This window comes from Synechococcus sp. HK05 (genome assembly GCF_019104765.1).
Lineage (GTDB): Bacteria > Cyanobacteriota > Cyanobacteriia > PCC-6307 > Cyanobiaceae > Vulcanococcus.
The window spans coordinates 1-56,922 of the sequence record NZ_JAHRXJ010000004.1 but is presented as its reverse complement, the minus strand read 5'-3'; the positions used below and the strand labels follow the sequence as shown (position 1 = coordinate 56,922).

Below are 56,922 nucleotides of genomic sequence, written 5' to 3'. Positions count from 1 at the left end.
CTTTGAGGAACTCCTCGGTTTTGGCGTAGGTGCGGTTGTACACGACGCTCGAGAAACCATTGCGCTCGGCATTGAGCACCAGGTTTTCTCCCATCACACCCAGGCCGATCAGGCCGAAATGGGCCTTGTCCATCACGAGGTTTGAAGTGGTTGTCAACAGTGTGGCGAGGCTGCACCGGTGGCGCAGCCCCATCGTTGCCAACTGCCAACGTCGACGTGCTTCAGATCACCGTGCCGTCGGCGATGGTGGCGTTCTTCACCACCACCACGATGCCGTTGCGGATGTAGAAGCCGAGCTCAGGCCGATCGGCTTCCTCCACCCGGTCCTTGTTCACGATCGTCACGTCGCGGCCGATCCGCACGTTCTTGTCGAGGATGGCGCGCTTCACCGTGGTGCCCCGGCCCACACCCAGGGGAATACCGCCCCGCTCGCGCAACACGGCGCGGTCCTCGCTCGACTCAAAGAAGTCGCTGCCCATCACCAGGGTGTCCTGCAGCACGGCCTCGTCTTCCACGCGGGTGCGCACGCCGAGCACGCAGTGGTGAATGCTGCAGGCCTTGAGCATCGAGCCCTCGCCGATGATCGATTGGGTCACCTGCGCGTCGAGCATCTTGCTGGGGGGCAGGTAACGAGGCCGGGTGTAAATCGGGAACTGCTCGTCGTAGAAGGAGAAGGCCGGGTTCGGCTGATCGGTCAGCGCCAGGTTGGCTTCGTAGAAGGCGCCGATGGTGCCGATGTCTTCCCAGTAGTCGTCGAAGAGGAAGCTCTGCAGGTTGTCGCCGCGGTTGAGGGCCTCAGGAATGATCTCCTTGCCGAAATCGGTGGCGGTGGGGTTCTTGGCCAGCAGATCGAACAGCGTCTCGCGGCTGAACACATAGATGCCCATCGAGGCCAGGTAGGGCCGCTTCAGCGCCTCCTCCGCGGAGAGGCCGAGCTTGGAGGTATCCACCCACATCTCCTTCAGAGCATCGCCTTTGGGCTTCTCGCGGAACTCCTGGATGCGGCCGTGCTCATTGGTGTGCATCAAGCCGAACGCCTCGGCCTGGGCGGCATCCACCGGCAGGGCGCCGATGCTCACGTCGGCACCGGTGGCGATGTGGTGGTCCACAAAGGTGCTGTAGTCCATCCGGTAGAGCTGGTCGCCGGAGAGGATCAGGTAGTGGTCCACATCCCACTCCTGGAACAACCACTGGTATTTGCGCACAGCATCAGCTGTACCTTCGAACCAGCTGGGGCTTTCCGGGGTTTGCTGCGCAGCGAGCACCTCCACAAAACCCTGACCGAAGCCAGAGGAGAGGTTGTAGCTCTGGGTGAGGTGGCGGTTGAGCGAAGCGCTGTTGAACTGCGTCAACACGTACATCTTGTTGATGCCGGAGTTGATGCAGTTGCTGATCGGAATATCAATCAGTCGGTATTTACCCGCCAGAGGCACGGCGGGCTTGGCGCGCATCTTGGTGAGCGGGTAGAGGCGCGTGCCGGCTCCGCCGCCGAGAATGATCGCCAGAACGCGCTTCATGCCTGATCCCTAGTGCCTTGGGCGCCAAGACGGTAGGCGAACCCACGGCCTCACCGGAACCCTTCTGAGCAGATTGGCTGAAAACGGAAAGGCCGCGTCACAAGCGCGGCCTCAGCAGGTCTCCGGGAGCACAGGAGAGGGGATCAATCCTGGCTGTCGTGCAGCTCGAACAGGTCTTGAAGCACCTTCATCGCCTGGTGGCGTTGCTGGCGCGGTTGGGGTGCGCGCAGGTTGGTCACTGGGGTGTGCAGGATCTTGTTGATGATGCCCTTGGTGAGCGCTTCCACCACCTTGCGCTCGCGGGCGGAGAGGTCGGGCCCCATGCGGCTCAGGGCTTTCTGCAGCTCCTGCTCACGGATCTGCTCGAGCTGCGTGCGCAGGCGGTTGGCCACCGGCACAGCCTCAAGGCCATCCCACCAATCGAGGAAATCACGCCCTTCCTGCCGCAACATCCCTTCGGCTTCAGCGGCAATCTCGCGCCGCGCTTCCTGGTTGCGGGCCACCACCTCTTGCAGGTCGTCCACGTCGAAGGAGTCGACGCCGCTCAGCTCTCCAACCCCGGCAGCGATGTTGCGGGGCACGCCGATGTCGACCAACATCAGCGAGGAGCGGCGGTTGAGCTTCTCGAGGCGCTCCACCGTGATGATCGGATCATCGGCCCCGGTGCTGGTGAACACCAGCGAGCAGGTGCTCAGGCAATGGTCGAGATCGCCGAGGGGACGGCACTGCACGGGCAGGCCGGGGAAATCAGCGGCCATCGCTTCAGCGCGCTGCACGGTGCGGTTGAGCAGCACCACACCCTTGGCGCCCTTCGCCTGCAGGTGTTGCAGCAGGAGGCGCGCCATGCGACCGGCACCCACCACGGCAATCTGCTCTTGATCGAGGGGCACCAGATCATCCACGCCCCGGGCCTGACCCACCTTGAGCTGGGCCAGTTCCACCGCCGCTGAGCTGATCGACACTGCGCCAGTGCCCAGGTTGGTTTCACTGCGCACCCGCTTGCCGGTGCTCACGGCCTGGTTGAGCAGGCGGTTGAGGATCGGACCGATGGAGCGGTGCTCCTGGCCCAGGCGATACATCTTCTTCACCTGGGAGAGGATCTGGCCCTCGCCCAGCACCAGCGAATCCAATCCAGCGGCCACCCGCATCAAATGCGCGACGGCTTCTTCGTGGTGGTAGGTGAACAGGTGGGGTGTGAGCTCATCGAGCTCCAAACCGGAGTGATCACTCAGGAAGCTGCCAACCGCCGACACGCCCTGTTCTGGATGGCGCAACAGCGTGTAGATCTCCAGCCGGTTGCAGGTGCTGAGGATGGAGGCCTCCAGCACGTCCTCGCTGGAGCGCAAGCGCTGCAGCGAATCCTCGATCGCCTGCTCGGCAATGCTGAGCCGTTCCCGGATCTCCACCGGGGCCGTGCGGTGACTGAGGCCGACGACGGCGATGTGCATGGAGCCGAAACGAAACGTGCGAGGACAAGCGAAAGCAAGGTGCCAATACAAAGGCGGGGTGCCCTGAAAAATTCAGAGCACCCCACCCCCTAGGGCACAGATCAGCGCAGAGCGATGCTCTGGGCGCCGTCCTTGATGTGCACGGTGGTGGTGAAGCGGGCGGTGTTGTCGAGGGTGCTGATCACCAGGGAGCTGGTGCGGGTGCAGTCCTTTTCGAACTTCACGCCGTCGAACAGCAGACCATCGGTGATGCCGGTGGCGGCGAACACCACGTTCTCACCGCAGGCCAGCTCTTCAGCTTCGTAGATGCGGTCGGGATCGCTGATGCCCATCTCAGCCAGACGAGCCAGGTTGCCTTCCTTGGTGAGGCCTTCCCACTCGGAGGTCTGCGCCACGGCGGGGTCATACACCAGCTGACCTTGGAAGTGACCACCCAGGGCGCGCAGAGCGGCGGCGGAGATCACACCCTCGGGTGCAGCGCCGATGCCCATCAGGCAGTGGGTGCCGGTGCCGGCGAAACCACAGGCGATGGCGGCCTGCACGTCGCCATCGGAGATGGGCTGCACGCGGGCGCCGGTGGAGCGGATCTCCTTGATCAGATCCTTGTGGCGAGCGCGGTCCATCACCACGATCACCAGCTCTTCAGCGGGAAGACCGAGGCACTCGCTGAGGATCTTGATGTTCTCGGTGGCCGACTTGCGGATGTCCACCTTGCCCTTGGCGGCCGGGGGAGCAGCCAGCTTCTTCATGTAGAAGTCGGGCGCATTGAACAGACCGCCGCGGTCGGAGGCAGCGAGCACGGCCATCGAACCGCGCTGGCTGTTGGCGCACAGGTTGGTGCCTTCGCAGGGGTCCACGGCGAAATCCACGCCGGGGCCGGTGCCGCTGCCCACCTCTTCACCGATGTAGAGCATGGGCGCTTCGTCGCGCTCGCCCTCGCCGATCACGATGCGGCCCTGCATCTGGATCTTGTACATCCGCTCGCGCATGGCTTCCACGGCGGCAGCGTCAGCCTCGTTCTTGAGGCCCATGCCGGTGAGCTTGGCGGAAGCGATGCCTGCCTGCTCAACAACCTCGAGAATTTCTTGAATCAGGGTGCGATCCACAGGCGGTGCAGCGAAGGGAAAGAGGGGTCAACAGCTGGAGGTGCTTGGCATCGTGACCACCGAAACCGCGTGAACAGCCGGTTCGGCCAGCAACACCAAGGCCTTTCAGGCTTGAAGCGCCGCTCACTGTATCAGTGCTTCCAGAGCGATTCGGCGCCGCTGCACGGGCGCTTCAAAGGCTGTTGGAAGGTGCATTCCTACAATCACCCCTCTCCCTGCCAGCAGCGCTGCCATGAGCACCAAACCCCTGGTGATCTCGCCGTCGATTCTTTCGGCCGACTTCTCCCGCCTCGGCGACGATGTGCGCGCTGTGGACCAGGCCGGTGCCGACTGGATTCACGTGGATGTGATGGATGGCCGCTTCGTGCCCAACATCACCATCGGTCCCCTGATCGTGGAAGCCCTGCGTCCGGTGACCCAGAAGCCCCTCGACGTTCACCTGATGATCGTGGAGCCCGAGAGATACGTGGCCGACTTCGCCAAGGCCGGCGCCGACATCATTTCGGTGCAGGTGGAAGCCTGCACGCACCTGCACCGCAACCTGGCTCAGATCAAAGATCTGGGCAAGATGGCCGGCGCTGTGCTCAACCCCGGTACCCCGATCGACACTCTCGAGTACTGCCTCGAGCTGTGCGACCTAGTGCTGGTGATGAGCGTGAACCCCGGATTCGGCGGCCAGAGCTTCATCGAGAACCAGGTGCAGAAGATCCGCGACCTGCGCCGCATGTGCGATGAGCGTGGCCTCGATCCCTGGATCGAAGTGGACGGCGGCATCAAGGCCGAGAACGCCTGGAAAGTGATCGAAGCCGGCGCCAACGCCATCGTGAGTGGCTCCGGCGTGTTCAACCAGCCCAGCTACGCCGAGGCCATCACCGGCATCCGCAACAGCAAGCGCCCCGTGGCCGTTGCTGCCTGAACCAGAGCTTCACCGGCCTGCTCCGGCAAGCCTCGAACAGCAAAACCCCGATTCTGTACAGCTTGTGCAGAATCGGGGTTTTTTCTTGTGCTGCTGGCTCAACGGCGGAATGCCGTGATCAGGCGCTCAGGAACCAGCCATAGCTGTGCAGACCGATGCCCAGCAGGTTCACGCCGATGTAGCAAACGCAGATCACCACCAAACCCGCCACCGCCACCATTGCCGGCCGGCGGCCCTGCCAGCCGCGGCTGAGACGGGTGTGCAAATAGGCGGCATACACCAACCAGCAGATGAGTGCCCAGGTTTCCTTGGGGTCCCAGCTCCACCAGCTCCCCCAGGCTTCATTGGCCCACACCGCACCGCTCACAATGCCGATCGACAGCAGCAGGAAGCCCACCGTGATGGTGCGGTAGCTGAGGCTGTCGAGCTGCTCGCTGAGCGAGAGGCTGGCACTGCTGAGCTCCAGGCCGGAGGCCGCGGGACCCTCAGCGGCAAGGCTGGCCTGGCGGAAGGCGCCGCTGCCGATGGAACTGCTGCGCAGCTCGAGCTGTTGACCGCGGTCGGTGAACAGCACCGCCAGCGAGAGCAGAGAGCCCACCAGCAACGCCGCATAGCTCACCATGATCACGCTCACATGCATCACCAACCAGCTGGAGCGCAGCGCGGGCACCAAGGGCGCGGCCTGCTGCAGCTGATCCGGCAGGGCAAAGCTGGCGAAGGCCACGCAACCCAGGCCCATCGGGGTGGCAGCAGCCGCCACGATCGGCGAGGGGTAGCTGCGCTCCACCAACAGTTGCGTGAGGGTGCAGGCCCAGGCCAGGAAGCAGAGCGATTCGTAGAGGTTGCTGATCGGGAAATGCCCCGACTGCCACCAGCGCAGCACGAGCTGGGCGGTGAGGGCCAGGTTGGCCGCCGCCACCATCCAACGCACGGCCTGGCTGCCCTGGCCGCCTCCACTCACACTCCAGAAGGCCAGAGGAAGCGCCAGCAACAGCAAGGCAAAGGCGCCAAGGCCCAGGGCCAGAACCGGATCGGTCACGAAAACGAGGAGCAACACAAAAGATGCGCGCCCAGTCTGCCGTGAAGAGTGGGCTCAGCGACTGGCTTGTTTCAACAGCACCAAGCCACCGCCCAGGCCGATGAACACCGGCATCCACGCGGCAAAGAAGGGCATCAAGGTGCCTTTGATCCCCAGCGAGCTGAAAATGAACGACATCAGGTAGTACCCAAAAATCAGCAGCACGCTGATGCCAAAGCCCTGGCTGCGGCTGGTGCGGGCATTGGGACGCACCCCAAGGCTGCTGCCGATCAAGCCAAACACCAGACAAATCGCCGGGAAGGCGAACTTCTCCTGGATGCGCACCCGCAGACGCCGCGCTTCCTTGCGATCGCCAGCCTGCTCGAGCAGCGCCTCCGCCCGCCAGGCTTGGGCCACGGTCATCTGGGCGGCATCACTGGGCAATTTGCCCACATCCAGGGGCGCTTTGGTGAAGGGGTAGAAGTAGCGATCGAAATCCGCCGAGGTGGTGCGGTTGTTGGCGCTGTCGATATCCACGATGCGCCCATCGCGGAACTCCCACATGCTGCGGGCATCGTTCCAGACGCCGGTTTTGGCGATGAGCAGCTGCTGGTGACCAGCCTTGGTGAAATCCACCAGGGTCACCTCGTACATCTTTCCCTCCCGGAAGCGACGCGAATAGAAGAGCTGCGCCAGATCGTTGCTGCTGCGCTCTTTGCCGTCCTCGTCGATGGTGGTGATCTGGGCGTAGCGGGAATACACCACGTTGTCGCCCCGTTCGGCAGCGATCGAGCGGCCCAGGGCTGAATCGAGCGTGTCAGCGGCGGCCAGGTTGGCGCTCGGCACGATCACATCGTTGAACACAAATGTGAGCACGGTCATCAGGGCGGCCACGGCCAGGGCCGGAACCACCATCCGCCAGGTGGGCACGCCGATGCTGCGCAGCGCCGTGAGCTCGCTGGAGCTCGACAGGCGGCTGAAGGCGAGCAAAGTGGCCATCAGCGTGGCCATCGGGAAAGAGAGCACCAGGAAGCCCGGCAACCGCAGCCCCAACACCTGCATCGCCACCAGCGGCGGCAGGCCGGCTTCGGCCACCTTGCGCACCAGCTCGAACACCACCCCCACCGAGAGCGACACCGCGGTGAACGCGGCGATCCCGAACAGCAGCGGCCCGAGCAATTCCGAAGACAGCCAGCGATCCATCAGCGGCAAGCGCTGCCATTGGCGCCTCAGCCGCTGGAGATGGCGCTGGAGAGGATCAAAGACAGAAGCAACTGAACTCACAGTTTGAAGTCCTCCCCGAGATAGTGGCGCCGCACCAGGGGGTCGTTGGCCATTTCGCGCGAGGGCCCGCTGGCCAAGATGCTGCCCTCGGTGAGGATGTAGGCCCGATCGGTGATGGCGAGGGTTTCGCGCACGTTGTGATCGGTGATCAGGATCCCCATGCCGCGATCGCGCAGCCGGGCGATCAGGTTTTGCAGATCGGCCACCGCCAGGGGATCCACCCCAGCGAACGGCTCATCGAGCAGCAGATAACGGGGGCCGTGCTCGCCCACGGCAAGGGCGCGGGCTACTTCACAGCGCCGGCGCTCTCCGCCGGAGAGCTGGAAGCCTTTGCGCTCCACGAACGGGCGCAGATGAAAATCATCCACCAGCTGCTCCACCCGCAGGCTGCGCTGGCTGCGGGGTACGGCGCTCTCCTGGAGCGCCAGTTGCAGGTTGTCGCGCACGCTGAGGTTGCGGAACACGCTGGCCTCCTGGGGCAAATAGCCGATCCCCAGCCGGGCCCGCTCGGGCATCGACAAGTCCGCCACCGAATCTCCATCCATCACCACGGTCCCTGAATCGGGTCGGAGCAGACCGGTCACCAAGCTGAAGGTGGTGGTTTTACCCGCGCCGTTGGGCCCCAGGAGTCCCACCACTTCGCCGGGATTGAGGTTGAGGCTCACCTGCTTCACCAGGGGCCGCCCTCCAATCGTGAGGGCGACGTGATCCAACACCAAGCTCATGGCTGAGCGGCCGGAGCCGGAGCGGGAGTGGGAGTCCCCGGTGTCGCCGCTGCGGGATCGGGTGTTGCCGCCGCGGCAGCCGTTGCCGCGGTTGCGGGTTTCTGCTGGATCCGCACACGGCTGAACACCTGTTGGCCAGAGGGGGGAACGGCGATCAGGCGCTCACCATCCACCAGATACACAACCCGTTCCGCTCGGATCAAATTGCCCCCCTCCTGAACGATGTCCACATCGCCACTCAGCACCACCCGGTTTTCCTTGCTGAAGTACTGGGCCTGGCGGGCGGTGGCCACAACACGCTCATCGGGATACACGATGCGCACGTTGCCCGTGGCGGTGATCACGCCGGTGAGCTGATCGGCGCGCTGCTGGTCGGACTCAATCGTGACCAGGCCTGTCGACACCCGAGCAGGCGGGGCCGGTTGTGCGGCCGGGGTGGCTGCTGTTGGCGCGGCCTGGTTGGCGGCTTCCGGGGCTGCCAGATCTTGAGCGGCAGCAACCTGCGGCTCAACGGCGGCGGTGAACAGCAGAGCAGCCACCAGAGCGGAAGCGTGTCTGGCCGTGGTGCGCCTGGCGGCCAAACCCCGCTCCTCGAACATTCAATTGTGCCATGGTATCGCTCAGTTCGCCTGGCCCATCAGGCGTTTGCGCAATTGGCATCAAGCCGTGGCAATGGCAGGGGAGCGGGGTCTTGGTCCTGTTGCAGCGCATGGAGACGGGCCCGTGCCTGCTGGCGCAACAGCTCAAGATTCAGTCCGAACGCCTCGGGCCCTGCGCTCTGCAGGCGGCCGAGCCCTTCCCCGAGGAGCACCGTGGCTCCGCGCCGATTGCCGCGCTCCAGGTGCAGGTGCGCCACGGCGATCTGAAGGATTCCTTGCAACACCTTGCGGCACGGGCCCTGGGTTTCATGCCAAAGCTCCTCGAAACCGTCGTGGCAGGCGTACCACTCGCCGGCATTAAAAAGCCTGACGGCCTCCCCGAAGCGGGGATCGACCATCAGGCTGGCTTCCTCTGAGAGGGACTCGCTCAAGCGAACCCGCTCAACGACGCGCCGGCTTCTTCACCGGCAGCTTGCGCAGGCGAATCGACTCAGGGGTGACCTCCAGCATCTCGTCGGGACCGATGTACTCCAGAGCGCGCTCCAGGGTCATCTGCATCGGGGCCTGCAGGGTGTCGAGTTCCTCAGCCCCAGCGGAGCGCATGTTGGTGAGCTGCTTGGTTTTGCAGACGTTGATCTCGAGATCCTGCGGGCGGTTGTTTTCGCCCACGAGCATGCCCTTGTACACCTTGGTGCCGGGGCTGATGAAGAACTGGCCGCGATCTTCCGCGTTCTTCAGGGCATAGAAGGTGGCGGTGCCTTCTTCAAAGGCGATCAGCACACCGTTGCGGCGGGTCTCGAATTCACCCTGCATCGGGCGGTAATCGAGGAAGGAGTGGCTCATGATCCCTTCACCGCGGGTGGCGCGGATGAACTCGCCGCGGAAACCGATCAGGCCGCGGGAGGGCACCACAAACTCCAGCTGGGTGCGGCCGTCGTTGGTGTTTTCCATGTTCTGCATCTCGGCCTTGCGGATGCCGAGCTTTTCGATGCAGGCGCCCACGGCCTCTTCGGGAACATCCAGCACCAGGGTTTCGAACGGCTCCGAAGGGGTGCCATCGATGGTGCGGAAGATCACCTGAGGCTGGCTTACCTGAAACTCATAGCCCTCGCGGCGCATGGTTTCGATCAGGATGCCCAGGTGCAGCTCACCGCGGCCGCTCACGGCCCAACGGTCGGGGGAGTCGGTGTCTTCAACGCGCAGTGCCACGTTGGTGAGCAGCTCTTTGTTGAGGCGATCGCGCACCTGACGGCTGGTCACGAACTTGCCTTCCTTACCGGCGAAGGGCGAGTCGTTGACCACAAAGGTCATCTGCAGGGTGGGTTCGTCCACCTTGATCAGCGGCAGTGCCTTGGGCTCATCCGGGCAGGCGATGGTTTCGCCGATGTTCACCTCATCGAAACCAGCCACGGCCACCAGATCACCGGCGCGGGCCTGTTCGATCTCCACCCGCTGCAGACCCTGGAAGCCCAGCAGCTTGCTGATGCGGCCACGCTTCACGCTGCCGTCGTCGCGCAGCAGCGCCACGGGCTGACCAGCCTTGATCGTGCCGTTGTGGATGCGGCCGATCATGATCCGGCCGAGGAAATCGCTGTAGTCGAGGGTGGTCACCTGCAGCTGCAGGGGCTTCTCGGGGTCGCCCACCGGCGGCGGAACGTGGCGCAGGATCGCATCGAACAGAGGACGCATGTTCTCGCTCTCCGTCTTCATGTCCGGCTTGGCGTAGCCGCCCATGCCACTGCCGAACAGATACGGGAAGTCGCACTGATCGTCGTCAGCACCGAGCTCCAGGAACAGGTCGAGCACCTTGTCGACGGCCTGCTCAGGATCCACGCGGGCGCGGTCGATCTTGTTCACAAACACGATCGGGCGCAGGCCCTTCTCCAGGGCCTTCTTCAGCACGAAGCGGGTCTGGGGCATCGGGCCCTCGTTGGCGTCCACGATCAGCAGACAGCCATCCACCATGCCGAGCACCCGCTCCACCTCGCCGCCGAAGTCGGCGTGACCAGGGGTATCCACGATGTTGATCCGGATCCCCTCGTAGTCCACCGCGGTGTTCTTGGAGAGGATGGTGATGCCGCGCTCGCGCTCCAGATCGTTGGAGTCCATCACGCAGGTGGGGACGGCCTCGTTGTCGCGGAAGATGCCGGATTGAGCCAGCAGCGCATCCACCAGGGTGGTTTTGCCGTGGTCAACGTGGGCAATGATTGCGATATTGCGGATCGGTGTTCCCGGATGCTCGCCGCTCATAAAAGGTGATGCTGGTTGTGATCTCAATGGCGCACGCCGCAGGCGTTGGCGTGGGAACGATGACTGAAACCCCTGAGCTGGATCGCCGGGCCTGAAGCAAAGCGATCTGTTCTGGACTCCCCTGCAGCGTGGCCTGCAGAATCCCTACGGTGCGTTAAGCAAATCTATCGCAGGGCCTGACGCCTGAGTCTCCTGCTCAGCGGCGTTCGGCCAGGGTTCCGCGCGTGACCCCCAGCCGGCTATCGAGCTGCTCGCGCTGCCACACGGTTTTGCCGCTGATCTCGCCCGCGAGGGCCTGTTGGTAAAGCGCCACTCGGCGTTGGGTATCGGCCGCTGAATCATCGAGGAGTTCGAGGCGCATCCGCCGCACACCGGCGGCCAAAAACTGCGGAATCGCCTCCGCAGCGGTCTGCGCGCGGCCGTTGAACAGGGTGTTGCGGCAGCCGAGATCAGCGCGCAGTGGGTGCTCGGCGCCACTGCGATCGCGCAGGAGCACGGTGTGCTGTTCGCAGGGCCGGCCGCAATCGGTGTGGTCGTGCCCCTGGGAAAGGAAGGCGCAGAACAGGCAGTGCTCCATATGAAAGAGCGGCATGTGCTGATGAAGCGTGATCTCCACGCGCCCCGCCGCTGCGCCTGCCACCAACGCCAGTAGCTGATCGAGGGCGAGGTCGTAGCTGGCGGTGATCCACTCCAAACCCCAGCGCTCGAGCAGCCAATGGGCCGTGAGCGGGTTGGCCACATTCAACGAGAAATCAGCCGCGCAGGGCGCCACCGGCGTGAGCCGCTCCAGCTGATCGGCATTGCGCACCAAGAAGCCATCCGGCTCGGCCCGCAGCAACGGTTCGAGGGTCCAGGCTTCATCGGGGCGGGTGATGCGAGGGCCGGCCGCCCAGATCCCTCCGGGCCAGCAGCCGCGGTACTCCCGCACCGCTTGGCGCAGCTGTGCGGGGTGCTCAAGATCCACAATCACCCGCTGCACCGGCTGCTCCCGCAGGGCTTCGAGCTGGTGGAGGCTGCGCACCAACACGCTCAGCTCCACCGCTGCCGTGTCTGCAGCCGGAACGGCTGCACTGGCCGCCGCCATCACCCGGCGCAGCGGTTCCGCTGCATCGCCAATCGGCGCTCGCTGGGCTTGGGCAGCAGCTCGCAGGGCCAAGGCCTGAGCCAACTGATCCACCAGGGCGCGGCGCAGCGCGTTGAGCTGAGCCACTGGCAAAAACAGCTCACCGCTGAGCTCCACCTGCAGCGAGGCCAGCAGCCACGGGGTACCGCCCAAACGCCCCAGCTGCTGCTGCAGGCGCTCCTGGTTAAGGCCAGCGCCGTGAGCCTCCTGCAAGGGCTGGTCAGACACCACCCGCCAGGGGCCACCCGGCACGCCGGCGATGGCGGCTGCCTCAAGGGTGAGGGGCTCGCCCGCCTGTCCCCAAACTCGGCAATGCAATCCCTGGCGCTGTTCGGCCACCTCCGCCAGTGCCAGGCGCTCGAGGTGGCGCTCCAGCTGGGGATCACTGGTGAGCCAGCAGGGGCTACCGGGCTGCAAACCACGCAGATCCACCCGGCCCGGACCGAGCTTGAGGGCCACCTGGCCGCGGGGCAGGGGCGTGACCTGCATCAATCGCCCGCCCACTTCCCGGGGCGGCAGCAGTGGATCAGAGCTGGGCACTTCCAACACCACGCCATCGCCAGGCTTGAGCGGCTGACGACTGCGCAGCACCAGGCGCCCATCGGGCTCCACCGCCTGCAACCGGCCAAGCCAGGGGCCGCGCTTTTTGCTCCAGCGGCCATGCACCAGCTCGCGGTGGTTCACACCATCCAGCCAACCGTGGCTGAGACCGCGGGAAAAACTCAGCTCCAGTTGGCGGCGGATCTGATCGGCAGAGGTGTCCGAGGGCAGGTATCCATGGATATCCGCGCGTGGAGAGTCTCCGGAAGCCTCATCCCCCACCCCAGGCAGCAGCTGATCCAAGCCACGCCGGTAGGCCTCGGTGACGGCCGCCACATAGCTGGCTTCCTTGAGCCGGCCTTCGATCTTGAGGCTGGCGATGCCACAAGCCGCAAGCTGGGGCAGCAGTTCCCAGGCCGCGAGATCCTGCGGCGACATCAAATAGCGCTGCTCGCCGAGGTCGCGCTCGACGCCATCGACGATTAATTGATAAGGCAAACGGCAGGCCTGGGCACATTCGCCGCGATTGGCGCTGCGCTGGCCCAGGGCTTCGCTGGTGAGGCACTGGCCGGAGTAGGCCACACACAGGGCCCCATGCACGAACACCTCCAGCGGCATCTGCAACCCGCGGCGCTGGAGCTGCTCCTGAATGCGTTGGAGGTCGCGCAGGCTCAACTCCCGCGCCAGCACCACCCGGGTGCAGCCGAGCTCAGCGGCCATCGCCACACCGGCGGCGCTGGTGATCGACATCTGCGTGGAGCCGTGAATCGCCAGGGCGGGGGTGAGCTGTTGGGCGAGCCAGGCCAGGCCCACGTCTTGCACGATCAGGGCATCCACACCCGCCGCCTCGGCCGCCAGCAGCAAGGCGGCCGCCTGCTCCAGCTCAGCGGGAAAGATCAACACGTTCACGGTGAGAAAACCCTTCACACCGCGGCGGTGCAACCAATCCATCACCTCCGGCAGATCGGCTGTGCGGAAGTTTTCAGCGCGCAGACGAGCATTGAACTGCTCCACGCCGAAGTACACGGCATCGGCGCCATTGGCCACAGCAGCCTTCAGCGACTCCCAGCAACCGGCGGGGGCCAGCAGCTCAGGCAGGGCAGCCATCAACGGCCCAGCCGCTGGGCGGCCTCAAAGGTTTTCAAGGCCTCCGCCGTGCCTTCAAAGCGCCAGTGCCACGGCTCATAGCTCACGCCCTGGGCGTTGCCGGCTGGGAACGAGAGGGTGAAGTGATAGCGGTTGGCGTGGGCCTGCAGCCAGGCAAACGCGGCAGTGGTTTCAAAGCGTTGGGAAAGATTGGTATCCGGCGCTCGCCCATCGCCGAGATCCACGGCATAGCCGGTGCTGTGTTCCGAGAAGCCGGGCGGGGCACTCACCTGAGCGCGCTCGAGTGCGCTCTGGTTGCGTTCAGATTTCACCTCGAAAAAGATCTGCTTCTGCAGATCAATCGAGCGATAGGCGCTGAGAACGCGCAGATCAATGCCATCGGCGGCAGCGGCATCCTGCAGGCGGCCTAGAGCCTCGGCGGCGTCGCGGTGGAGCTCCACCCCGGGAGCAATCGCCACAAGATCAGCGGCTGTGGCTTCGTTGTAGGGGAAATGACCGAGCAGGCGGCCATCCAATCCCACCCGTGCCTGCAGCCCCTGCACCGGCGGCGGGGCCATCAAGCGCCGCAAGGGTTGAGGAAACACCACCGCCAAGGCAGCGGCGGCCAGCAACGCCGCACCGGCAGCGGTGAGGGCGGCACGCCAGGGGGTGCGCCGCTGGAGCGCGGGCGAAATCGTGCGCTGGGCGAGGGGGATGTCGTCGGTGCTGCGGCGCTTGGCGCTGCGCAGCGCTGTGGACTGCCGACTGGCGCTGGGCAAGCGACGACTCCCATGGCAGCAGGGTTGACCGATGGTAAGGCTGGGGCCCAGGAGCGCCAGCAGCTGCCTACTCAGCGGTGTTAGCTTCCACCCAACATCCTTCTGGCGGAGCGGGTTTCAAGATGTTGCGAGTCGCGGTGGTGGGCGGCGGCCCGAGCGGATCCTGTGCTGCGGAAGTGCTGGCCAAGGCCGGCATCGAAACCTGGATCTTCGAGCGCAAGTTGGATAACGCCAAGCCCTGCGGCGGCGCCATCCCGCTCTGCATGGTGGATGAATTCGACCTGCCCGAGTCGATCATCGACCGCAAAGTGCGGAACATGAAGATGATCTCCCCCTCCAACCGCGAGGTGGACATCAATCTCGAGAATGAGAACGAGTACATCGGCATGTGCCGCCGCGAGGTGATGGATGCCTTCCTGCGCAACCGTGCCGCCGATCTGGGTGCGCATCTGGTGAACGGTCTGGTGACCAAGATCGACACCGGCGCCAACCGCCAGGGCCCCTACACCCTCACCTATTCCGACTACAGCGACGGTGAGGCCACCGGCACCACCAAGAGCCTCGAGGTTGATTTGATCGTTGGTGCCGACGGCGCCAACAGCCGCGTGGCCAAGGCGATGGATGCCGGCGATTACAACGTGGCCATCGCTTTCCAGGAGCGCATCAAGCTCCCGGCTGAGGAGATGAAGTACTACGAGAGCCTGGCTGAGATGTATGTGGGCACCGATGTGTCGCCCGACTTCTACGCCTGGGTGTTCCCCAAGTACGACCACGTGGCCGTGGGCACCGGCACCATGCAGGAGAACCAGGCCCTGATCAAGAGCCTGCAGGAAGGCATCCGCGAGCGCGCCAAAAAGCGCCTGGTGAACGGTGAAGTGATCAAGGTGGAAGCCCACCCGATCCCTGAACACCCGCGCCCGCGCCGCGTGGTGGGTCGCATGGCCCTGGTGGGCGATGCCGCTGGCTACGTCACCAAGAGTTCCGGCGAAGGCATCTACTTCGCCGCCAAGAGCGGCCGCATGTGCGCCGAGCAGATCGTGGAATCCAGCCAGGGCGGCAAGAAAGTGCCCTCCGAAGCTGACCTCAAGAAGTACCTCAAGAAGTGGGACCGTCAGTACGGCGCCACCTACAAGGTGCTCGAGATCCTGCAAAACATCTTCTACCGCAATGACGCGGCCCGCGAAGCGTTCGTGGAGATGTGCGATGACAAGGACGTGCAGCGCCTCACCTTCGACAGCTACCTCTACAAGCGTGTGGTGGCGATGAACCCCTGGCAGCAGCTGAAGCTCACCCTGCTCACCCTGGGCTCGGTGCTGCGCGGCAATGCCCTCGCGCCCCAGGGCTACAAGCCTGTGCCCAGTGCGGTGCGCGACGAATCCGAGGTGAACGCCATGCTCGCCGTGAGCACGATCAAGGGCGGCATCCGCGTTGGCAAAGCCAAGGAAGCTGCCAATTCAGCCGGTGAAACCAACGAAGATCGGGAGCCCGCTCTGGCCGGCAAGTGATTCGCGGCTGAAGCCCTTGCGCTGACATCGCCCCGTTGCCCCTCAAGATCGAGGGAGCAACGGGGTTTTTTGATGCTGCTCTGCGATCAGCCGCTAATCCGGCTGAAGTCCGCGAGCACCGCAGCCTGATTGCGCAGCACACCGAGCAGGTTGAGGCGGTTGCTGCGAATCGCCGGGTCATCGGCCATCACCATCACGCTCTGGTCGCCATCGAAGAAGGCCGCAAGGGCAGCGGTGCCGGCGATCAATCCCTCAGCAAGCTGGCGGTAGCGATCAGGGCCGGTGGCTGTTGCGATCGGCTCGAGCTGATCCACCACCTGCAACATGCCCGCTTCACTGCCCTTCTCAAACAAGGCGGCATCCACAACGCCCGCTGCCGCCAGCACCGTGGTGGATAGATCGCCCTTCTCGGCCAAACGCGCCGCGCGCGTCACCACCGCTTGAACAGCAGCCAGGTCACCGCTGCCCCGCAGCTGCATCAACAGGTCAGCCCGCTCACGGGCATCGGCGGGATCGCTGAGCAGGCGCTCGAGCGCAACGCTGTCGCCCGCCACCGCCTGCACCAGATCGGCATCGGTGCCCACCTCTTCCAGCAGGCTCTGCACCCGCTGCCGCAGCAACTCGCCCAGATCGGCAGCGAGGGCCTCAGGCTCCACCTTGAAATCGGGCAACAGCTGAGCCCAGTGAGCCGTGGCCCGCTCCAGGAACTGCAGCAGATTCAGCCGCCAGCCCTTGGCCCAGAGAATCTGCAGCACACCATTGCCGGCGCGGCGCAGGGCATAGGGATCAGAGGAACCGCTGGGACGCTCGCCTTTGGCGTAGATGCTCAGCAACAGTTCGAGCCGTTCAGCCAACGCCACCACGGCACCGGCATCCGAAACGGGCAAGGCGTCGCCGGCACCACGGGGCAGATAGTGCTCCAGAACGGCAAGGGCCACCTCACGGGGCTCCCCTTCAGCCAACAGGTATTTGCCACCCATCACACCTTGGAGCTCAGGGAATTCGCCCACCATCTGGCTCACCAGATCGTGCTTGCACAGGTGGGCGGCCCGGCGGGCGTGGGCGGCTGTGGCCTCTGGCAGCGCAAGCTGCTCAAGCAACACATCACTGATCCACTCCAGACGCTCCACGCGGTCCAGCAGCGAGCCCAGGCCAGCGGCAAAGGTCACTCGGGCCAGCTGATCGCGGCGGTCGATGCTCGGCACCGCCCGGTCGGCATTCACAAAAAATTCAGCGTCCGCCAGGCGGGCCTTGAGCACCCGCTCGTTGCCGCGGCGCACGGTGTTGAGGGCTTCAGGCAAACCATTGCCAATGCACAGGAAGCGCGGCAACAGGCTGCCGCGCGCATCGAGGGCGAGGGGGTCGTGATGGGCGCCGCGGCGATAGAGCGGCACGTAGCGCTGGTGAGCGCGCATCACCGTGCTCAACACCTCGGCCGGTAAGGCGAGGTAGTGCTCGTCCACGCTCCCCTCAATCAACAGCGGCGCTTCCACCAGGTCGGTGAGTTCCTCAAACAGATCGCTGGGCAGATCCGCGGTGGCCTCAAGTGCTTCAGCGGCCGTGGCAACCGCCTCACGAATCCAGTCAGCCCGCTGGTTGCGGTCCACCTGCACACCAGCGCCTGCCAGGGCCTCGTCGTAAGCCGAGGCGCTGCTGATGGCAACAGAACCACCGGTGAGCCGGTGGGCGCGGCTGCTATTCCCGCTCTGCACCTCCGGATCACTGCCCTCCAGGCGAACGGGCACCACCTCGCGATCGAGCATCGCCACCAGCCAGCGCACTGGCCTGGAGAAGCGGCTCTCACCGGAGCCCCAACGCATGAAACGACGGCCCTGGAGGCTGCTGATCCATTGCGGGATGCAAGCGCTCAGCAGCTCAGGGGCGGGCCGCCCCCGCTCAAGCACGGTGGCAAACACGAACGGCCCCTTCGGCGTGTCGCGAATTTCAAGGGCGTCAGCGGCGAGGCCACAACGCTTGGCGAAGCCTTCCGCCGCAGGCGTTGGCACGCCGTTCTTGAACGCCTGCGCCGCGGGTGGGCCTTTGCGCTCCTCCTCGAGATCGGGAGCGGCCGCTTGCAGATCGTGCACCTGCAGGGCGATGCGGCGCGGTGTGCTGGTGCAGCGGATCGCGCCGTGGCCCAACCGCGCTTCGCTCAGATCGCGGCGCACCATCTGCTCGAGTTGGGGCAGCGCCAGGCGGGCAAAATCAGCGGGCAGTTCCTCGGTCCCGATCTCCAGCAGAAAGGTCGACACGAGGTTCAGGCCACAACAGCCGCCCACTGTATTGAAGGGCTCTGGATCAGACCCTGGGCTGTTCAGTCCTGAACGGCGTTTCGCTACGGTCATACCTCCATCTCGATGCAGCGTGTGACGGTGACGGCAGGGTCCGACGAGCGCAGTTCTGAGCTCCAGGGCAGCCGCCCGTTTTCGCCTTGCATCGCCAACGGCGCCGAGCGCAGCAAGTTTGAGCAGCTCAAGGCCGATAGCGCCTATCTGCGCGAGCCGCTAGCGACTGAACTCGAGAACGATCTGCCCCATTTCAGCGATGGCGCTGTTCAACTGCTGAAGTTCCACGGCAGTTATCAACAAGACAACCGCGAAAACCGCCAGAAAGGGCAAGAACGCGATTGGCAGATGATGCTGCGCTTGCGCAGTCCTGCCGGCCGGATCCCGGCTTCGCTGTTTCTGGCCATGGACGATCTCGCCGATCGTCTGGGGAATGGAACCCTGCGGATCACCACCCGCCAGGCCTTTCAGATGCATGGCATCCGCAAGCACAACCTCCGGGAAGTGATCGGCACCATCGTGCGCGGCATGGGCTCCACCCTGGCGGCCTGTGGTGATATCAACCGCAACGTGATGGCCCCGGCGGCGCCATTCGAGAAGGGTGCCTACCCGGCGGCCCGCCAGCTCGCCAACGACATCGCCGACACCCTCAGCCCCGTTGCCGCAGAGGGCGCTTACCTCGATCTGTGGGTGGATGGTGAACTGAGTTACCGCATCAAACCCACCCGCGCCGTGAACAAGGTGCGCGAGCGTCAGCACGACGGGGGCGTGTTCAGCGGCGACGCCCAGGAACCGCTCTACGGCCCCGTGTACCTGCCGCGCAAATTCAAGTGCGCGGTCACGGTGCCCGGTGATAACTCCGTGGATCTACTCACCCAGGACATCGGCTTGGTGGCCTTTGCCGATGCCAACGGTGCTCTGCGGGGTTGCAACGTGTATGTGGGCGGTGGCATGGGCCGAACCCACAACAAGGAAGACACCTTCGCTCGCACGGCCGATCCGCTCGGTTATGTGGAGGCCGAGCATGTGCTCGATCTGGTGCAGGCGATCCTGGCCCTCCAGCGCGACTACGGCGACCGGCAAAATCGCCGCCACTCCCGGATGAAATACCTGATCCACGATCAGGGCATCGCCTGGTTCAAGCAGGAGCTCAAGGCGAAGTATTTCGCCCATCCGATCAAAGGCCTGCGCCTCGAGCCCAAAGCCAAGCTGCAGGATTATCTGGGCTGGCATCGCCAGGGCACCGGCAAGTGGTTTGTGGGAATTCCGCTGCTCTGCGGCCGTCTGGCTGGCGACCTGAAGCGGGGCCTGCGCAACCTGGTGGAGACCTATCAACTCGAAGTGCGTCTCACCCCGAACCAAGACCTGCTGCTCTGCAACATCGGCACGGCCCAGCGGGCCAGCGTGCGCACGGCCCTGGAGGCCATGGGCATCACCACACCGGAGGCCCCGCCGCTGCTGGCGCGCCATGCCATCGCTTGCCCAGCGCTGCCGTTGTGCGGCCTGGCGGTAACGGAAGCTGAGCGAATCCTGCCCCAGGTGCTCGACCGCCTCGATGCACAGCTGCGCCGGCTGGAGATCGAGAAGCCGATGCTGGTGCGGATGACGGGCTGCCCGAACGGCTGCGCCCGCCCCTACATGGCCGAACTAGGCCTGGTGGGCGACGGCGTGAACCAGTACCAGGTGTGGCTAGGCGGGAGCCCCAACCTCACGCGCCTGGCGGAGCCCTACCTGGACAAGATGCCCCTGGAGAAGCTCGAAAGCACCCTCGAGCCACTGCTGCTGGGTTGGAAGGCGGCCGGCGGCCGCCGCTCCTTCGGCGACTACGTCGCCAAGCTCGGCCGCGAGCAGGTGGAATCGCTCCTAGTCGCCGCCTGATCGGCCGTAGATGGCCTGCTGTCCGCCGGTGCGCCAGGCCCAGAGCTGATCGCCGTGGCTGAAATGCCACCACTCGTTCGGGTGCTGGGCGAATCCTGCCTGCTCCATCACGGCCGCCAACAGCGATCGCCGCTGGTGAAACAGCGCCGCCTGCTGGCGTAACCCAGGCTCACGGGCTTTCTGCGCCAACGCGGCGAAGTGATCGGGATGGGACACCGGGCCCAGCGCATCAATCGGGGAACCCAGATCCCAGGGCTCCCCTTCCGCACCCGCCAGGGTGAGGTCGACAGCCGCGCCGGTGCTGTGGGGCGGCGGGGTGGCCGGATCGCTGCTGGGGGGGGCCCAGAAGCGCCCCACCTCCTGCTCCACCGCCTGCCGCTCCGCACTGGGATAGCTCGGATCCACCCCCCGCGCGGCGCATTCCTCCGCCAAAGCATGGGCCACCATGAAGCGCTGCACCGCGATCGGCCGCCAGGCATCAAAGATGGCCAGGCGGCCATCGGGGCTGTGCTGCTGCAACAGCCGCTGAGCCTCCAGCAGCCGCGCGATCACTCCCTGCCGCAACCGAAATGGGCTGGCGCCCTCGCCATAGGGAGCCCCCAACCGCGCATAGGGATGGGGCTCGAGGCGCAGCAGCTCCGCTGGCAGGGGCAGAAGCGGCTCGCCGCACTCCGCAATCGCAATCGGGCTCCAGGGACGCATCGGTATTTAGTTCAAACGGGCTGGAGCGGCGGTGCGCTGGCGCTGTTCCGCCAGGGCCTGGGCCAGGGAGGGACAGGCCTCCAGGCCGGGATCGGTGTCCATGATCCGCTGCGCCACCAAACGCGCCTGCTCCAGCACATCCCCGTCGTCGGTGAGGCTGGCCAGGGCCAGATCCGGCAGGCCACTCTGACGGGTGCCCAGCACTTGCCCAGGCCCCCGCAGGCGCAGATCCATCTCGGCGATTTCAAAGCCGTCGGTGGAATGCACCAACACCTCCAGGCGTTGGCGGGCCAGGGCATTGCGGCTGTCGTTGATCAGCTGACAGAACGACGCCGCCGCCCCCCGGCCAACACGGCCGCGCAACTGGTGCAACTGGGCCAGACCAAAGCGATCGGCATGCTCGATCACCATCACGCTGGCCTCCGGCACATCCACGCCCACCTCCACCACCGTGGTGCTCACCAGCACCTGGGTGTCGCCCGCGGCAAAGGCACCGATCGCCGCCTGCTTATCCGCACTGGCCATACGCCCATGCAGCAGACCCACCTGCAGGTCGGGGAAGATCTGCTCGCTGAGCTGTTGATGCACCTCCACCGCTGAGCGCAGATCGAGCTTTTCTGAGTCCTCCACCAGCGGCAGCACCACATAGGCCCGCTGGCCCAGAGCCACCTGCTCGCGAATCAGTTGGTAGGCCTGGTCGCGGTCGGCGGCCGACAGCAGGGCCGTGCGGATCGGCGTGCGCCCCGGAGGCAGCTCATCGATCTGACTCACCTCCAGATCACCGTGCAAGGAGAGCGCGAGGGTGCGCGGGATCGGTGTGGCCGTCATCGTGAGCAGGTGAGGCTGCAAACCCTTATCGAGCAGACGGTTGCGTTGATGCACCCCGAAGCGGTGCTGCTCATCGACCACCACCAGACCCAGCCGGGCGAACTGCACCGGGTCTTCCAACAGGGCGTGGGTGCCCACCAGCATCTTGAGGGTGCCATTGGCCAGATCCGCCAGCAGCTCCCGCCGCCGCCGCGCGGGCGTGGAACCGGTGAGCAGGGCGCAACTCACATGTAATTGCGGCAGCCACTCGCAGAGCTTGCGGTAATGCTGCTCAGCGAGCACTTCGGTGGGCGCCATCAAGGCGCCCTGGCAGCCGGCTTCGATGGCGGTGAGCAGGGCCGCGATGGCGACCACGGTTTTGCCACTGCCCACATCGCCCTGCACCAGCCGCGCCATCGGCTGCTCCCGTTCCAGGTCGGCGCGGATTTCCGCCAGCACCCGTTGCTGCGCCCCCGTTAAGGGAAAGGGCAGCAACTCCAGAAACCCATGCAGCAGCGTGCCACTGGGGTTGTTCAAGGCCGGCGCCGGGCGGCTGGTGAGCTGACGCCGGCGTTGCAACAGGCCGAGCTGCAGATAGAGGAACTCGTCAAACACCAAGCGACGGCGCGCCTGGGCCAAAGCCGCCTGGTCCCTGGGGGCATGGATCTGATGGAGAGCTGTACCCAGATCCACCAACTGCTCCTGCTGCTGAATCGCAGACGGCAGCGGATCAGGCCAGGCCTGGGCGGCGGCCAGCAAGGGGCGCACCAACGTCCGCAGGCGATCAGCCGTGAGCCCCTCCGTGAGGCCATACACCGGCAGGAGCCGGCCGATTTGCTCGCTCTGCACCGGCGCATTTGGGCTGGCCAGCACCTCCATCAAGGGATCTTGGAAGGCGGGACCGTAGGGGGTCTCCTTCACCAAACCACTCACCGCCACGGTGGCACCGGTGGGGTACTGACGTTGCAGGGCCTTCAGCCAACCGGGCGAGCTGAAGCGTTTACCGGCAAAAAACTTGGAGATGCGAATGCGGCCAGTGATGTCCACCAGCTGCAGCTCGAGGATCGAGAGGTTGGGGTTGCGGGGGCTGGTGAAGCTATGGCTGCGGCGCACCGTGGCCACGATGGTGGCGGTGCGGCCGGGCTCCAGGGCCGCGATGCGCACCAGGTTGGAGTAATCGAGATAGTCGCGCGGGTAGTAGCGCACCAGATCCCGCGCCACCCAAAGATCAAGGGCCGCCAACCGCGCTGCACTTTTCGGCCCCACGCCCTTGATCTCGCTGAGGGGCGTGTCGGGGCGAACGCTGGTGGCCACAGGGGGAGCCTCCGGCACCAGCCGCAACCGGGGGGGCGCCACCGGCCGCACCGGCTCATGGGCCCGCTGCAGTTCATGCAGGGCCTGGCGGGTGCGGCGCACCAGGGATTGGCGGCCGGCCTGGCTCAGTTCGGTGTAGGTCTCGAACTGCTCAGCCAGCTGCGCCAGCAACTGCTGCTGATGGGGGGGCAAGGGCCCCGGCGCTTCCCGCAGGCTGCGGCTGAGAAAAGCTTGAAAGGGTTCGCGCCGCCCCTGCAGGTTGCCGAAGCCGCGCTCGGCCTCCAGCTGCAGCCCCTGTTGCAGGGGCCGCAGCCAGGCAGGGAGGCTCAGGACTGATCCGCCGCCGGTGTCAGGTTGTGGGCATGGTCCTGAAACCACTGATCTTCAGCCTCAAGAGCGCTCAGGCGGCGCTGCCAACTGCGGTAGCGCTTGGCCATTGTGCGCAATGCGCGGCGACGCTGCTCCAGCCGCTTGCGGCAGGTGCGGAGCCGCGGCTGCTCGTATTCGAGGTCTGAGCTGCGCAGCAGCAGGGTCAGCACTTCGCTGGGGGCATTGGGTCCGAGCACCTGGCCCAGGGGCAGGGGCAAGCGCAGCAGGTTGGCTGGAGCCGGCAGGGCCTCCACCTGGCCATCGAGCACGGCATCGAGCAGGTTCATCGGCAGCAGGCCCTGGGCCAGCCCCAGGCGCAACATCTCCACATTCACGGCATGGGAGAGGTTGCGGAGCCGGCGGCGCAACGCCCGATCGAAATGGGTCCACCAACGCAGTTGCAACACGGGGTCGCGCGGCAAGGTGGATGCGGTGACGCGCGGATCCAGATCGGGCGGAGCGGCCAAAAGCGTGGTGGCGTCCTCCGACGCCGCCGAATCCGGCTCTGATGAAGGCTCCGGCTCCTCCGAGCTCGCCAGTTGCAATCCCTCGGCCGCCATCTGAAACAGCGACTGCAACAGCTCCTGCTCCGAGCTGGGTTGATCCGCTGAGGGCTGCTCGCCATCGGGCTGATCCGCGGCGGCTTGCGGTCTGGGTAAACCCGGAAGCCCCCGGTCGAACAGATCGGCCGACACCGGCAGATCAAGGCTCAGATGCACGGAACCGCCCGACACGGAACCGCTCGAACGGGCGCTGGCCGGGTCGGTTTCGGACGGTTGGCTGCTGCTCGGCGCATCAGCGCCTTCGCCATTGAGAAAAGCGTCGAGCAGGCGCTGCTGCTGCACCCGTTGCCGGCGGTGGTCCCGGCGCTGTTGCTGCGCCGCCAGGCCCATCACCTGCTCGATGGTGAGCAGCGTGCTGGTGCGCTGCACCAGCTCCTGGAGCCGCTGCTGAAAGGCCTGACGACGTTCGGCAGGCAGTGCGTTGTAGCGCTCTGGAACCACCTGGGTGGCCAGATGAAAACAGGCCTGCTGCACGGCGTGCAGCAGGCCCTCTCGAAGCACCTGCAGATACAGGGCCAGGTCGCGATAGAGCTCAGGTGCCAGCTCCTCCTGCTGCTGCAGGAGGAGGTTGATCTGGCGCTGCGCCTCGTCGCGCATCAGGCAGCCTGCATGGCCGCCACTTCTGCGGCGAAGTCCATCTTCTCCACTTCGATGCCTTCACCCAGGGTGAAACGCACGAAGCGGCGCACCTGGATGTTTTCACCCACCTTGCCGGCCACCTGCTTCACCATTTCCTCCACGGTCATGGTGCTGTCTTTGATGTAGGCCTGATCGAGCAGAGCCATTTCCTTGAGGCGCTTGCCGATCCGGCCGGCCACGATCTTCTCCTTCATCTCTTCCTTCTTGCCGGCGAGGTCGTCGCGACCCATCTCGATCTGCTTCTCGCGCTCGGCCACCTCAGCGGGGATGTCGTCGACCTTCACGAAATCAACGCTGGGGCAAGCAGCGATCTGCATGGCCACATTGCGGATCAGCTCCTGGAAGATCTCGCCGCGTGCCACGAAGTCGGTTTCGCAGTTCACTTCCACCAGCACACCCACGCGGGCGCCGGTGTGGATGTAGCTGCCGATGGCACCTTCAGCGGCGGTGCGGCCCGACTTCTTCTCGGCGGAGGCGATGCCCTTCTGGCGGAGCCACTCAACGGCTTTCTCCTTGTCGCCGTTGGTTTCTGCAAGCGCCTTCTTGCAGTCCATCATGCCGGCGCCGGTGACGTCGCGCAGTTCTTTAACGAGCTTGGCGGAGATCTCAGCCATGGATCGGAAGGGGAAAGGAGGGAAAAAATGCTGGGCTCAAACAGTCAGGAGCTCCCCCTCAGGGAAGCTCCAGTGCCGCAAGGGGTGAGGGCGTCAGGCGAGAGCTTCTCAGCCCTGCCACCTGACGGGCTGGTGTTCAGCCTTCCTCGTCGTCGTAGCCGCCGCGCTGGTCGTTAGCGCCATGGCGACCTTCGTTGATGGCATCGGCGAGGCGGCCAAGCACCAGTTGCACCGAACGCACAGCGTCGTCGTTGCAGGGGATGGGCACGTCGCAGAGGTCGGGATCGCAGTTGGTGTCGAGCATCGACACCAGGGGGATGTCGAGCTTGCGGGCTTCGAGCACGGCGTTGGTTTCGCGGCGCTGATCCACCAGCACCACCACGTCGGGCAGACGACGCATGTTCTTGAGACCGCCCAGATACTTCTGCAGGCGCTCAAGCTCACGGCGCAGCACAGCGGCTTCCTTCTTCGGACGCATCGCGATGGCACCGGAGGACTCCATGCGCTCCAGGTCCTTGAGGCGGTCGATGCGGGCGCGCATCGTGGTCCAGTTGGTGAGCATGCCGCCCAGCCAACGCTGGTTCACGTAGGACGCACCGCAGCGGGTGGCTTCGAGGGCAATCACCTCGGAGGCCTGCTTCTTGGTGCCCACAAACAGGAAGCGCTTGCCGCTGCGTGCAGCACTGCGCACCCACTTGTAGGCGTTGTTCATGCAGACGGCGGTCTGCACGAGGTCGATGATGTGAACACCGTTGCGCGCGCAGTAGATGTAGCGCGACATCTTGGGGTTCCAGCGGCGGGTTTGGTGCCCAAAGTGGGCACCCGCCTCCATCATTTCGGCGAGAGTGACAACAGCCATGAGTTGAGGGTTTCGGGTTCGCCTCCACCTGCCAGGGACTCCGCGAGCGGGTCACCCGAAACGTGCAGGTGTGCGGTTTGAAAGAACCCGACGACCCTACCAAATGGCAGTGAGGCCAGGCCTTCGCTCAGGCCAGACCTTCCGCTCTGGCCTCCCGATACAGCGCCCGCACACCGATGCGGTTGAGGGGAAGCCGCAACAGCTCCATGGCCAAGCCAGGCCGCCCGCGGCGAATCAACCAAGCCAGCAGTGGCCGAAGGCTGCGCTCATTGAGCAGGCCACCGAGGGTGAGCAGCTCCCACAGGAGCCGATGCAACAGGGTGAACTGAATGATGAAGCGCACCCGACGCGTGGGGTGCTTCCGGTAAAACACCAGGCCCATCTTGGCCCGCTCACCTTCCACCGCAATCAGGCGAGGCACCTGCTCCAGGCTCAAGGGTGGATGCCAGTGATACCCCACGGCGTCCGGGCAGCGCACCAGCACCACACCCATCCGCCGAAGCCGCTCACCCAGCTCCAGGTCCTCCCAGCCATAGAGGCGGAAGCGAGTATCAAACAAACCGCTGCGCTCCAGCACCTCACGATCGATCGCCACGTTGCCGGTGGCGAAATAGGCCCAGGAGAGATCGCTGAGCTTGTGGGGTTCGGCCGTGGGCTCGTTGAAATTGGCGGTGTTGATCACCGCGCCGTAGGTGAAGCAAAGCCGATCGCCGCGCTGCTGCCAGGTTTGCTCCAGCCGGCGCGCGTGGCTGATCAGAAAGCTGTCGGTGACCACCAGGTCACTGTCGATGAACACGATCACATCACCGCGGGCGTGATCCACCCCCCGGTTGCGACCTTCAGCCGGGCCGCCATGGTCCTGCTGCACCAGGCGCACGTGCGGAAACGCGTGGCCGTTGCGCAGCAGCCAGTTCACCGTGTCATCGGTGGAGCCATCGTCAACCACCACCACCTCGTAGGCGCTGATCGGCGCCTCCAGCCGCTGCTGCTCGAGGGCCCGCAGGCATTTCTCCAGGATCGGCAGCCGGTTGTAGGTGGGGATGACGACGCTGAGGAACATGGCTCAGGGGATGGCCAACGGTGAACGCAGGGACAAAAAAGGGGATCCCGCGGGATCCCCTAGGTGATGCATGGAGGAGTGCCGATCAGTCGGCAGCGCCACCGTTGTTGGCGGTACCGGTCACGCCGTTGCCAGCACCTTCACCGCGGCCATCGTTGCGGAGCTTGCGCTTCTTGAACTTGCGGGCGTAGGCGCGGTTGCGCTCCTGCTTTTCTTTCTTGAGGTTGCGGCGTTTGGCCATCGAGACGGCTGGAACTTGGGGTTAAGCCCCACCCTACTGAATGACGTTCAGCCGCTGGTCACCAAACCGGGAACGTCCGCTTCGCTGAGCTGGCCGTCTTCCATCCGCACCAAGCGATCAGCGATATCGAGGATGCGCGGATCGTGGGTCACCATCAGCACCGCACAGCCCTGCTCCCGGGCCAAGCGTTGCAACAGTTCCACCACCTCGCGGCCCGTCTTCGAATCCAGCGCTGCGGTGGGTTCATCCGCCAGCAACAGCCGCGGATGCGCGGCAAGGGCACGGGCAATCGCCACCCGTTGCTTCTGGCCGCCAGAGAGATCGTGGGGCAACTTGTTGAGCTGATCCCCCAAACCCACCGCCCGCAACCACTCCCGCGCCTGATCGCGACGCGCGCGGTAACTGAGAGCTGGCAGCAGGTCGGAGCCCATCTGCACGTTTTGTTCGGCTGTGAGGCAACGCAACAGATTGTGGCCCTGGAAAATCATGCCGATGGATCGGCGCAGGAGTTGGCGTTCGCGGCGGCCAGCACCGTTGAGCTCCTGACCCAGAACCCGCACCGATCCCTCCTGCACCTGGCGCAGGGCCCCCACCAGGGTGAGCAGGGTGGTTTTGCCGCAGCCCGAGGGGCCGGTGAGCAGCACCACCTCTCCAGGGGCCACGCGAAGGTTCACCCCCTGCAGCACCTGGCGCCGCATGCTGCCACTGCCATACCAATGGCAGAGGTCGTGCAGGTCGATCGCAGCCGTCTGAGCCATGGTGTTCAGAAGATCTCGGCGGGATCGGCGTCCGCCAGGCGGCGCATGGCTAGGCCAGCGGAGGCCATGCACATCACCAGGATCATGGTGAACACGGTCACGGCGCGGGTGGTATCCATAAACACCGGCAGTTGCGTGGCGCTGCGCACCAACAGATACAAGCCCTGGCCCGCCGCATAGGCCGGCAGATAGCCAAACGCCGCCAGCAGTAAGCCCTCACGGGCCACGACCCCCAACAGGCTGACCAGCTTGTAGCCCATCGCCATCAAGGTGGCGTATTCCGGCAGGTGATCACTCACATCGGAATAGAGCACCTGATACACGATCACGCAGCCCACCACGAAGCCCATGGCGGCCCCCAAGGTGAAGATGAAGCCGATCGAGGTGCTGGTGCGCCAGTAGTTCTGCTCGAAATCAATGAATCCCTGCTTGGTGAGCACCGTCACATCCGAGGGCAGCTGAGCCTGGAGGCGCTGGGCCACGGCCGCAGGATCACTGCCGGGCTTGAGGCGAATCAAACCCACTTCAATGCTGCCGGGGGGCGTGTTGGGCAGCAGCTCGAGGAAGGTTTCGGAGCTGGTGAGCAGGTTGCCATCCGCGCCAAAGGAGGTGCCCAGGCCCACCAGACCGGCCACGCGCACTCGCTTACCGGCGATTTCACTCTCCACCGTGCGGCCGCTTTTGAACCAGGGCGCCACGGGCCCAAACTCCGGGCGCGATTGTTCATCAAACAGCACCCTGCCCTTCTGGGTGAGCAGGCGCGCCTTCGGCGCCAGGCTCGGATCGGTGAACAGGGGGTCGTTGGGTTCAAACCCCAGGGTGAGGATCGAGCGCGTGCCCCTGGTTTCAGGGTTGCGCCAGAGCAGCAGATTCCAGTGCACCGGCGTGATGCCCGCCACTTCAGGGGCGGCCATGGCCTGCACGAGGCGCCGCTTGGGAAAGCCCGCCATGCTCACCGAGCTGGTGGAGCGTGGACTGATCAACACCAGATCGGCATCAAACAGCCGGTGGATCGTGACGCTGGCATCGAAGAGGCCATCACGGAATCCCAGCTGCATAAACATCAAGATCCCGGCGAAGCTGATCCCCGCCAGGGCCACAGCCAACCGCACCGGCTGGCGGGTGAGCAGCAGCAACGACAGCGGAATGCGGCGGCTCTGCCAGAGACCCGCCAGCCAGCGCTGCAGCGATTGGGGCTGAAGACGCACGGGCCCGGGGCTCACGGGGTGAAGCGCGCGATCACCTTCAACCCAGCCAGATCCTTCACCTGACGGGCAGCCGCGGGATCGAGGGCCAAACGCACCTCCACCACGCGGGCATCCGCATCACCGGTGGGGTCGGTGGAGAGCACCGCCCGCTGGCGCACCTGGGGTGAGATGCGAATCACGCGGGCTTTTAGGGAACCGCTGAACCCACCGTTTTCGCTCACGAGGATCACGGTCTGGCCGAGCTTCACGCGGTTGATGTCGCTCTCATACACCTCCGCCACCGCTTCCATCTGATCGCCGGCACCGAGCTCGAGCACACCGTCAGTACCGGGGCGTTCGCCGGCGCGGCTGTGAATCTTGAGCACGGTTCCAGCCAGCGGCGCCCGCAGCTCGCTATCGGCCAGATCCACCTGCACACCCTGGCGCTGGGCCTGCGCTTGCCGCAGCTCGCCTTGCAGCTTCACCAGCTCGTCTTTCTTTTCTTCCAGCAGCACCATCGCCGCAGCTCCAGAGCTAGCGGCGCTTTGGTAGCGCTCCACCTCACGGGTTTGCATGCGGATCTGCACCTGAAGGCTGCTAATTCGGGCCTGCAGCGCCGCAAGGTCAGCGTTGAGCTTGGGCCGGTTATCGAAGGTGGCCAACAGTTGACCCTGCTTCACGCGCTGCCCTTCCTGCACCTCGAGGCTCAGCAGGCGCGGGCTACCCCCCATGGCACTCGAAGGAGCGGCGAGGCGGCGCACATCGCCAGCGGGCTGCAAGGTGCCCAAAGCCGACACCGCCTCCAGGCGCGGTGCACTCACAGCAGCTGGCGCTGGCGCCGGTGGCTGAGGCGTGCTGCGGCGACTCACCGCCACAGCCAACAGCACCAGCAGGAGCGCTCCGCCAGCGACAAGCCAAGGACGACGCATCAGCCCAGCGGCAGGGGATCGTCGAAGAGCAGCTCCTCGATGTAACGATCGGCCCAGGCCGGATTGAACGCCTTCTCCAGCACGCGTCTGGTCTTGTCGTTTCGCTTCTGCTGCCGGCAATACGAGAGCTGACCGTCGTGCCGCTTCACGGTATCCGGGTGGTCGATCGGCTGCGGTTCAGCGGCTTGGCAGGCCGCACCGAGCACCTGCAAAAAGTCGCCCACAACACCAATGAACTGCTGCTCCTCGGCAGCATCTGCAGGCCGCACGAACCGCACGTAGGGCGAGAAAATCGAGCCCCACTCCGGCAGCTCCCGCTCCTGGCTGAAGGATCGCTCTGGCAGCGCAGCCAGCCCCTGGGCCACGGCCTCCGGCAACTCACCGCTCACCGGTGAGAGATCCACGATCGCGGCCGACACCACACCCCGTCCGGCCACGATGTCGGCCCCGAACACCGGCAGGTCGTAGCGGGGATCAGGGAAATACACGCAGTGCAGGATCTGCAGGCCTGCCCCCAGACGGGCTGTCTCCAGGTGGAGTTTGCGCAACCCCTGGCACTGACGCAGCTCATTGCGAATGAACAGTGCCTCGCCGTCGAGGCTGCCGCTGATCGCCTCGAGCTCGGGATCCACCGCCAACGGCTGCAAGGCCGGCAGCTGATCCCAGCTGCTGCGGATCTGCTCGGCGAGCGCGTCCACCAACGGATGGATTCCCAAAGCAGCTGAACTCATGGGCTTCCGGGCGGACAGGCTGCCGATCCTGCCAGCAGAATGAACGTTCAGACACCGTGCCTGATCCGTTGCCCGCGTTGCCCGGTCCCTCGACCCCGCCCCTGCCGGACCCGCGGCGCCACCAACTCGACAACGGCGTGAGCGTGGTGCAGATCGAGCTCCCGCAGGCACCGGTGGTGTGCCTCGATCTGTGGTGCCGCGCTGGCAGCGCCTGGGAAACCAATGCCGAATCAGGCCTGGCGCACTTTCTCGAACACATGGTGTTCAAAGGCAGCCAGCAGCTGGAAGCCGGTGAATTTGATCTCAAGGTGGAAGCCCTGGGGGGCAACAGCAATGCCGCCACCGGCTTCGACGACGTGCACTATCACGTGCTGATCCCGCCGGCGGCAGCACCCCAGGCCCTCGAGCTGCTGCTCGATCTGGTGCTGCAGCCGCGGCTGGATGCGGACGACTTTGCGATGGAGCGCCAGGTGGTGCTGGAGGAGCTCGCCCAGAGCGAAGACCAACCGGAGGAGGTGGCATTCCAGGAGCTGCTGCGCCAGGCCTGTGGTGGCCACGCCTATGGCCTGCCGATCCTGGGGCGGCGCGAGGCCCTGGAGGCCCACAGCCCCGAGGCGATGGCCGCTTTCCACCGGCGTCACTACCGCGCCGATCGCTGCTGCCTCTCGCTGGCCGGACCGCTGGCGGGCCTGCAGCTCGACGCGCAGTTGAGGCAATCGCCCCTGGCGGCTCTGGCTCCAGCTGAAACGCCGGGCCAGTTGGCCCCACTGCACTTGCAGCCGGGCCGGCACCGGATGGCGTTGGCGCGGCTGGAGGCGGCTCGGCTGCTGATGGCCTGGCAGCTGCCCGGTGCCGCCGATCAAGACAGCGTGATGGGCGGAGACCTGATCACCACACTGCTGGCGGAAGGTCGCCGCAGCCGCCTGGTGGAGCAGCTGCGGGAGCGGTTACGGCTGGTGGAGAGCATCGATCTCGATCTGAATGTGCTCGAGTCGGGCTGCCTGGTGCTGCTGGAGGCGGTGTGTGAACCCGAAAACTTGGCAGCGGTGGAGCAGCAGGTGCGCCAGGTGTTGCTCGAGCTGATGGACAACAGCCCCTCAGACGCGGAGCTGCAGCGGGCCAAGCGGTTGGTGGGCAATGGCTACCGCTTCAGCCTGGAGGTGGCTGGATCCGTGGCCGCGATGGTGGGCAACAGCCAGCTGTGGGGGCGCCGCCACAACCTGCAGCGTCCGCTGGAGTGGCTCGAGGGCTGGAGCAGCGAACGGTTGAGCCGGGATGTGATTCCGCTCCTGCACCCGGATCGGGCCTTCTGCCTGCAGGCGGTGCCGGCATGAGCGTTCCCGGGGTGCAGCAGCTGGTGCTGCCGGGCGGATGCCCGTTGTGGCTGATGGAGCGCCCGGGAGCGGGCATCCTCTCCGCGAAGTTGTGGATGCGGGGCGGCAGCAGCGCTGACCCGCGCGGCCAACGGGGCGCTGCGCAACTGCTGGCTGGGGTGCTGAGCCGCGGTTGCGGTGATCTCAGTGGCGATGCCCTCGCCGATCTCGTGGAAGGTTGCGGCGCCGGCCTGCGTTGTGAAGCCGCGGAAGACGGCACGTTGCTCAGCCTGAAGTGCGCCAGCAGCGATGCCGAAGCCTTGCTGCCGCTGCTGCTGCTGATGGTGCGGCGGCCCTGGTTGGTCGACGACCAGATCAACCTGGAGCGCCAGCTCAACCTGCAAACCCTCCAGCGCCAAAAGGAGGATCCGTTCCAGCTCGCCCACGACCAGCTGCGCGGCTTGCTCTATGGCGATGGCCCCTACGGCCATGACGCCCTCGGCGTCGAGGAGGATCTGAAAACGATCGATCGATCGCAGCTCGAAGCGCTGGCCCGCTGCTACGGCCAGGCGGGAGCGGTGCTGGTGCTCACCGGCGAGCTGCCGCCCCAGGCCGAAGAGCTTTTGCTGGCTGGTGTGGAGGGCGAGGCCTGGCCCTGCATCAAACCCCAGCGTCTGGCTGGGCCGAGGGGGCTGAAGCAGGCACAGCTGGCCTGCAGTGAAGACGACACCGAACAACTGGTGTTGATGCTTGGAGCCAGCACCACCCCGCTTGGAGCAGCCCATGCCCTGGCGCTGCGGCTCCTGCACTGCCACCTGGGGGTGGGCATGTCGAGCCGGCTGTTTGTGGCCCTGCGGGAAGAGCACGGCCTCGCCTACGACGTGGGGGTGCACTACCCAGCCCGGCTGGGCGACGCCCCCTTCGTTTTCCATCTCTCCACCAGCAGCGACCGTGCCGCCCAGGCCACCGCCGAACTGCTTGCGGAGTGGCAACGGCTGCTGGATCAGGCGATCACGGCGGAGGATCTGGAGCTCGCCCTGGCGAAATTCCGCGGCCAGGAAGCGCTCGGCCGCCAGACCAGCAGCCAATTGGCCGATCGCCATGCCCTGGTGCTGGGCCATGGCCTGCCGTTCAACTTCGCCGATCGCTGTCTGGCCGAAGCGGCAGACCTCACCCCTGAGCAGCTGCTGGAGGCTGCCCGCACACTGCTCACCGCACCGAGCCTGAGCCTCTGCGGGCCGCGCACCGCCATCGCCCAAGCCGAGGCCGTATGGCAGCGCCACAGCCTCAGCTCCGGCCAACACTGATCACCCGCTCCACCCAGCGCTGAACGGATCAGTCGTTGACAGGCTCGAGTTGGCGGGCCTCCAGCAGAAAGGTGCCGCGGCGAAAGCGCACCGCCAGTTGCTCCAGGGCCCGCAGGCCCACCACCTCGCCCTCCTCCTGGGCATCCACCAGATCAGGTGGTCGCAGCATCGGCATCGGATCCGCGCTCTTGAGAAACGAAGGCTGCTCCCGCAGGCGAACGCGGCTGCCAACCGCGAAGGGCAGCGCCGGCGAGGCGGGATCCGTCATGACGACACAAACGCTTGCAAGGCCACCACTCTCCTGCAGGATGGTGGCCAGCGACTGCCCACACGTGCGAGCCCTCACCAATTGGAGCGGTGCCCTCGCCGGACTGTTGCTGATCGTGTGCGGGAGCTTGGTGCAGGCCGCCCTGCCGAGCATCGGCCCCAATGGCTTGAGCTTGATCGCCTTGCCCATCACCCTGCAGGTGCCCGCCCTGCTGCTTACGGCCCTGGTGTGCGGTGCCCGCTCAGCGATGTTGGCGGGGGTGGCCTACATCAGCCTTGGCCTGTTTCAACTGCCGGTGTTTCAGGCGGGCGGAGGTGTCACCTATCTGCTCGATCCCGGCTTCGGCTACATCGCCGGGTTCCTTCCGGCAGCGTGGCTCACGGGCCGGCTGGCGAAGCAGGGCGGGATGGACAACCTGCTCAGCCTCACGGCGGCCGCGATGCTCGGCCTGCTGGTGCTGCAACTGTGTGGACTCGCCAATTTGCTCCTGGGCGGCTTGGTGGGCCGCTGGAATGGGGCCCTGCCGCAGCTGTTGATCAGCTACAGCTTTGGACCGTTGATCCCCCAGCTGCTGTTGTGTTGTGCCGTGGCGCTGTTGGCCCTGGTGCTGCGGCGTGTGCTGCTGATCGAATCATGATTCGGCCGGTGTATCTCACCGCTCTGGTGGTGGTGCTGAGCGATCAACTCAGCAAGCTCTGGGCCCTGCAGCATCTGAGTGGCCACGGTGTGGCGCCGCTGCTGCCGGGCCTGCTGCAACAACGGCTGGTGTTCAACACCGGCGCCGCCTTCAGCCTGTTGGAGGGCAACGCCTTTGGCCTCGGCCTGGTGAGTGCCGTGGTGGCCCTGGGATTGGTGGTGTGGATTCAAACCAGCGGTCCCCTCAGCCGCTGGCAGAGCTTGGGCCTGGGGTTGCTGCTGGGGGGAGCTATCGGCAACGGGATCGATCGCTGGCGGCTGGGGAGCGTGGTGGATTTTCTGGAGTTCGTGCCGATTCAGTTCCCGGTGTTCAACCTGGCGGACACCGCCATCAACCTGGCGGTGGTGTGCCTGCTGATTGATCTGTTGCGCCGCCAGGATGGTCGCCATGACCGGCCGGCCCGCTGAACTGAGCTGGAGCAGCGGCGCCGATGGGGAGCAGCGCAAGCTCCTGCAGCCGGGCGCCTACCGCATCGGGCGTGATCCCGGCGCGGAGATCTGCCTGCCAGCCGCTGGGGTGAGCCAGCAACACGCCCTGCTCGAATGTGTGGCTGGGCAGTGGATCCTGAGTGATCTGCAGTCGACCAACGGACTGTGGTGGCGCGGCCGGCGCATCCAGCAACTGCTGCTCTGCGACGGCGATCGCATCCAGCTCGTCCCAGGCGAGGCCGGAGGAACGGCCCAACTTCGCTTTGCCCAGCCCAGCCAAAGGCCCTGGCAGCGGCTGCGCCACTGGGGCAGTGCAGCAGTGGCCCTTGTGGCCATTGGAGGTGCTGCCTTGTTGGTGGTGGGCAGGCTGCAGGTGCCCGTGGCGGCAGGGCTGGGGGGCAGCCGGGGGCCCCTGCTGCTCTTTGATGGGGCGAATCGCCCCTTGATGGCCGCGGAATCGAGCCAGCACCGGGAACAGCGCAGCCTGGGCGGCTATCCGGCGGCGCTGATCAGTGCGCTGCTGGCCAGTGAAGACAACCGCTTCTGGAGACATCCGGGCGTTGATCCGATCGGCACCGCCCGTGCCCTGCTCACCAACCTCAGCGGCGGCCGGGTGCTGGAGGGGGGCAGCACCCTCACCCAGCAGCTGGCGCGCAGCCTGCATCCCGAGCAGGTGGGCCGCGGCGAAACCCTGGGCCGCAAATGGCGTGAGCTGCTGGTAGCGCTCCAGCTGGAGGCCATTCACAGCAAGCGCGATCTGCTGCTGGCCTATCTCAACCGGGTGTATCTGGGGGTGGGCTGGGGCTTTGACGATGCCGCCCGCCATTACTTCGCCCGCCCTGCGGCATCCCTCAGCCTGGAGGAGGCCGCGCTGCTGGTTGGCCTGTTGCCCTCACCCAATGGCTTTGATCCCTGCACCAATCCGCAGGCGGCCTTGAGCTCCCGCAACCGGGTGTTGCTGAAGATGGTGGAGGCTGGGCGGCTGAGCGGGGAACAGGCCAGGCGCGCCAGACGGCAGCCGCTGCAGCTCGCTCCGCAGGCCTGCGGTTCAGGGGCGCAGCAAGGGGCCCAACCGATGCCCTTCTACACCGATCAGGTGAAGCGCGACCTCGAGGCACTGCTCGGTGCTGATGTGGCCTCAGAGGGCAACTTCCTCGTAAGCACCTACCTCGATCCGCTGTTGCAACAGGTGGTGCAGCGGCGGCTCAACGGGCTCCTGCGCTCGAAGACCGGCCCGCAACAGGGCGCCGTGGTGGTGATCGACGCCCGCCATGGCGGCATCCTGGCGATCGCCGGCGGGCGCGATTACAGCCAGAGCCAATACAACCGAGCCAGCATGGCGCTGCGCCAACCGGGCAGCACCTTCAAGCTGTTTCCCTATCTCGCTGCCCTGGAGCTGGGTCTTCAGCCCATGGATCGCGTGAGCTGCGGGCCCCTGGAATGGGGCGGGCAGCTCTTCAAGAGCAGCTGCGGCGGCAGTCTCAGCCTGCAGCAGGCCCTGGCCAGCTCCAGCAACACCGCCGCCCTGCGCCTGGCCCGGCGCGTCGGGCTGGATCGCGTGATCGACATCGCCCGCCGCCTTGGCATCACAACCCCGCTCGAGCCTGTGCCAGGTCTGGCCCTTGGGCAGGCCGAGGTGCGGCTGATGGAACTCACCGGCGCCTACGCCGCCGTGGCCAACCAGGGCGTCTGGCATCCCCCCACCACGATTCGGCAGCTCACGGATGGGGAGACGCAGCGCAGCAGCTCCAGCCAGGCCCAACGCCTTCGCCCAGGTCAGCGCGTGTTGAGCGAAGCCCATGCACGCCAGATGCAGGCGATGCTGCGAGAGGTGGTGCGATCCGGCACCGGCCGCGCCGCCCGGGTTGGTGGCGAGGAAGGTGGCAAGACCGGCACCACCAACAACGGCCGCGATCTGTTGTTCATCGGCTACGAACCCAGCCGCCACTGGGTGATGGGCATCTGGCTCGGCAACGACGACAACAGCCCCACCGGTGCCAGCAGTGCCTTGGCGGCGGAGCTGTGGAGCGAGATCATCCGCTCAGCCGGTCGAGGCAACCTCGAACGCGGCATCACCTTGCGCTGAGGCCTTGCCCCTGTGAAACCCCCTGCACGGCTCTGGCTCTGGCTCGGTGGCGGCCTGCTGGTGCTGGTGGTGATCACTGCCGTGCTCCAGGCGATCAACAACCTGATCTGGCAGCTCAGCTACCTGCTTCCAGCCTGGCTGGTGGGCCCCTTCATGCTGCTGCTGTTTGGCGGCGGTGCGCTGCTGATGGCGCGGGTGGCCTGGCCGTGGCTGGAGGGCTGGCGCCGTCGGCGCCGAGGCGACAACAGCGCTGGCCCCTCTGCTCCAGCACCGAGCAACCGGCAAGAAGCCGCCCAGCAGCAGCTGCAGGCGGTCGATCAACTGCTGGAGCGCATCCGCGATGCCGTGCAGCGGGAAGCTCTGCAGCAGGAGCGCGCCCGGGTGGCCGCCGAACTCGAGCGGGGCGACCTGGTGGTGGTGGTGTTCGGCACCGGCTCCGCCGGCAAAACCTCCTTGATCCGCGCTCTGCTGAAGGACGTGGTGGGGCAGGTGGGAGCCGCCATGGGCTCCACGGATGCGTGCCTCAGCTACCGGCTGCGCCTGAACAATCTCAGCCGCGGCATTCGCCTGGTGGACACACCCGGCATCCTCGAGGCCGGCGAGGCTGGTTCGCGGCGCGAACAGCTGGCCCGCAAGCAGGCCGCTGAAGCGGATTTGTTGCTTCTGGTGGTGGATGGCGACCTGCGCGCCGCTGAACAGGAGGTGTTCAGCGCCCTGGCGCAACTGGGTAAACGGTTGCTGCTGGTGCTCAACAAGTGCGATCTGCGTGGCAGCGAAGAGGAGCGCCGTCTGCTGGCCCTGCTGCGCCGCCGCTGCAAGGGCCGGATTGAAGCCGACGACGTGATTGCCGCCAGCGCTGCCCCGCAATCGGTGCCGATGCCGGGGGGGCAACCGCTGCAACCGGCACCCGAGCTTGATGCCCTGCTGCGCCGCATCGCCCAAGTGCTGCATAGCGATGGCGAAGAACTAATCGCCGACAACATCCTGATGCAGAGCCGTCGTTTGAGCGACGCCGGCAGGAGGCTGCTCAACGACCAGCGCCAGCAGGATGCCGAGGCGGTGGTGGATCGCTACAGCTGGATCAGCGCCGGTGTGATCGCCGCCACGCCCCTACCCGGAGTGGATCTGTTGGGGGCAGCGGCGGTCAACGCCCAGATGGTGATGGAGATCGGGCGCATCCACGGCGTGAGCCTGAGCCGTGCTTCAGCCCAGGACCTGGCGGTGTCAGTGGGGCGAACCCTGGCGAGCCTCGGTGTGATCAAGGGGGGTATGGGCCTGATCAGCGCGGCCCTGAGCCTGAATGTGCCGGCCCTGCTCCTCAGCCGTGCCGTGCAAGCCGTTGGCGCGGGCTGGCTCACCCGCGTTGCAGGCCGCAGCTTCATCACCTACTTCCAGCAGGATCAGGATTGGGGGGATGGCGGCATGCAGGAGGTGGTGCAACAGCAGTACGACCTCAACCGCCGCGATTCCGCGCTGCAAGCGTTTCTCAGTGCAGCGTTCAACCGAGTGGTGGAACCCCTGCAGCGTCAGCAGAAGCGCGAACAGCTGCCACCGCGGCCGCAGGATCGGCGCTGATGCTCAAGCCCATGGCTTCAGGCGGCGGCGGCAACAAGGGGCCTCGGGAATCCAGCACCGTGATCAGCACCAGATAGGCCACCGCGATCAGGATCGAAATGGCGCCCGTGATGATGGCCACCCAGCGGCCGCGGGTTGGGGGTGCGCTCATGCAGCGTGAATCAGCGAAGGGGACGAGAAGCGTGAAGGGAAGCCTCCACCACCTCAGCCACCGCCTCCAACTGAGCAGCGCCGGTGTGGGGGTTGCCGAGCACGGCCTTGAGGTGATGGCGGCCCTGATAAAGCGGCCGCGAGAGCATCAGCTGGCGCTCGAGCAAACGATGGCGGGTGTGCTGCGACCACTGCTCCGCCGCCTGAGCATCGAGCCCCTCGGGGGTGAAGGCCAGCAGATGCAACGGGCCGCTGCAGTGCTGCAGCGGTAGACCAGCCAGCAGCGTTTGCAGCTGCGCACGGCGCTGCACAGCTCCGTCGAGGAGCTGTTCGATGCCACGCAGCCCCAACTGACGCAGGCCGAGCCAGAGCTTGAGCACCTCCGCCGGACGGGTGCCCTGCAAGCCGCATTCACCGCCATGGGCTTCAGCCCAGCTGGGTTCCATGTAGGGAAGACCGGTGGCGAAGCAGGCCGCCAGGGCATCGGGTTGGCGCAGCAGCAGCAGCGACGAGGTTTTGGTGATCCCCAGCAACTTCTGCGGGTTCACCGTGAGCGAATCGGCTGCGCTGAGGCCCGCGGTGAGATGGGCATGGGCAGCACTGAGGCCGAACACAGCACCAATCGCACCATCAACGTGCAGCCAGATCTGGTGCTGGCGGCACAACGCCGCGATGGGCCCCAGAGGATCGATGGCACCGCGCACGGTGGTGCCGGCTGTGGCCACCACCGCCAGCACCGGCACCCCAGCGGCGGTGGCAGCGTCCAGCTGAGCAGCGAGGTGATCAACCCGCAGAGCACCGCTGTGATCCACGGGCACAGGCCGCAATGCGGTGGAGGGCAAGCCCATCACAGCCAGGGCTTTGGCGAGCGACACGTGCGCATCAGCACTGCAGAACACCCGTGCCTCCTGCACGCCCACCAGCCCGCGCTGATGGCGCGCCACCACCAGCGCCATCAAATTGCTCAAGCTGCCGCCGCTGGCGGCCACGCCACCGGCCTGCTCACCCAAGCCCAAGCGCTCCCCCATCCAGCCACAGAGGCTGCGCTCCAGGCGCGAGAGGCTGGGGGAGAGCTCCTCCGCCAACAGGTTGTTGTTGAGGCCGGCACAAATCAGATCCGCAGCCACCGAAGCCGTGAGCGGCGGCGGATCCAGGTGAGCCATCGAGCCCGGATGCACGGGATTGAAGGCGCCATCCATCACCAGCTGCAGATCATCCAGCAGGGCGATCGGATCGAGGCCGATGGAGCCGGGTGCCGCATCCGGCAGCACACTCAGCAGGGGAAGGGGGGAACGGGTGCTCGAACCGGCCCACCAGCGGCACAGCTGATCGCTGGCCTGCTGAAGAAAGGCGCACAGAGCCGGATCCAGCTGAGCCGGATCGGGAAACAGCGGCAGCGACGCAGAGGCCGCAGGCCCGTGCTGAGGGGCTGGAGCCAAGGCGGCGCCACAGGGTGGCTCCATTCTCGCCAATGGCGGGATGGGATCAGGCGCTGGCATTCTGCACAGAGCGGAGGCGATGGATCTGGAGCCTGCGGAGCACATCCTCTGGATGCGGCGGCTGCTGCGGCGCGCGGAGGCCGTGGGCGACGAGGGAGAGATCCCCGTGGCAGCCGTGGTTCTGGACGGTCAGGGCCGTGCCCTGGGCTGGGGCAGTAACCGGCGGGAGCGTGATCAACAGCCGTTGGGACACGCCGAACTGGTGGCGCTGCAGCAAGCAGCTCGGCTCAGGGGCGACTGGCGGTTCAACGACTGCACCTTGCTCGTGACCCTGGAGCCATGCCCGATGTGCGCGGGCGCACTGGTGCAGGCCCGGATGGGGCGGGTGGTGTTTGGCGCCCATGACCCCAAACGCGGTGGGTTGGGAGGCGTGCTCAACCTGAGCGATAGCCCCAGCGCCCACCACACCATGCACGTGGTGGGCGGCGTGGAAGCCGAGCGCTGCGGAAATCAGCTGGAACGCTGGTTTAAGCGGCGGCGGCAGCAACGGCGGGAGCAGCGCTCCGGAACGCCGGCAGCTCCTGCTCCAGCAGGTTGAGCAGCAGATCCACGTTTTCCTCGCGGCTGTTGTAGCCCATCAGGCCGATGCGCCACACCTTGCCGGCGAGGGCGCCGAGGCCACCGCCCACCTCAATGCCGTGCTTGTTGAGCAGGTGAAGGGTGAAGGCCTTGCCATCCACACCCTCAGGAATGCGCACGGTGGTGAGGGTGGGCAAGCGCAGCTCCGCGGGCACATGGCACTGCAGGCCGAGGGCTTCCAAGCCGGCCCAGAGCTTTTCTGCATTGCGGCGGTGACGCTCCCAAACGTTCTCCAGACCTTCTTCAGCGATCAGGCGCAACGCCTCACGCATGCCGAAGTTCATGTTCACCGGAGCGGTGTGGTGATACACCCGGTCGCTGCCCCAGTACTGGTTGAGCAGGCTCACATCGAGGTACCAGTTGGGCACCTTGCCGCTGCGGGCGGCGAGCTTCTCTTCAGCGCGGGGGCCCATGGTGAAGGGGCCGAGGCCAGGCGGGCAGCTGAGGCCCTTCTGGCTGCAGCTGTAGGCCAGGTCCACCTTCCACTCATCGAGGTAGAGCGGCACGGCACCGAGGGAGGTGACGGTGTCGAGCAGCAGCAGGCAGTTGTACTGGCGGCAGAGATCGCCAATGCCTTCCATCGGCTGGCGCACACCGGTGGAGGTTTCGGCGTGCACCATCGCCAGAATCTTGGGGCGGTGCTCCTTTAGGCCAGCTTCGATCTCCTCAAGGCTGAAGGCTTCGCCCCAGGGCTTTTCGATCGTGCGCACATCGGCGCGATAGCGACCGGCCATGTCCTGCAGGCGCAGGCCGAAATAGCCCTTCACCGCCACCAACACGGTGTCGCCCGGCTCCACCATGTTGGCGAGGGTGGCTTCCATCGCCGCCGAACCCGTGCCACTCATGGGGAGGGTGAGGCGGTTATCGGTTTGCCACACGTAGCGCAGCAACTCCTGCACCTCGCTCATCAGCGCCACATAGAGCGGATCGAGGTGCCCGATCGGTGTGCGGCTCAGGGCCTGCAGCACCGTGGGATGGGCGTTGGAGGGGCCAGGACCCAGTAGCAACCGATCCGGTGTGGCGATCGGACCGAGGTTCAGACGATGCCGATCGGACACAGAAGGAGTTGTGGTTGCCAAGGCCTGGATGGGTCTGTGGAGTGGAGCCTACGCAGTCGCTGAGGACAGCTCAGCGGGCGCGGACATTGTTATCGGCAAGACCGCGGCAGAGATGCTCAAACGGTGCACGCACAACAGCTGCGAGTTGATCGGCGCTGGCCACGCCAGCATCGAGGAGCAACTCACACACCACGTCGGCCATCAACGCGATGCTGCGAACGGTGGGACCCGTGGGCACGCCGAGGCTCTTGTAGGTGTCATCCAGGCCGTTCAGCACCCGCTCGTTGAGGATGGTGCTGTCGTCAGCCACCAGGGCGTAGCTGGCGTAGCGGAGGAAATAGTCCATGTCGCGCAGGCAGGCAGCCCAGCGACGGGTGGTGTAGGCATTGCCGCCAGGAAGAAGCAGCTCAGGATCCGACTGCCACAGGCGCTGGCTGGCCTCCCGCACGATTTCCGCGGCTTCGCGATTGATCAGCTCAACAGCCGCCAGGCGGAGTTGCGCTTGCGAGAAATAGGTGGCGATGCGATCCACCGCATCACGATCGAAGTAGCGGCCCAGCTGGTCGTACCGACCGATCAGACCGGTGATGGCATCGCGCATGGCGTGAAGGATCGACGCACCTGAGCCGGAACGTAGCACCTGCAAACCCTCAGATCCCTTGCCATTGCACGGATCTGATCAAGTTGACAGAAACGGTTACGCAAGCAATCCACTCCACACCAGTCGCGAATTTGGTTACAGGTGATACACAGGCAGGACCAGGCTGCTCCGTACGGTCCCGCGAGCCCGGTTCCAGGCGGGCTTCCTCTCAGCCTCCAAGCGTCTACGTCATGGCCAAAACCGCCCAGGACGTCCTCCGTCAGATCAAGGACGAGGGCATCGAACTGATCGACCTCAAGTTCGTCGACCTTCACGGCAAATGGCAGCACCTCACCGTGTGCCAGGACCTGATCGACGAAGCCGCGTTCACCGAGGGTGTGGCCTTCGACGGCTCCTCAATCCGCGGCTGGAAAGCGATCAACGAATCGGATATGGCGATGGTGCCCGATCCGAACACCGCCTGGATTGATCCCTTCTACAGCCACAAAACCCTCAGCCTGATCTGCTCGATCCAGGAGCCCCGCAGCGGCAAGCCCTACGCCCGTTGCCCCCGCGCCCTGGCTCAGAAAGCCCTCGATTACCTCGGTTCCACCGGCCTGGCTGACACCGCCTACTTCGGCCCCGAGCCCGAATTCTTCGTCTTCGACGACGTGCGCTACAAGAGCGCCAACGGCTCCAGCTTCTACAGCGTCGATTCGATCGAAGCCCCCTGGAACACCGATCGGGTGGAAGAAGGCGGCAACCTCGCCAACAAGATTCAACTGAAAGAGGGTTACTTCCCCGTTGCCCCCAACGACACCCTGCAGGACATGCGCAGCGAAATGCTGCTCACCATGGGTGCCCTGGGCGTGCCGATCGAGAAGCAGCACCACGAGGTGGCCACTGCGCAGCACGAACTCGGCATGAAGTTTGCGGAGCTGATCAGCGCCGCCGACAACGTGATGATTTACAAGTACGTGGTGCGGAACGTTGCCAAGAAATACGGCAAAACCGCCACGTTCATGCCCAAGCCGGTCTTTGCCGACAACGGCAGCGGCATGCACGTGCACCAGAGCCTCTGGAAGGGCGGCCAACCCTTGTTCTGGGGTGAAGGCACCTATGCCAACCTCTCGCAAACCGCCCGTTGGTACATCGGCGGCCTGCTGAAGCACGCCCCCAGCTTCCTGGCCTTCACCAACCCCACCACCAACAGCTACAAGCGCCTGGTGCCCGGCTTCGAAGCGCCGGTGAACCTGGTGTACTCCCAGGGCAACCGCTCCGCCGCCGTGCGCATTCCGCTCACCGGCACCAACCCCAAGGCCAAGCGCCTCGAGTTCCGCTCCGGCGACGCCCTCTCCAACCCCTACCTGGGCTTCGCCGCCATGCTGATGGCCGGCATCGACGGCATCAAGAACCAGATCGACCCCGGCGACGGCACTGACGTTGACCTGTTCGAACTCTCCGCCGAGGAGCTCGCGAAGATCTCCACGGTGCCCGCTTCGCTGAACGGCTCCCTGGAGGCCCTCAAGGCCGACCACGAGTATCTGCTAGCCGGTGGCGTCTTCACCGAAGACTTCATCGACAACTGGATCTCTCTGAAGTACGAGGAAGTGCAGCAGCTGCGCCAGCGGCCGCACCCCCACGAATTCACCATGTACTACGACGCTTGATCCAGATCCCGCACCACTAGACAGGTACTGCGGCATCCCCAAGAATGGTCCCCAAGATCTTCCCCAAGATCAAGCGGGACCATGGGCAGGGACAAACCAACCAAAGTCGAAGGAACCCCTCATGGCCTTGGCCTTTACCGGCGAAAGGGTCGCGAGGGGTTTTTCTTCATTAAGAACTGGTCACACCTCGCAAAGGAATTTCCAGGCGCCTTTGAGCGGAATGGACAGTTTGACGAGTGGATCAAAAGAGCAGACGGGAGCTTGGTGGTCTCACTGGCCGAAGCCAAGGCGTATTGCCAACGACGATCCGGGGAGCTCGAGGAACGGAAACTTGCCTTAAGGCGACCACACACTTCATACAGCGGCCATGACCTCGAGGCTATCGGTCATGCGCTTGCCGACCAATGGATCAGGGCATACCAGCGTGGACAGAACTTACAGAGACTGAATCTCGACTACTGGAGATTGGTAAATAGAGAACTAGGCAATGCCGAAGAAATTAAGAACACGCGACCAGAAGCAGTTGCGTTCGTCCATATGGAAGGCGAAGATATTCCACCGGGTCCATTTTTATTGTGCACCGTCGATAGGGTCGTAGAAGAAGAAAGAAAAGTTAAACGACTCTGCCTTGATCAGGGTTACAACCCAGACGAGCAGGGTCTTAGGACGATTTTTGGCGTGTTCAGAACGCTGGTCAAGGAACACATCGACAAGCTTTCTCTTGCCAAATCAGAAGGAACGGCAGCACCTCCGCCACCGACCATTCAAAAGCGAGGCAAGACATGGGATGCTCTGCTCGATGCAAAGAAGAGGGAAGGGCTGGCTCAAGGTACTTACAAGGGAGTCACCAATGCGGTCGAACGCCTTCGTGGATGGCTGGCAACTGCCTACAAGGTCAGGCTCCCAACCGGCCTAGACCCAGAGTTGGCACTGGAGTATCGCGATTTCCTCTTCAGCAACTCTGGACTGCGCTTATCAACTGCCAGCAAAGAGATGAAATACCTGAAGAGCGTATTTAATGCAGCCGTCAGACAGGACCTACTCGACGTTAGTCCTTTCAAGAACTTACCAAGAGACAGGAGAGCTGCAATGCAAACGCAGATGGGTAGGACCAAGAGCTTAGACAACCAAGGATGCATCGACCCTACGGCTGCTCAAAAGATTTGCGCGACCATGAGAAAGAATAAACGTGGAAAAGCGGACCCCAGCTTCGACGTCTTTTTCCTGCAAGCCATGACAGGATGCAGGATTCAAGAAGTGGCTGGCCTGCGCAGGTGCGATTTCATCGAGAGAAAAGGAGGCGAGGAAATATTTAAATGCATCAGGATTATCCACTGGGATGGCCGAGGGCTAGGCACGATCGGGTCTCGCGGTGGCCTCAAGACAATTTATTCCCAGAGGATCATCCCGTTACCCGAAAGGGCACAGAGCATATGGGATAAATACTCAGACAGCAAGTCAGAGGAGCCAGCATTTCCTCAAGAGGAGCCCAAAACCGTCAACCAGAACTGGGGGGACAACCTCAAAAGGAGGATGAGAGATAAATGCAAGGACTATCCAGGGACTCACGGATGGAGAAGAACCTTTATTAACAATTCAGTCAACAGCGGGCTGCCAGTTCGCGTTGTTCAGATGGTTACCGGCAAGACTGGAAACTCGTCACTTAATGAATACACAAGAGACGATCTAGGCTTAATGCTCAAGGCAGTTGAGCTAAATGCAGAGAGTCTAGGAATTCATATCAGCGAAACTGAAGAGCAATGAGCATCGACTGGCAGATGATTGCCGTTGCAGTAGCCAGCAAAGTACAGTACGAATTGGCGTGCGGCAGGGGGAGGCTACTAACAGAGCATGTCGTGAGACTTGCCTTAGCAGAGGCCATACAAAGCCAAGTGCCAGGGAAGCTGATACCGGAATTCAATCATCCTGACATTCCCGGAAATACGAGTCTGGACTTGATTGTCATGTCACCTAGAGACAGAAAGATCGAGGTTGCATGCGAACTCAAGTGGGTCAGAAAAACCACGGACAAAGCATCAAGGAATTGGATCCCAGAGATCATCCAGCAGCAGCCATAAAGGCCTGGAAGTCGTCGTCTTTGCCGTTGTGGGGTGTGGCCGTCATCAACAGCAGGTTGCGAGCATGGTTCCCGACCCGCTGCCCCATCTGGTAGCGCTTGGTGGGCTTGAACTCACCACCGAAGTAGTGGACGCTCATCCGGTGGGACTCGTCGCAGACCACCAGATCCCACTGCGGTGCCTGCTCCAGACGGGTCTGCAGCTCCTGATCACGGGAGAGCATGTCCATCCGTGCGATCAGCAGGGACTTCTCGGCAAAGGGGTTGCCCAGGCCTGTGGCGTTGATCAGATCGCGGGTGAGCAGCTCGAACTGCAGCTCGAACTTTTCCTTGAGCTCGTCCTGCCACTGCTCCGAGAGGGAGCCTGGGGCCACGATCAGGCAGCGCTCCAGCTCCCCACGGATCAACAGCTCCTTGATCAGGAGGCCAGCCATGATCGTTTTGCCGGCACCAGGGTCGTCCGCCAGTAGGTAACACATGGGCTGGCGCGGCAGCATGTGCTCGTAGACCGCGCTGATCTGGTGGGGCAGTGGGTCGATGGCACTGCTGCTGACCGCGACGTACGGGTCAAAGAGGTAGGCCAGGCGGATCCGCTCGCCCTCGGAGACAAGGCGGAACTTGTCGCCATCCCCCTGGAAGCTCCACTTACGGCCACCGGCTACCAGCTCGAGGTCGGCTTCCCTGTCGCGGAACAGGATCTGGGACTGCAGGTTGCCCTGACCATCACGGAAGACCAGGTCGCAGGCTTCGCCCATCATCTGGGCGCTGACGATCCGGACGGCTTCTCGACCGATCAGGCCCGTGACCTGGGCCTCTGGCTTGAGGTCTTCAAGCCGGAGGGGCATGGATAAGGAGCTCGAATATCAATTCTGACCCAGGATCTAGCTTTGGTGAGCTTATGCGGAAGCTGCATTAAGCACAGAACCAGTTGACACCAGACGGGAGAGCAGCCCAAAATCTGAGTCGATGCGGCTTAGATCCATGAGCTTTGATCAGCTTTTTGCGGCGGCTGCCCTAGGTGAAGCAGTAGAAGCGGCCGCGAATGCAGCAGATGCTTTTGAGGCGACAGAGGCTGCACTCGAAGTTGCTGACAAAATGACCCTTGCGAAGCCCTTAGTAAAGCCGCTCTTGGAGCCCCTACTCGACCAGCTAGGCAGCTAGATATACCAATCCACAGCAGGGTTGCGAATGCACTTCATTAGGATTCGCAACCTTCCGGTCAGATTATAGAATCAAATGGCCGCAATGCACACATAAGACCATGCCATTTAAACAGAAATACGATGGGTCAATAGAGTTTATTCGCCTACCCGTAGATAAGTGTATCTACGGAACCGAGAAAGGCGAACCCGGCAAAAGATACTTGTATCTGCGGCGTTTTGATACTACAGGTGTGACGTTTGATTCCCTAAAAGGGCTTGCAGGCTCACTACTAGATGCATTTAGCACGTCATTCGAGGACGACTGGATAATACCAATTAATCGACGATCTGATATTGACTACGCCATGCTACAGGTATATGGCGGCAATATAGTCAAGAAGCTAGCAAGCACTGATCCGGGATCAAGACCTTGGCTTTCCATTGTCTACACACCCAACAATGTCATCTACCTAACAAAGCAGCGACTATCAGCATCGACAACCTTGCAAGCCGCAGGACTTGCCGTATCACTGCTTAATCCAGTAACAGCAGCTGGTGCACTGGGCTGGTTTGCAAGAAAGCAACACTTAAAATACAATAGCGCAAAAGGAAGGGGCGAAAAGCATCCAAGTGTTATGCCAAAAGTTTTTGTAAACAAGATATGGCAGGTTTCAGTATCTGGAGACAGAGTAGAAGCTTACAAGAATATTGCAAAGATCATAGAGTCTGGCAACGCTTGGAACGAGTGGTAGGGAGAGACAGAGTCCCTCCCAAGATAATTACATAGATATTCGCAAAGCGCACTCATGTGCTTCCGCAATTCGACCTAATGAAGTACCCCAGTATATCGACTCAAGTCGCTTACGAGCTGCATTCATCGGATCCTTGGCTCGACCAGATTCATGGCTGATGTACTCAGTGACTGCCTGGTACGCACTCCATGCAGTTCCTCTGCTTGCAGTCAGATCAGAGCCAATTCCCGCACCTTCAAACTTCTGGAGAACAGAAGACCATGCTGGAAGATCTTCCAGCTCCTTCGGACGCTTCGTGCTCTTGTCACCCCGGACATCATTTACCGTGCCTTGCAGCTGGTCCGCAAAGACATTACTGATGTACTGGCGGAATTGCGCCATGCTGCAGGGTGTGACGGCCATGTGACGTAACTCATCGAGGCCACCGATGAATTGTCGCCTTCTTACGTCAACAAGCTCTGGCAATCTCTGGATCAAGCTGTCGGCATTTTTTGTATGACGAATGCGTATGCTGTTGTCCCGATGGCGTTGAGTGCTGGCCAAACCAAGAGCCGCAGACAGCGTGTTCTGGCAGACAACACGGATGGGTGAGAACAGCAACTGGAATGGGATTGATCCGTCGTGGGAGGTACAGCCGATTAGGTATTGCTGCACTGGATCTCCTGGAACGACATCGCCTTCTGCTCCACGGATCCTGGCAGTGAAGGTGACTTTCTTGCCATCCGACAAAACACAGACGGCATCCATATTGATGTCCTCGTGAAGTGCTTCTGCAATCCTGATGAGTGATTCATTTTGGATCGGCGTGTAAGTCTCTGTCATCACAGAGAGTGTTCTGCCGTTATCCATGCGTGTGATCGCTTGGTAGCCAGGGATTGGCTGCATGTCGGCATCAAAGACTGATCGTCCTGCTACATGAAAATCGGCATTGGCAACACGAAATGCTTCCCGTGCAGAGAGGGTGCCATCCACAACAACACCCAATCGATGCCATGCAGGCTTGTTGTAGCAGAAGACTCCGGAGCTGAATTGATGGGCCATTGAATTGAATCCGGTTCTTGACCGGGAGTGAGCCCTGCGGAATGTGCAGGGCAGGAAACCCAGAACGACTTGAACGTTCAAACGAAAAATCCCCCCTGGCTCAACACCAAGGGGGATCTCTCGCACCTTGCCAGCAGACAAGTGATAGCCGCTGGTGGATTTCTATTGCACTAGTGGTTGGCTTGTAAGTCAGTCTTTAGACTTCCAGCATCGCTTGGTGCTTCCTTGTCTATGCCTGATCAATCCGAGTCGCCTACTGAATACGTGCGCATTACCATTGACCTTGAGCGTGATCTGCTGGATTGGATTGATGGGCTGTGCAAGCAAACTGGATTTAGATCGCGTGGCCTCATTATTTCCCAGTTGATTCGTGAGCTGATCGATGATCCTGATAAAGAGATTGAGATCTCTCCTTCCGTATCTGATGGTCAAGCATCTCAACACCCGTAGCATGCTTTAGGAGTGTCTGTACTTCCGTCAGTAGATCAATCGGTGGAAGTGCATTGCCCTTCTCATCGCGTGCCATCGGTCTGCCATCCACCCATTCGTTATCAACGAAGAGTGCTGGCATCACGACCCCATGGCTGGATCCAGGACGTAATCTCAGTGCCAGCGGACTGGTGAGAAGGACTGGCGATAGCGCACACAGGGATGAGAGCAGGGTTGTGGCACAGGTGGTGTTGAAGCCACAGATCAGACGGATCCGTCCGTCCAGTCCGAGGTCAATATCCATCACCAACTTGTGTGCCTTGAATTCCCCACGCGCTTGGACGTAAATGTCTTCCAGTAGGAAGATCAAATCCTGAGCCGTCGTTGGTTCAGGGATATTCTCCTGGTGATTCCAGAAGTACAGGCACTGGTCCTGGAGCTGAGGATGCCGATGGATGTAGGCCACTTTTCTTGGGTGCCGCCAACCGAGCATGGATGCCGGATACCAAGGCTGAACAGATGTTGTGGCCTGGTCTTGAGTCAGGTTGTTGCTGATGCGTGAGATGGTCATTGGTGTGTGGGATAAGTAGACGGTTAGGAGGGTCAGGCTTCCAGCTCTTTCATGGCAAGGCGAATTGCTTGCCACGCACGACTGGTGATTCTTTCGGCGTCTGCGGTGGCTTGCTGGAGCAATACATCAGCTTTCTGCCGTGCTGAATCCAGAAGTTCTCGTTCTTTTATCTGGGCCTGTTGCATGGTCAGCAGTCCCTGCACACGATCGTCAGTGGCCTGTTGATGCAACTGAAGAGCTGAGACCGGGTGGATGTCAGATCTGAGACTGTCGCTCAGATAGGGCAGTGCATCCTGTAGCCAGGGACCCAGGTAAGAATTGGGACCGAGCTCTTCGGCCAGACGTCTGAGTGCAGAGAGTTCTTCTGCTTTGGTCAGGGCTTGTGTCATGTGAACCAGTGGTTGAATTCCAGGCAGGACAAGACCTCCCCGCCCGCAAGCGCAACGGGGAAGTCAATCGGTTGAATTGGTTGTCCCAGGTGATTAGACTGTTGAGTTCGTCAGGATCCCTGGGTCCTTACGCTGCTTGTGCTTGCGTCTCAACGATGTCGTCAAGAACGCCAGCATCACGCAACTTCTCAAGCATCTCCACCATCAGGGATGCAGACTCTTGGGTGCTTTGCATGAATGCTCTGGCGCGTTCTGCTGAGATGGTGTGGGTGCGACCATTGGCTTCTGTGTAGGCCCAGCTGCCGTCCGGACGTGGTGATCCTTGTAGTGCAAGCCTTTCGCTGTTGTACGTGTACCGCAGCTCCAGATCATGGGAATCACGCAACCCGTCCTTGCCGTGCCATGTGAATCCAATGTGATGCCGACGATCGTCATCGGTGTAGTTGTGTAGTTCTGGAAGCCAAGACTGCAGTGTTGACAGGATTTTCATGGTGGTGAACAGGTGAATGTGATTAAGGGTTGGTGCCATCGCTTGGGATGCTTGGTCTTACATCAATGCAGAGGGCTCTGAATGCCAAGGAATCTGTCTGTTGCTGCACAAATTGGTCAGACACGCCCCTTTCCATAGGGGTACCCACCCTTTCTTTTTTTCTCTACGCAAGTCGCTACGCGTGGGGTGTTGGAGATGCGTCAGATACCGCAGTTCCCTTTTTGGACCCCTATAGGCCGACCTGATCGCAGCAGAATTCATTCATAGCAACGGGTTTGCGCGCCAGAAGACATGTGGCATACAGGCGCCACCACAACAGATTCCTTGATTTGTCGGCATTTCTGGCCGACAAGAGTGAGTACTCTTGCCAGAAAAAGCAGTCTGAGCAGCTTCTTGGGAAATATCTCCGCGAAGATTAGGGGTGCATAATATAGTTTTTGTATTCGGTGCTTCTCCGAATACGCCGTCGCAATAATCAAAATGAACGAGTACACCTTCGTGATTCGTACGGACAAGGAACTGCACGATCGCATCCGTAAGCTGGCCTATATGGCAAACACAAGCCGAAGCGCTGCGATTCGAAAACTCCTTCAAAGCCAACAGGAAGAGCAGCAGCTCGCAACACTGATCGGCTAAATAAAAAGACGCCATAGGCGCCTAAGAAAAAACACTTTTAAGTATTATAAGATGAACAACAAGAATGTTCTGCCCAAGGATACGTCCCAATTTCTTGACGTACTCGGTAAGGATCCGTCAACGACCCGGATTAGGGCGATAGCTAATCCAAGCACCATAGGTCGTGGTGCTGAGAAAGCGGCTTGTGACGCAGGGACGCTTGCACAGTGGACGCGTTGTCGCTTCGGGATTTACGTCGTTATCAATAATGGAGGTGACAGTGACAGCAGCATTGTCAGTTGCCTCGCACTATTCATTGAGCACGATGATTTGAGTATTGAGGAACAAGCGGTTTGCTGGAAAGGCATTCTGCCTGAGCCTACAATCCAGACCTTCACAGGTGGCAGAAGTCTTCAGCAGTACTGGGTATTTACATCACCGATTGAGCCCGAACGCTGGTTGGTGCTCCAAGAAAAGTTGATTGCGGCATTGAAGTCTGATCCAAGCGTCAAGAACCCTTCGAGGGTAATGCGACTGCCTGGTTACACCTACTTCAACAAGAAAGGTGAGGAGGGACCAGCTGCTTCCATTTACGCATGTTCTGGAACAAAGTACACCGTCGAGGAACTAGAGGAAGCTCTTGCAGACGTGAAGATTGATCAGCCTGAACGGCGGTTACTCATCTCAGGCAGTGACAACCATCAGTGGGAGGCAGCTAAGCCTTGCCCCATTTGCGGACGTGATCTGGATGAGAAATGTCGTATCACCGCAGATGAAACCTTCATTCAGTGTCATATAGGCGATACCTTCATGCCCCCATCTGTTGCAAGAGGTACGAAGCTAAAAGGATTCGATGGCCAGCACTGGAAGCAGACCGGAAAGACTAGCAATGTTTATGGAGATGCCGTCGGCTTCAAGCTTGTACAGGATAAGGAACCGACTGGTCGTGTCAAAAACAAGACCGAACTTATTCAATTCATCCAGGAAGAATATGGCGGGCAACTAGCCTGGAACGATCTCAAGCGACGACTTGAGCTTAGTGGTGACCCGATCAAAGACCTCAACTTGATGCACTGTGAATTGGCAGTCGAGCACGGCATTCACCATACGTCTGCAACTGTCAGCGATGCCTTTCTTTTCGTCGGCAAACAATCCACGTACAACCCTGTACAGAATTTTTTGCTGCATTCAGAGCAGCATGAACCCGCTTGTACCTTGGATGAAATTGGAGCTAGGTACCTATCCCTTAGGACACCAATCGAATCACGGATTTTAGGGATTCATCTGCTAGCTGCTGTGTATCGAGCTTTTCATGCTGGCTACCAGTACGACCAGATCCTGATCATGCGCGGAAAACAGGGTGTCGGCAAGACACGGACAATCAAAGCGCTTGCGGGGTCTGCTGAACACTACATCTCAACGTCAGTCCTCACCAATGAAAAGGACTTCCTGATTCAGCTTGGAGCCTGCTGGCACTGCGAGTTTGAAGAAATCGATGGTCATATCGACTCCAAACATGAGGCTCAGCTCAAAGCCTTAATCAGTCGGCATATTGATAACTATCGGGCTCCTTATGCTGCTGCCGTCGAAGACCAACCCAGGCGGTGTGTCTTTTGGGGGACAACCAATCAGGAGAAGCTACTCGTCGATTCGACTGGCAACCGACGAATGATGATCATTGATCTATTTGAAGATGTCGATCATCAGCTGCTGACGAGGGACCTGATGAAGATCTGGTCAGCGGTCATGAAAGCCTACCGTTCTGGACAACAGCCAGTTCTGACTCGAAAAGAGATTGATCTGGTTGCCCAGATCGCGCTGGAATCCTTCAAGGAGGATCCATGGCTAGGGATTATCGAGGCACACATTGACGGCACACCAGTCGTCTTCGACCATGACATCCTAAAAACTGTGCTAGGGATGGAGGTTCGCCATATCAAGGGTGGCCGCTCCGGAGACTCAAGGCGCATCAGGGACTGCTTGACCCAGTTGGGCTATCAGCGTTATCCCCATCAAGTCAATGGGCTGAAAGATCACAATGTTGGTTACGCTGCACGGACACGCGGTGTATGGTTTGCCCCAGGCATTGAACCCACACCAAACGGGACGGTCATCGTTGATCTTCTCAAAGCAGCAGGGAAAGAGCTTCCTGTTGGACCTGGCTACAAGAAGCACGATCCGTTTGCAGGAACGGACTTTCCGTTCTGATTCTTGATCACATGATCAGATAATTGCCCTTTGGCTGAGCACCGAGAGTGCTTGCACCAGAGGGCTTTTCAGTTTTTTACTCAATACTCAATTGAAAACAAGTAAATATCTATTCTTAAAATCTTTCATTGCTGATAGATTGCACCTTTCTCTTGCCCGCATGTGAGCTGAGCAGCTGATCACTCACCATCACTTCTTTCCAGACATTCTCGGCGCCGCAGTTCATTTTTCGCTCGCGCGTTAGGAAGTACTAAAATACAGATATAAATAGCACTACAGATACGACATGGAAGACCAGCGCAACCTTGCAAGGCAATTACGTGATGTCATTCTCAGGCTTGAACGCCTGCAAGCTGATGTAACAAGACTCTCTGGCCAAAAACTGCCTGATCGATTTGTTCCCCTGCAGGAAGCTACTCGTTATTTGTACTGTGGTCGAGACTGGTTGATTGCTCAGATACGAGAGGGTGTTCTTCGGGAAGGGATCGATTACCTCGATAGGAGCTCAAGCCATTCATCACGGCGTCGATACCTTGTGAACCCGGTCTCGGCGCAACGCTGGCTCACAGGATCCGATCCCGCCCCAGTCCGGCCTGCAGTACAGACCAAAGAAGCAAAGCAACTGATCGCGGCGTCAAGCTGACCACTGACAGGTCATGGGTGGCCGCAAGCCTGCACCGGTGCACTCGTGAGCAACCGGCACCACGCAGCCTCATGAGTTCGATCGGATTTACGCTCTCCGCGGCCCTAGAACGCGACTATCCCTTCTTGGGCCAGAGAAAGAAGGGTTGTCGATGCAAATAAGGCATAGAACAAGCCTGAGGCCATATCAGCTGGAGCCAGAGCAGGTGCGGCGCCTGCGTGGTCGCGCCCTGGAACTCTGGCCAGCTTTTAAGCAGCACCTGGAAGCGTTTAACGGCTGGTTACAGGAGCTGCAGACCTGATCAGATCAGGATGTTCGCCTCCGAGAACCAGGGTGTGGCTTTGGCGAAATTCACCACGAAGTCGGCCTGGCCATCGCCGGTGGTGTCCGCCTGCAGGCCACCGCCTGTAAACCGCAGCTCACCGGCGCTACCACTGAACGCCTTCTTGCCGATGTAGCGCAGCGACTGCTGACCTTCCGTGACGCTGTCACCATCAAAGGAACGGAACTGGAAGCGATCCTTCTTGCCGAACTTCACCGTATCGGCCTGATCAATGGTGGATTCATTGGCGGAGTAGTAAAGGATCCGATCGGCATGCTTGCCGCCGGTGATCTGATCAGCGCCAGCCCCACCCCAGAGACGGTCCTTGTCGCGGCCGCCTTTGAGTACATCACGACCTGCATCCCCCTGGAGCCAGTCCCGACCGGCGTAGCCGTCCATGGTGTTGGAAAGCACATTGCCGATCAAGGTGTCGCGGCGTTTGGTTCCCATGAAAGTCCGCTGGCCATTGCCCACGAATCCGGGATCCACAACCGTGCCATTGGCTTCTCCATCGCCATCCCACTGGGGATCACCATCTACCAGCTGGAGCACCACAGCGTCGGGAGTGCCATCGCCGTTGGTGTCCTGGAAGGAATAGAGAGGATTGCCTTGGTTATCCACATAGTCTGTAAACTGGTTGGTGAGGTAGTTGAAGCGCATGTAAGCACTGTTGGAGGAATCCACCTGAAGCCCTGTGGGCAGATTGATCGTGGTGCTGGTGCTGCCACCGATTTCCAGGCCACTCACATCAAACGCCACGGCGCCAGCGAAGTTGTTGCTGATGCCTGAAGGCAGTTCGGCCATTACGGTGCTGCCATCACGGCCGGTAACAGCCAACACCCCTGTTTCGGAATCGGGGCTGATCAGGGTGACGGCAGTGATCTGGGTGCCGTCACTGACCTGGACGGCGCCGTAGTCGCTACCGACGGCGCCGTCATTGATGAGGCGCAAGCCGGCAACGTCGGTTTGTTCCGCATCCGCAATACCGTCACGGTTGCCGTCAACAGTGGTGCCATCATTGGCGATGATGACCTCCTTAATGCCATCACCGTCGTCGTCGCTGGGCTGAATGTTGGTGCCGGCGGGAGCGGGGTCGACGGGTGTGTTGTCAACGACAGCCGGCGGGGAAGCTGGAGCTGGAGCTGGAGCTGGAGCAGAAGCAGGAGCAGAAGCAGGAGCAGAAGCAGGAGCAGGAGCTGGAGCTGGAGCTGGAGCTGGAGCAGGAACTGGAGCTGGAGCTGGAGCTGGAGCTGGAGCTGGAGCAGGAGCAGGAGCAGGAGCAGGAGCAGGAGCAGGGGATGGGCTCACCGTTGGCGCTGTGGTGTCTGGCGCTGCAGCGGTTGTGAAATTAAGATCGGTGGAGGTGGTTAGGCCTGCAAAGATGTTGAATCCGGTATTTCGAATGACGCCGGGTGCGATCTCCAGGTAGTAGTCGGTTCCGACATCGAGATCAGCTGTTGGGTTGATCGTAAGAATGGGGCCACCGAACGTGACTTGAGGATCGTTAATCGGGATTGCTGCCGCTGTTGTGCCGTCAGATGACTTCTTGATAAGAATGTTACCAGTTCCCGCGCTAATATCTTCCGAGAATGTCAATTCTAGATCGCTGCTAACAGCTACATCAGAGGTATCGTCAGCAGGCGTAGAAGTTACGAGTGCTGGAGCCGCTGAAATGCTCAGGCCGCTGAATGTGCCCGCATAAATGGTGCCGCCGCTCTCGTAGACGGCCTCGACTCGATTGTTGCCAAGTCCGTTGGCATCGGTGTAATTTGTGAAGCTGGCGCCACCGTTAGTGGATATGCTCAAGCCACCGCTAGTCGCCGCATAAATGGTGTCGCCGCTCGCGTAGACAGCGTTGACAAAATTTGAGACAAGTCCGTCGGTATCAGTGTAATTTGTGAAGCTAGTGCCGCCGTTAGTGGAGATGCTCAGCCCGCCGTTAGTCGCCGCATAAATGGTGTTGCCGCTCGCATAGACGTCGAGGACTACATTGTCACCAAGACCATCAGTTGTATCGTAGTTTGTGAAGGTGTCGCCGCCGTCGGTGGAGATACTTAGACCTCCACCCGTTATAGAACTACCAAAAAAACCGGTAGATGTCGTGGCGGCATAAATGATGCCACCACTCTCGTAGACGGCGGTGACGGCATTGGAACCCAGGCCAGCAGTTGTAGTATAGTTTGTAAATGTTGCACCGCCGT

At 62.7% G+C, this 56,922-nt stretch carries 53 protein-coding genes and 1 pseudogene (1 of these 54 only partly in view); 18 read left to right on the top strand and 36 right to left on the bottom strand.

The window, feature by feature from the left end; all coding sequences use genetic code 11:
- The 4 genes from gndA to glpX form a co-directional block, all read right to left on the bottom strand.
- Positions 1-133, bottom strand: the 5' end (the start) of a protein-coding gene (gene gndA / locus KUL97_RS03510) for an NADP-dependent phosphogluconate dehydrogenase (RefSeq protein ID WP_217796011.1). It extends 1,283 nt beyond the left edge of the window; only the first 133 of its 1,416 coding nucleotides appear in the window; its start codon is at positions 131-133; the stop codon falls past the left edge of the window.
- Positions 134-221: 88 nt separating this feature from the next.
- Entirely contained in the window at positions 222-1,517 is a 1,296-nt protein-coding gene (locus tag KUL97_RS03505) for a glucose-1-phosphate adenylyltransferase (protein ID WP_217795604.1), read from the bottom strand.
- A gap of 143 nt (positions 1,518-1,660) precedes the next feature.
- Entirely contained in the window at positions 1,661-2,965 is a 1,305-nt protein-coding gene (locus KUL97_RS03500; protein WP_217795603.1) for a glutamyl-tRNA reductase, read from the bottom strand.
- A gap of 101 nt (positions 2,966-3,066) precedes the next feature.
- Positions 3,067-4,071 (bottom strand): class II fructose-bisphosphatase, encoded by a 1,005-nt coding sequence (gene glpX / locus KUL97_RS03495; protein ID WP_217795602.1) that lies wholly within the window; start codon positions 4,069-4,071, stop codon positions 3,067-3,069.
- Positions 4,072-4,303: 232 nt separating this feature from the next.
- Here glpX and rpe point away from each other — a divergent pair, with 232 nt between their 5' ends.
- Positions 4,304-4,987: a ribulose-phosphate 3-epimerase gene (rpe, locus tag KUL97_RS03490; RefSeq protein ID WP_217795601.1), complete on the top strand. Its 684-nt coding sequence runs from the start codon at positions 4,304-4,306 to the stop codon at positions 4,985-4,987.
- Between the two features lie 118 nt (positions 4,988-5,105).
- Here rpe and ccsB read toward each other — a convergent pair whose 3' ends face one another.
- From ccsB to KUL97_RS03450, 8 genes are all read right to left on the bottom strand, one after another.
- Entirely contained in the window at positions 5,106-6,026 is a 921-nt protein-coding gene (gene ccsB, locus KUL97_RS03485; RefSeq protein ID WP_217795600.1) for a c-type cytochrome biogenesis protein CcsB, read from the bottom strand.
- Positions 6,027-6,080: 54 nt separating this feature from the next.
- Positions 6,081-7,208: an LptF/LptG family permease gene (locus KUL97_RS03480; RefSeq protein WP_254896165.1), complete on the bottom strand. Its 1,128-nt coding sequence runs from the start codon at positions 7,206-7,208 to the stop codon at positions 6,081-6,083.
- A gap of 77 nt (positions 7,209-7,285) precedes the next feature.
- On the bottom strand, positions 7,286-8,014 hold the full coding sequence (lptB, locus tag KUL97_RS03475; RefSeq protein ID WP_217795598.1) for an LPS export ABC transporter ATP-binding protein: 729 nt from the start codon (positions 8,012-8,014) through the stop codon (positions 7,286-7,288).
- Complete coding sequence (locus KUL97_RS03470; protein ID WP_217795597.1) at positions 8,011-8,553, bottom strand: hypothetical protein; 543 nt, start codon at positions 8,551-8,553, stop codon at positions 8,011-8,013. The genes lptB and KUL97_RS03470 overlap by 4 nt, the downstream gene beginning before the upstream one ends.
- Before the next feature lie 98 nt (positions 8,554-8,651).
- Positions 8,652-9,044, bottom strand: coding sequence for a DUF309 domain-containing protein (locus KUL97_RS03465; RefSeq protein WP_254896164.1), 393 nt, complete (start codon positions 9,042-9,044; stop codon positions 8,652-8,654).
- Positions 9,045-9,054: 10 nt separating this feature from the next.
- Positions 9,055-10,863, bottom strand: coding sequence for a translational GTPase TypA (typA, locus tag KUL97_RS03460; protein ID WP_217795596.1), 1,809 nt, complete (start codon positions 10,861-10,863; stop codon positions 9,055-9,057).
- Positions 10,864-11,059: 196 nt separating this feature from the next.
- Entirely contained in the window at positions 11,060-13,633 is a 2,574-nt protein-coding gene (locus KUL97_RS03455; RefSeq protein ID WP_217795595.1) for a U32 family peptidase, read from the bottom strand.
- On the bottom strand, positions 13,633-14,391 hold the full coding sequence (locus KUL97_RS03450) for a D-alanyl-D-alanine carboxypeptidase family protein (RefSeq protein ID WP_217795594.1): 759 nt from the start codon (positions 14,389-14,391) through the stop codon (positions 13,633-13,635). The genes KUL97_RS03455 and KUL97_RS03450 overlap by 1 nt, the downstream gene beginning before the upstream one ends.
- A 122-nt stretch (positions 14,392-14,513) precedes the next feature.
- Between KUL97_RS03450 and chlP the strand changes: the two genes are divergently transcribed.
- On the top strand, positions 14,514-15,896 hold the full coding sequence (gene chlP, locus KUL97_RS03445) for a geranylgeranyl reductase (protein WP_217795593.1): 1,383 nt from the start codon (positions 14,514-14,516) through the stop codon (positions 15,894-15,896).
- Between the two features lie 86 nt (positions 15,897-15,982).
- Here chlP and glyS read toward each other — a convergent pair whose 3' ends face one another.
- Positions 15,983-18,148 (bottom strand): glycine--tRNA ligase subunit beta, encoded by a 2,166-nt coding sequence (gene glyS, locus KUL97_RS03440; protein ID WP_217795592.1) that lies wholly within the window; start codon positions 18,146-18,148, stop codon positions 15,983-15,985.
- Between the two features lie 105 nt (positions 18,149-18,253).
- Between glyS and sir the strand changes: the two genes are divergently transcribed.
- Positions 18,254-20,059, top strand: a complete 1,806-nt coding sequence (gene sir / locus KUL97_RS03435; protein WP_254896163.1) for a sulfite reductase, ferredoxin dependent — start codon at positions 18,254-18,256, stop codon at positions 20,057-20,059.
- Here the strand turns inward: sir and KUL97_RS03430 are convergent.
- The 11 genes from KUL97_RS03430 to KUL97_RS03380 form a co-directional block, all read right to left on the bottom strand.
- Positions 20,045-20,761 carry a M15 family metallopeptidase gene (locus KUL97_RS03430; RefSeq protein WP_217795591.1) on the bottom strand — a complete coding sequence of 239 codons (717 nt, stop codon included), beginning with the start codon at positions 20,759-20,761 and terminating at the stop codon, positions 20,045-20,047. The genes sir and KUL97_RS03430 overlap by 15 nt on opposite strands.
- A gap of 6 nt (positions 20,762-20,767) precedes the next feature.
- Positions 20,768-23,194: an ATP-dependent DNA helicase RecG gene (gene recG, locus KUL97_RS03425; protein WP_217796008.1), complete on the bottom strand. Its 2,427-nt coding sequence runs from the start codon at positions 23,192-23,194 to the stop codon at positions 20,768-20,770.
- A 14-nt stretch (positions 23,195-23,208) separates the two neighbouring features.
- Positions 23,209-24,411, bottom strand: a complete 1,203-nt coding sequence (locus KUL97_RS03420) for a hypothetical protein (protein WP_217795590.1) — start codon at positions 24,409-24,411, stop codon at positions 23,209-23,211.
- Positions 24,411-25,067, bottom strand: coding sequence for a translation elongation factor Ts (gene tsf / locus KUL97_RS03415; RefSeq protein ID WP_217795589.1), 657 nt, complete (start codon positions 25,065-25,067; stop codon positions 24,411-24,413). The genes KUL97_RS03420 and tsf overlap by 1 nt, the downstream gene beginning before the upstream one ends.
- A 136-nt stretch (positions 25,068-25,203) precedes the next feature.
- A complete protein-coding gene (gene rpsB / locus KUL97_RS03410) occupies positions 25,204-25,926 on the bottom strand; it encodes a 30S ribosomal protein S2 (RefSeq protein ID WP_217795588.1) in 723 nt (240 codons plus the stop codon).
- A gap of 127 nt (positions 25,927-26,053) precedes the next feature.
- Positions 26,054-26,986, bottom strand: a complete 933-nt coding sequence (locus KUL97_RS03405; RefSeq protein ID WP_217795587.1) for a glycosyltransferase family 2 protein — start codon at positions 26,984-26,986, stop codon at positions 26,054-26,056.
- 85 nt (positions 26,987-27,071) lie between these two features.
- Positions 27,072-27,227: a hypothetical protein gene (locus KUL97_RS03400; protein ID WP_006171625.1), complete on the bottom strand. Its 156-nt coding sequence runs from the start codon at positions 27,225-27,227 to the stop codon at positions 27,072-27,074.
- 47 nt (positions 27,228-27,274) lie between these two features.
- Positions 27,275-27,985, bottom strand: coding sequence for a DevA family ABC transporter ATP-binding protein (locus KUL97_RS03395; protein ID WP_217795586.1), 711 nt, complete (start codon positions 27,983-27,985; stop codon positions 27,275-27,277).
- A 5-nt stretch (positions 27,986-27,990) separates the two neighbouring features.
- The gene (gene devC, locus KUL97_RS03390) at positions 27,991-29,160 is read right to left on the bottom strand and encodes an ABC transporter permease DevC (RefSeq protein WP_217796007.1); all 1,170 of its coding nucleotides are present in this window, start codon (positions 29,158-29,160) and stop codon (positions 27,991-27,993) included.
- A gap of 44 nt (positions 29,161-29,204) precedes the next feature.
- Complete coding sequence (locus KUL97_RS03385; protein ID WP_217795585.1) at positions 29,205-30,101, bottom strand: HlyD family efflux transporter periplasmic adaptor subunit; 897 nt, start codon at positions 30,099-30,101, stop codon at positions 29,205-29,207.
- Positions 30,101-30,832 (bottom strand): phycocyanobilin:ferredoxin oxidoreductase, encoded by a 732-nt coding sequence (locus KUL97_RS03380; protein WP_217795584.1) that lies wholly within the window; start codon positions 30,830-30,832, stop codon positions 30,101-30,103. The genes KUL97_RS03385 and KUL97_RS03380 overlap by 1 nt, the downstream gene beginning before the upstream one ends.
- Positions 30,833-30,909: 77 nt before the next feature.
- On the opposite strand from KUL97_RS03380, the gene KUL97_RS03375 reads away from it, so the two are divergent.
- Together KUL97_RS03375 and KUL97_RS03370 are read left to right on the top strand one after the other, a co-directional pair.
- Positions 30,910-32,166 (top strand): pitrilysin family protein, encoded by a 1,257-nt coding sequence (locus KUL97_RS03375; RefSeq protein WP_254896162.1) that lies wholly within the window; start codon positions 30,910-30,912, stop codon positions 32,164-32,166.
- Positions 32,163-33,452, top strand: a complete 1,290-nt coding sequence (locus KUL97_RS03370) for a pitrilysin family protein (protein WP_217795582.1) — start codon at positions 32,163-32,165, stop codon at positions 33,450-33,452. The genes KUL97_RS03375 and KUL97_RS03370 overlap by 4 nt, the downstream gene beginning before the upstream one ends.
- A 28-nt stretch (positions 33,453-33,480) precedes the next feature.
- On the opposite strand, the gene KUL97_RS03365 is transcribed toward KUL97_RS03370, so the two are convergent.
- On the bottom strand, positions 33,481-33,720 hold the full coding sequence (locus KUL97_RS03365; protein ID WP_254896161.1) for an NAD(P)H dehydrogenase assembly family protein: 240 nt from the start codon (positions 33,718-33,720) through the stop codon (positions 33,481-33,483).
- A 64-nt stretch (positions 33,721-33,784) separates the two neighbouring features.
- On the opposite strand from KUL97_RS03365, the gene KUL97_RS03360 reads away from it, so the two are divergent.
- Genes KUL97_RS03360 through KUL97_RS03345 form a run of 4 tightly spaced genes read left to right on the top strand, consistent with a single transcriptional unit; the run spans position 33,785 to position 38,506 of the window.
- Positions 33,785-34,357 carry a biotin transporter BioY gene (locus KUL97_RS03360; protein WP_368656079.1) on the top strand — a complete coding sequence of 191 codons (573 nt, stop codon included), beginning with the start codon at positions 33,785-33,787 and terminating at the stop codon, positions 34,355-34,357.
- Positions 34,354-34,824, top strand: a complete 471-nt coding sequence (lspA, locus tag KUL97_RS03355; RefSeq protein ID WP_217795580.1) for a signal peptidase II — start codon at positions 34,354-34,356, stop codon at positions 34,822-34,824. Before KUL97_RS03360 ends, lspA begins: the two co-directional genes overlap by 4 nt.
- Positions 34,805-36,931: a transglycosylase domain-containing protein gene (locus tag KUL97_RS03350; RefSeq protein ID WP_217795579.1), complete on the top strand. Its 2,127-nt coding sequence runs from the start codon at positions 34,805-34,807 to the stop codon at positions 36,929-36,931. The genes lspA and KUL97_RS03350 overlap by 20 nt, the downstream gene beginning before the upstream one ends.
- 12 nt (positions 36,932-36,943) lie before the next feature.
- On the top strand, positions 36,944-38,506 hold the full coding sequence (locus KUL97_RS03345) for a GTP-binding protein (RefSeq protein ID WP_217795578.1): 1,563 nt from the start codon (positions 36,944-36,946) through the stop codon (positions 38,504-38,506).
- Here the strand turns inward: KUL97_RS03345 and KUL97_RS03340 are convergent.
- Positions 38,430-38,657: a hypothetical protein gene (locus KUL97_RS03340; protein WP_254896160.1), complete on the bottom strand. Its 228-nt coding sequence runs from the start codon at positions 38,655-38,657 to the stop codon at positions 38,430-38,432. The genes KUL97_RS03345 and KUL97_RS03340 overlap by 77 nt on opposite strands.
- A gap of 10 nt (positions 38,658-38,667) precedes the next feature.
- Positions 38,668-40,119 carry a pyridoxal-dependent decarboxylase gene (locus KUL97_RS03335; protein ID WP_217795577.1) on the bottom strand — a complete coding sequence of 484 codons (1,452 nt, stop codon included), beginning with the start codon at positions 40,117-40,119 and terminating at the stop codon, positions 38,668-38,670.
- A gap of 55 nt (positions 40,120-40,174) precedes the next feature.
- On the opposite strand from KUL97_RS03335, the gene KUL97_RS03330 reads away from it, so the two are divergent.
- On the top strand, positions 40,175-40,693 hold the full coding sequence (locus KUL97_RS03330; protein WP_217795576.1) for a nucleoside deaminase: 519 nt from the start codon (positions 40,175-40,177) through the stop codon (positions 40,691-40,693).
- Here the strand turns inward: KUL97_RS03330 and KUL97_RS03325 are convergent.
- Complete coding sequence (locus KUL97_RS03325; protein WP_217796004.1) at positions 40,623-41,792, bottom strand: alanine--glyoxylate aminotransferase family protein; 1,170 nt, start codon at positions 41,790-41,792, stop codon at positions 40,623-40,625. The genes KUL97_RS03330 and KUL97_RS03325 overlap by 71 nt on opposite strands.
- Positions 41,793-41,862: 70 nt before the next feature.
- A complete protein-coding gene (locus tag KUL97_RS03320; protein ID WP_217796003.1) occupies positions 41,863-42,393 on the bottom strand; it encodes an allophycocyanin subunit beta in 531 nt (176 codons plus the stop codon).
- A gap of 230 nt (positions 42,394-42,623) precedes the next feature.
- On the opposite strand from KUL97_RS03320, the gene glnA reads away from it, so the two are divergent.
- From glnA to KUL97_RS03305, 3 genes are all read left to right on the top strand, one after another.
- Positions 42,624-44,042, top strand: coding sequence for a type I glutamate--ammonia ligase (gene glnA, locus KUL97_RS03315; RefSeq protein WP_217795575.1), 1,419 nt, complete (start codon positions 42,624-42,626; stop codon positions 44,040-44,042).
- 81 nt (positions 44,043-44,123) lie between these two features.
- Positions 44,124-45,806, top strand: coding sequence for a phage integrase SAM-like domain-containing protein (locus KUL97_RS03310; RefSeq protein ID WP_217795574.1), 1,683 nt, complete (start codon positions 44,124-44,126; stop codon positions 45,804-45,806).
- Positions 45,803-46,120: a hypothetical protein gene (locus KUL97_RS03305; protein WP_217795573.1), complete on the top strand. Its 318-nt coding sequence runs from the start codon at positions 45,803-45,805 to the stop codon at positions 46,118-46,120. The genes KUL97_RS03310 and KUL97_RS03305 overlap by 4 nt, the downstream gene beginning before the upstream one ends.
- Here the strand turns inward: KUL97_RS03305 and KUL97_RS03300 are convergent.
- On the bottom strand, positions 46,101-46,964 hold the full coding sequence (locus KUL97_RS03300) for a DEAD/DEAH box helicase (RefSeq protein ID WP_217795572.1): 864 nt from the start codon (positions 46,962-46,964) through the stop codon (positions 46,101-46,103). The genes KUL97_RS03305 and KUL97_RS03300 overlap by 20 nt on opposite strands.
- A 416-nt stretch (positions 46,965-47,380) precedes the next feature.
- Between KUL97_RS03300 and KUL97_RS03295 the strand changes: the two genes are divergently transcribed.
- Positions 47,381-48,013: a hypothetical protein gene (locus KUL97_RS03295; protein ID WP_217795571.1), complete on the top strand. Its 633-nt coding sequence runs from the start codon at positions 47,381-47,383 to the stop codon at positions 48,011-48,013.
- Positions 48,014-48,040: 27 nt separating this feature from the next.
- Here the strand turns inward: KUL97_RS03295 and KUL97_RS03290 are convergent, their stop codons facing one another.
- Positions 48,041-49,054 (bottom strand): DUF932 domain-containing protein, encoded by a 1,014-nt coding sequence (locus KUL97_RS03290; protein ID WP_217795570.1) that lies wholly within the window; start codon positions 49,052-49,054, stop codon positions 48,041-48,043.
- A 231-nt stretch (positions 49,055-49,285) separates the two neighbouring features.
- Between KUL97_RS03290 and KUL97_RS13865 the strand changes: the two genes are divergently transcribed.
- On the top strand, positions 49,286-49,504 hold the full coding sequence (locus KUL97_RS13865; protein ID WP_368656076.1) for a ribbon-helix-helix domain-containing protein: 219 nt from the start codon (positions 49,286-49,288) through the stop codon (positions 49,502-49,504).
- Here the strand turns inward: KUL97_RS13865 and KUL97_RS13680 are convergent.
- The 3 genes from KUL97_RS13680 to KUL97_RS03275 form a co-directional block, all read right to left on the bottom strand.
- Entirely contained in the window at positions 49,407-50,054 is a 648-nt protein-coding gene (locus tag KUL97_RS13680) for a hypothetical protein (RefSeq protein ID WP_254896158.1), read from the bottom strand. The two genes, KUL97_RS13865 and KUL97_RS13680, sit on opposite strands and share 98 nt — an antisense overlap.
- A 32-nt stretch (positions 50,055-50,086) precedes the next feature.
- The gene (locus KUL97_RS03280) at positions 50,087-50,443 is read right to left on the bottom strand and encodes a hypothetical protein (protein ID WP_217795568.1); all 357 of its coding nucleotides are present in this window, start codon (positions 50,441-50,443) and stop codon (positions 50,087-50,089) included.
- A gap of 127 nt (positions 50,444-50,570) precedes the next feature.
- The gene (locus tag KUL97_RS03275) at positions 50,571-50,972 is read right to left on the bottom strand and encodes a hypothetical protein (protein WP_217795567.1); all 402 of its coding nucleotides are present in this window, start codon (positions 50,970-50,972) and stop codon (positions 50,571-50,573) included.
- 441 nt (positions 50,973-51,413) lie between these two features.
- Here KUL97_RS03275 and KUL97_RS03270 point away from each other — a divergent pair, with 441 nt between their 5' ends.
- Positions 51,414-51,569, top strand: coding sequence for a hypothetical protein (locus KUL97_RS03270; RefSeq protein WP_217795566.1), 156 nt, complete (start codon positions 51,414-51,416; stop codon positions 51,567-51,569).
- Positions 51,570-51,620: 51 nt separating this feature from the next.
- Positions 51,621-53,756, top strand: a complete 2,136-nt coding sequence (locus tag KUL97_RS03265; RefSeq protein ID WP_217795565.1) for a VapE domain-containing protein — start codon at positions 51,621-51,623, stop codon at positions 53,754-53,756.
- A 944-nt stretch (positions 53,757-54,700) separates the two neighbouring features.
- Here the strand turns inward: KUL97_RS03265 and KUL97_RS13675 are convergent.
- Positions 54,701-55,672, bottom strand: a complete 972-nt coding sequence (locus KUL97_RS13675) for a calcium-binding protein (RefSeq protein WP_254896157.1) — start codon at positions 55,670-55,672, stop codon at positions 54,701-54,703.
- Between the two features lie 149 nt (positions 55,673-55,821).
- Between KUL97_RS13675 and KUL97_RS13670 the strand changes: the two genes are divergently transcribed.
- Positions 55,822-56,067 carry a hypothetical protein gene (locus tag KUL97_RS13670; RefSeq protein ID WP_254896156.1) on the top strand — a complete coding sequence of 82 codons (246 nt, stop codon included), beginning with the start codon at positions 55,822-55,824 and terminating at the stop codon, positions 56,065-56,067.
- 52 nt (positions 56,068-56,119) lie between these two features.
- Here KUL97_RS13670 and KUL97_RS13860 read toward each other — a convergent pair.
- A pseudogene (locus KUL97_RS13860) lies at positions 56,120-56,527 on the bottom strand (Ig-like domain-containing protein); the annotation flags it as partial.
- Positions 56,528-56,922 lie beyond the last annotated feature (395 nt).

Excerpts from the sequence above, each read along its gene's own strand:
- KUL97_RS03505 (WP_217795604.1), bottom strand. The coding sequence starts at position 1,517 with ATGAAGCGCGTTCTGGCGATCATTCTCGGCGGCGGAGCCGGCACGCGC.
- KUL97_RS03500 (WP_217795603.1), bottom strand. The coding sequence starts at position 2,965 with ATGCACATCGCCGTCGTCGGCCTCAGTCACCGCACGGCCCCGGTGGAG.
- rpe (WP_217795601.1), top strand. The coding sequence starts at position 4,304 with ATGAGCACCAAACCCCTGGTGATCTCGCCGTCGATTCTTTCGGCCGAC.
- KUL97_RS03480 (WP_254896165.1), bottom strand. The coding sequence starts at position 7,208 with ATGGATCGCTGGCTGTCTTCGGAATTGCTCGGGCCGCTGCTGTTCGGG.
- lptB (WP_217795598.1), bottom strand. The coding sequence starts at position 8,014 with ATGAGCTTGGTGTTGGATCACGTCGCCCTCACGATTGGAGGGCGGCCC.
- typA (WP_217795596.1), bottom strand. The coding sequence starts at position 10,863 with ATGAGCGGCGAGCATCCGGGAACACCGATCCGCAATATCGCAATCATT.
- KUL97_RS03455 (WP_217795595.1), bottom strand. The coding sequence starts at position 13,633 with ATGGCTGCCCTGCCTGAGCTGCTGGCCCCCGCCGGTTGCTGGGAGTCG.
- chlP (WP_217795593.1), top strand. The coding sequence starts at position 14,514 with ATGTTGCGAGTCGCGGTGGTGGGCGGCGGCCCGAGCGGATCCTGTGCT.
- sir (WP_254896163.1), top strand. The coding sequence starts at position 18,254 with ATGCAGCGTGTGACGGTGACGGCAGGGTCCGACGAGCGCAGTTCTGAG.
- KUL97_RS03430 (WP_217795591.1), bottom strand. The coding sequence starts at position 20,761 with ATGCGTCCCTGGAGCCCGATTGCGATTGCGGAGTGCGGCGAGCCGCTT.
- KUL97_RS03420 (WP_217795590.1), bottom strand. The coding sequence starts at position 24,411 with ATGCGCGACGAGGCGCAGCGCCAGATCAACCTCCTCCTGCAGCAGCAG.
- tsf (WP_217795589.1), bottom strand. The coding sequence starts at position 25,067 with ATGGCTGAGATCTCCGCCAAGCTCGTTAAAGAACTGCGCGACGTCACC.
- rpsB (WP_217795588.1), bottom strand. The coding sequence starts at position 25,926 with ATGGCTGTTGTCACTCTCGCCGAAATGATGGAGGCGGGTGCCCACTTT.
- KUL97_RS03405 (WP_217795587.1), bottom strand. The coding sequence starts at position 26,986 with ATGTTCCTCAGCGTCGTCATCCCCACCTACAACCGGCTGCCGATCCTG.
- KUL97_RS03400 (WP_006171625.1), bottom strand. The coding sequence starts at position 27,227 with ATGGCCAAACGCCGCAACCTCAAGAAAGAAAAGCAGGAGCGCAACCGC.
- KUL97_RS03395 (WP_217795586.1), bottom strand. The coding sequence starts at position 27,985 with ATGGCTCAGACGGCTGCGATCGACCTGCACGACCTCTGCCATTGGTAT.
- KUL97_RS03385 (WP_217795585.1), bottom strand. The coding sequence starts at position 30,101 with ATGCGTCGTCCTTGGCTTGTCGCTGGCGGAGCGCTCCTGCTGGTGCTG.
- KUL97_RS03380 (WP_217795584.1), bottom strand. The coding sequence starts at position 30,832 with ATGAGTTCAGCTGCTTTGGGAATCCATCCGTTGGTGGACGCGCTCGCC.
- KUL97_RS03370 (WP_217795582.1), top strand. The coding sequence starts at position 32,163 with ATGAGCGTTCCCGGGGTGCAGCAGCTGGTGCTGCCGGGCGGATGCCCG.
- KUL97_RS03365 (WP_254896161.1), bottom strand. The coding sequence starts at position 33,720 with ATGACGGATCCCGCCTCGCCGGCGCTGCCCTTCGCGGTTGGCAGCCGC.
- lspA (WP_217795580.1), top strand. The coding sequence starts at position 34,354 with ATGATTCGGCCGGTGTATCTCACCGCTCTGGTGGTGGTGCTGAGCGAT.
- KUL97_RS03350 (WP_217795579.1), top strand. The coding sequence starts at position 34,805 with ATGACCGGCCGGCCCGCTGAACTGAGCTGGAGCAGCGGCGCCGATGGG.
- KUL97_RS03340 (WP_254896160.1), bottom strand. The coding sequence starts at position 38,657 with ATGAGCGCACCCCCAACCCGCGGCCGCTGGGTGGCCATCATCACGGGC.
- KUL97_RS03335 (WP_217795577.1), bottom strand. The coding sequence starts at position 40,119 with ATGGAGCCACCCTGTGGCGCCGCCTTGGCTCCAGCCCCTCAGCACGGG.
- KUL97_RS03330 (WP_217795576.1), top strand. The coding sequence starts at position 40,175 with ATGGATCTGGAGCCTGCGGAGCACATCCTCTGGATGCGGCGGCTGCTG.
- KUL97_RS03320 (WP_217796003.1), bottom strand. The coding sequence starts at position 42,393 with ATGCGCGATGCCATCACCGGTCTGATCGGTCGGTACGACCAGCTGGGC.
- glnA (WP_217795575.1), top strand. The coding sequence starts at position 42,624 with ATGGCCAAAACCGCCCAGGACGTCCTCCGTCAGATCAAGGACGAGGGC.
- KUL97_RS03310 (WP_217795574.1), top strand. The coding sequence starts at position 44,124 with ATGGGCAGGGACAAACCAACCAAAGTCGAAGGAACCCCTCATGGCCTT.
- KUL97_RS03305 (WP_217795573.1), top strand. The coding sequence starts at position 45,803 with ATGAGCATCGACTGGCAGATGATTGCCGTTGCAGTAGCCAGCAAAGTA.
- KUL97_RS03300 (WP_217795572.1), bottom strand. The coding sequence starts at position 46,964 with ATGCCCCTCCGGCTTGAAGACCTCAAGCCAGAGGCCCAGGTCACGGGC.
- KUL97_RS03295 (WP_217795571.1), top strand. The coding sequence starts at position 47,381 with ATGCCATTTAAACAGAAATACGATGGGTCAATAGAGTTTATTCGCCTA.
- KUL97_RS03290 (WP_217795570.1), bottom strand. The coding sequence starts at position 49,054 with ATGGCCCATCAATTCAGCTCCGGAGTCTTCTGCTACAACAAGCCTGCA.
- KUL97_RS13865 (WP_368656076.1), top strand. The coding sequence starts at position 49,286 with ATGCCTGATCAATCCGAGTCGCCTACTGAATACGTGCGCATTACCATT.
- KUL97_RS13680 (WP_254896158.1), bottom strand. The coding sequence starts at position 50,054 with ATGACCATCTCACGCATCAGCAACAACCTGACTCAAGACCAGGCCACA.
- KUL97_RS03280 (WP_217795568.1), bottom strand. The coding sequence starts at position 50,443 with ATGACACAAGCCCTGACCAAAGCAGAAGAACTCTCTGCACTCAGACGT.
- KUL97_RS03275 (WP_217795567.1), bottom strand. The coding sequence starts at position 50,972 with ATGGCACCAACCCTTAATCACATTCACCTGTTCACCACCATGAAAATC.
- KUL97_RS03270 (WP_217795566.1), top strand. The coding sequence starts at position 51,414 with ATGAACGAGTACACCTTCGTGATTCGTACGGACAAGGAACTGCACGAT.
- KUL97_RS03265 (WP_217795565.1), top strand. The coding sequence starts at position 51,621 with ATGAACAACAAGAATGTTCTGCCCAAGGATACGTCCCAATTTCTTGAC.